46 protein-coding genes and 1 tRNA gene are annotated in these 47,322 nt (G+C 75.2%); 34 read left to right on the top strand and 13 right to left on the bottom strand.

What is annotated here, in order from left to right; genetic code table 11:
• From GD970_RS16285 to GD970_RS16305, 5 genes are all read left to right on the top strand, one after another.
• The coding region (locus GD970_RS16285) for a type II secretion system F family protein (protein ID WP_226925403.1) at nucleotides 1–780 on the top strand (780 nt) is incomplete at its 5' end.
• Nucleotides 777–1,349 carry a type II secretion system F family protein gene (locus tag GD970_RS16290; protein WP_152203962.1) on the top strand — a complete coding sequence of 191 codons (573 nt, stop codon included), beginning with the start codon at nucleotides 777–779 and terminating at the stop codon, nucleotides 1,347–1,349. The genes GD970_RS16285 and GD970_RS16290, both read left to right, overlap by 4 nt.
• 153 nt (nucleotides 1,350–1,502) lie before the next feature.
• On the top strand, nucleotides 1,503–1,721 hold the full coding sequence (locus tag GD970_RS16295; protein WP_152203963.1) for a DUF4244 domain-containing protein: 219 nt from the start codon (nucleotides 1,503–1,505) through the stop codon (nucleotides 1,719–1,721).
• A 68-nt stretch (nucleotides 1,722–1,789) separates the two neighbouring features.
• A complete protein-coding gene (locus GD970_RS16300) occupies nucleotides 1,790–2,116 on the top strand; it encodes a TadE family type IV pilus minor pilin (protein WP_152203964.1) in 327 nt (108 codons plus the stop codon).
• A complete protein-coding gene (locus GD970_RS16305; RefSeq protein WP_152203965.1) occupies nucleotides 2,113–2,466 on the top strand; it encodes an Rv3654c family TadE-like protein in 354 nt (117 codons plus the stop codon). The genes GD970_RS16300 and GD970_RS16305 overlap by 4 nt, the downstream gene beginning before the upstream one ends.
• A gap of 18 nt (nucleotides 2,467–2,484) precedes the next feature.
• Here GD970_RS16305 and GD970_RS16310 read toward each other — a convergent pair whose 3' ends face one another.
• Entirely contained in the window at nucleotides 2,485–4,950 is a 2,466-nt protein-coding gene (locus tag GD970_RS16310) for a DEAD/DEAH box helicase (RefSeq protein ID WP_152203966.1), read from the bottom strand.
• A gap of 192 nt (nucleotides 4,951–5,142) precedes the next feature.
• Here GD970_RS16310 and GD970_RS16315 point away from each other — a divergent pair, with 192 nt between their 5' ends.
• The 11 genes from GD970_RS16315 to topA all read left to right on the top strand — a co-directional run bounded on the left by GD970_RS16315 (nucleotide 5,143) and on the right by topA (nucleotide 18,316).
• Nucleotides 5,143–5,535: an STAS domain-containing protein gene (locus GD970_RS16315; protein ID WP_226925408.1), complete on the top strand. Its 393-nt coding sequence runs from the start codon at nucleotides 5,143–5,145 to the stop codon at nucleotides 5,533–5,535.
• A gap of 79 nt (nucleotides 5,536–5,614) precedes the next feature.
• Entirely contained in the window at nucleotides 5,615–7,927 is a 2,313-nt protein-coding gene (locus GD970_RS16320) for a sodium-translocating pyrophosphatase (protein WP_152203968.1), read from the top strand.
• A 98-nt stretch (nucleotides 7,928–8,025) separates the two neighbouring features.
• Nucleotides 8,026–8,760: a histidine phosphatase family protein gene (locus tag GD970_RS16325; protein ID WP_152203969.1), complete on the top strand. Its 735-nt coding sequence runs from the start codon at nucleotides 8,026–8,028 to the stop codon at nucleotides 8,758–8,760.
• Nucleotides 8,757–9,623, top strand: a complete 867-nt coding sequence (locus tag GD970_RS16330; protein ID WP_152203970.1) for an NAD(P)H-hydrate dehydratase — start codon at nucleotides 8,757–8,759, stop codon at nucleotides 9,621–9,623. The genes GD970_RS16325 and GD970_RS16330 overlap by 4 nt, the downstream gene beginning before the upstream one ends.
• A gap of 19 nt (nucleotides 9,624–9,642) precedes the next feature.
• Nucleotides 9,643–11,229 carry a DUF7059 domain-containing protein gene (locus tag GD970_RS16335; RefSeq protein WP_152203971.1) on the top strand — a complete coding sequence of 529 codons (1,587 nt, stop codon included), beginning with the start codon at nucleotides 9,643–9,645 and terminating at the stop codon, nucleotides 11,227–11,229.
• A gap of 83 nt (nucleotides 11,230–11,312) precedes the next feature.
• Nucleotides 11,313–11,627, top strand: a complete 315-nt coding sequence (locus GD970_RS16340) for a hypothetical protein (protein ID WP_152203972.1) — start codon at nucleotides 11,313–11,315, stop codon at nucleotides 11,625–11,627.
• Nucleotides 11,628–11,731: 104 nt separating this feature from the next.
• Nucleotides 11,732–12,583 carry an SDR family oxidoreductase gene (locus GD970_RS16345; protein ID WP_152203973.1) on the top strand — a complete coding sequence of 284 codons (852 nt, stop codon included), beginning with the start codon at nucleotides 11,732–11,734 and terminating at the stop codon, nucleotides 12,581–12,583.
• Between the two features lie 16 nt (nucleotides 12,584–12,599).
• Nucleotides 12,600–13,301: a YqjF family protein gene (locus tag GD970_RS16350; protein WP_152203974.1), complete on the top strand. Its 702-nt coding sequence runs from the start codon at nucleotides 12,600–12,602 to the stop codon at nucleotides 13,299–13,301.
• A complete protein-coding gene (locus tag GD970_RS16355; protein WP_152203975.1) occupies nucleotides 13,298–14,509 on the top strand; it encodes an FUSC family protein in 1,212 nt (403 codons plus the stop codon). The genes GD970_RS16350 and GD970_RS16355 overlap by 4 nt, the downstream gene beginning before the upstream one ends.
• A gap of 56 nt (nucleotides 14,510–14,565) precedes the next feature.
• The gene (locus tag GD970_RS16360; RefSeq protein ID WP_170297285.1) at nucleotides 14,566–15,417 is read left to right on the top strand and encodes a phosphatase PAP2 family protein; all 852 of its coding nucleotides are present in this window, start codon (nucleotides 14,566–14,568) and stop codon (nucleotides 15,415–15,417) included.
• Nucleotides 15,418–15,571: 154 nt separating this feature from the next.
• Nucleotides 15,572–18,316 (top strand): type I DNA topoisomerase, encoded by a 2,745-nt coding sequence (gene topA, locus GD970_RS16365; RefSeq protein ID WP_170297286.1) that lies wholly within the window; start codon nucleotides 15,572–15,574, stop codon nucleotides 18,314–18,316.
• A 4-nt stretch (nucleotides 18,317–18,320) separates the two neighbouring features.
• Here topA and GD970_RS16370 read toward each other — a convergent pair whose 3' ends face one another.
• Both GD970_RS16370 and GD970_RS16375 read right to left on the bottom strand, forming a co-directional pair.
• Nucleotides 18,321–19,028: a hypothetical protein gene (locus GD970_RS16370; RefSeq protein ID WP_152203978.1), complete on the bottom strand. Its 708-nt coding sequence runs from the start codon at nucleotides 19,026–19,028 to the stop codon at nucleotides 18,321–18,323.
• Entirely contained in the window at nucleotides 19,025–19,411 is a 387-nt protein-coding gene (locus tag GD970_RS16375) for a PadR family transcriptional regulator (protein ID WP_152203979.1), read from the bottom strand. The genes GD970_RS16370 and GD970_RS16375 overlap by 4 nt, the downstream gene beginning before the upstream one ends.
• 60 nt (nucleotides 19,412–19,471) lie before the next feature.
• Between GD970_RS16375 and GD970_RS16380 the strand changes: the two genes are divergently transcribed.
• From GD970_RS16380 to GD970_RS16410, 8 genes are all read left to right on the top strand, one after another.
• Nucleotides 19,472–20,500 carry a Gfo/Idh/MocA family protein gene (locus GD970_RS16380; protein ID WP_226925405.1) on the top strand — a complete coding sequence of 343 codons (1,029 nt, stop codon included), beginning with the start codon at nucleotides 19,472–19,474 and terminating at the stop codon, nucleotides 20,498–20,500.
• Nucleotides 20,501–20,585: 85 nt separating this feature from the next.
• Entirely contained in the window at nucleotides 20,586–21,272 is a 687-nt protein-coding gene (tmk, locus tag GD970_RS16385) for a dTMP kinase (protein ID WP_226925406.1), read from the top strand.
• Nucleotides 21,269–22,441 (top strand): DNA polymerase III subunit delta', encoded by a 1,173-nt coding sequence (locus GD970_RS16390; protein WP_152203980.1) that lies wholly within the window; start codon nucleotides 21,269–21,271, stop codon nucleotides 22,439–22,441. The genes tmk and GD970_RS16390 overlap by 4 nt, the downstream gene beginning before the upstream one ends.
• 72 nt (nucleotides 22,442–22,513) lie before the next feature.
• Nucleotides 22,514–24,034: an alpha/beta hydrolase gene (locus GD970_RS16395; RefSeq protein ID WP_152203981.1), complete on the top strand. Its 1,521-nt coding sequence runs from the start codon at nucleotides 22,514–22,516 to the stop codon at nucleotides 24,032–24,034.
• Between the two features lie 165 nt (nucleotides 24,035–24,199).
• Nucleotides 24,200–24,272, top strand: a tRNA-Thr gene (locus tag GD970_RS16400).
• Between the two features lie 376 nt (nucleotides 24,273–24,648).
• Nucleotides 24,649–24,807: a hypothetical protein gene (locus tag GD970_RS21750; protein WP_170297287.1), complete on the top strand. Its 159-nt coding sequence runs from the start codon at nucleotides 24,649–24,651 to the stop codon at nucleotides 24,805–24,807.
• Between the two features lie 190 nt (nucleotides 24,808–24,997).
• Nucleotides 24,998–25,330, top strand: coding sequence for a histone-like nucleoid-structuring protein Lsr2 (locus GD970_RS16405; RefSeq protein ID WP_152203982.1), 333 nt, complete (start codon nucleotides 24,998–25,000; stop codon nucleotides 25,328–25,330).
• Nucleotides 25,331–25,534: 204 nt separating this feature from the next.
• The gene (locus GD970_RS16410; protein ID WP_152203983.1) at nucleotides 25,535–26,272 is read left to right on the top strand and encodes a phosphoglyceromutase; all 738 of its coding nucleotides are present in this window, start codon (nucleotides 25,535–25,537) and stop codon (nucleotides 26,270–26,272) included.
• A gap of 135 nt (nucleotides 26,273–26,407) precedes the next feature.
• On the opposite strand, the gene pcaG is transcribed toward GD970_RS16410, so the two are convergent.
• Both pcaG and pcaH read right to left on the bottom strand, forming a co-directional pair.
• Complete coding sequence (pcaG, locus tag GD970_RS16415; protein ID WP_211489868.1) at nucleotides 26,408–27,052, bottom strand: protocatechuate 3,4-dioxygenase subunit alpha; 645 nt, start codon at nucleotides 27,050–27,052, stop codon at nucleotides 26,408–26,410.
• Nucleotides 27,053–27,057: 5 nt separating this feature from the next.
• The gene (gene pcaH, locus GD970_RS16420) at nucleotides 27,058–27,801 is read right to left on the bottom strand and encodes a protocatechuate 3,4-dioxygenase subunit beta (RefSeq protein WP_152203985.1); all 744 of its coding nucleotides are present in this window, start codon (nucleotides 27,799–27,801) and stop codon (nucleotides 27,058–27,060) included.
• A gap of 341 nt (nucleotides 27,802–28,142) precedes the next feature.
• Here pcaH and GD970_RS16425 point away from each other — a divergent pair, with 341 nt between their 5' ends.
• On the top strand, nucleotides 28,143–29,111 hold the full coding sequence (locus GD970_RS16425) for a LysR substrate-binding domain-containing protein (RefSeq protein ID WP_152203986.1): 969 nt from the start codon (nucleotides 28,143–28,145) through the stop codon (nucleotides 29,109–29,111).
• 132 nt (nucleotides 29,112–29,243) lie between these two features.
• Here the strand turns inward: GD970_RS16425 and phoU are convergent, their stop codons facing one another.
• Nucleotides 29,244–29,945 (bottom strand): phosphate signaling complex protein PhoU, encoded by a 702-nt coding sequence (phoU, locus tag GD970_RS16430; RefSeq protein WP_152203987.1) that lies wholly within the window; start codon nucleotides 29,943–29,945, stop codon nucleotides 29,244–29,246.
• Nucleotides 29,946–30,150: 205 nt separating this feature from the next.
• Between phoU and GD970_RS16435 the strand changes: the two genes are divergently transcribed.
• Complete coding sequence (locus GD970_RS16435; protein ID WP_152204005.1) at nucleotides 30,151–31,368, top strand: sensor histidine kinase; 1,218 nt, start codon at nucleotides 30,151–30,153, stop codon at nucleotides 31,366–31,368.
• Nucleotides 31,368–32,057: a response regulator transcription factor gene (locus tag GD970_RS16440; RefSeq protein WP_152203988.1), complete on the top strand. Its 690-nt coding sequence runs from the start codon at nucleotides 31,368–31,370 to the stop codon at nucleotides 32,055–32,057. Before GD970_RS16435 ends, GD970_RS16440 begins: the two co-directional genes overlap by 1 nt.
• Here GD970_RS16440 and GD970_RS16445 read toward each other — a convergent pair.
• Nucleotides 32,033–32,572: an HXXEE domain-containing protein gene (locus GD970_RS16445; RefSeq protein ID WP_193314971.1), complete on the bottom strand. Its 540-nt coding sequence runs from the start codon at nucleotides 32,570–32,572 to the stop codon at nucleotides 32,033–32,035. The two genes, GD970_RS16440 and GD970_RS16445, sit on opposite strands and share 25 nt — an antisense overlap.
• 17 nt (nucleotides 32,573–32,589) lie before the next feature.
• Complete coding sequence (locus tag GD970_RS16450) at nucleotides 32,590–33,066, bottom strand: hypothetical protein (RefSeq protein ID WP_152203990.1); 477 nt, start codon at nucleotides 33,064–33,066, stop codon at nucleotides 32,590–32,592.
• 290 nt (nucleotides 33,067–33,356) lie between these two features.
• Here GD970_RS16450 and GD970_RS16455 point away from each other — a divergent pair, with 290 nt between their 5' ends.
• The 3 genes from GD970_RS16455 to ispF all read left to right on the top strand — a co-directional run bounded on the left by GD970_RS16455 (nucleotide 33,357) and on the right by ispF (nucleotide 35,299).
• The gene (locus tag GD970_RS16455; RefSeq protein ID WP_152203991.1) at nucleotides 33,357–33,839 is read left to right on the top strand and encodes a CarD family transcriptional regulator; all 483 of its coding nucleotides are present in this window, start codon (nucleotides 33,357–33,359) and stop codon (nucleotides 33,837–33,839) included.
• 73 nt (nucleotides 33,840–33,912) lie between these two features.
• Nucleotides 33,913–34,638 (top strand): 2-C-methyl-D-erythritol 4-phosphate cytidylyltransferase, encoded by a 726-nt coding sequence (ispD, locus tag GD970_RS16460; RefSeq protein ID WP_152203992.1) that lies wholly within the window; start codon nucleotides 33,913–33,915, stop codon nucleotides 34,636–34,638.
• 154 nt (nucleotides 34,639–34,792) lie between these two features.
• Complete coding sequence (gene ispF, locus GD970_RS16465) at nucleotides 34,793–35,299, top strand: 2-C-methyl-D-erythritol 2,4-cyclodiphosphate synthase (protein WP_152203993.1); 507 nt, start codon at nucleotides 34,793–34,795, stop codon at nucleotides 35,297–35,299.
• 58 nt (nucleotides 35,300–35,357) lie between these two features.
• On the opposite strand, the gene GD970_RS16470 is transcribed toward ispF, so the two are convergent.
• The gene (locus tag GD970_RS16470) at nucleotides 35,358–36,749 is read right to left on the bottom strand and encodes an MFS transporter (protein ID WP_226925407.1); all 1,392 of its coding nucleotides are present in this window, start codon (nucleotides 36,747–36,749) and stop codon (nucleotides 35,358–35,360) included.
• A gap of 95 nt (nucleotides 36,750–36,844) precedes the next feature.
• On the opposite strand from GD970_RS16470, the gene cysS reads away from it, so the two are divergent.
• Genes cysS through GD970_RS16485 form a run of 3 tightly spaced genes read left to right on the top strand, consistent with a single transcriptional unit; the run spans nucleotide 36,845 to nucleotide 40,556 of the window.
• On the top strand, nucleotides 36,845–38,284 hold the full coding sequence (gene cysS / locus GD970_RS16475; protein WP_152203995.1) for a cysteine--tRNA ligase: 1,440 nt from the start codon (nucleotides 36,845–36,847) through the stop codon (nucleotides 38,282–38,284).
• A complete protein-coding gene (rlmB, locus tag GD970_RS16480; RefSeq protein WP_152203996.1) occupies nucleotides 38,284–39,330 on the top strand; it encodes a 23S rRNA (guanosine(2251)-2'-O)-methyltransferase RlmB in 1,047 nt (348 codons plus the stop codon). The genes cysS and rlmB overlap by 1 nt, the downstream gene beginning before the upstream one ends.
• A 14-nt stretch (nucleotides 39,331–39,344) precedes the next feature.
• Nucleotides 39,345–40,556: a hypothetical protein gene (locus GD970_RS16485; protein WP_152203997.1), complete on the top strand. Its 1,212-nt coding sequence runs from the start codon at nucleotides 39,345–39,347 to the stop codon at nucleotides 40,554–40,556.
• A 123-nt stretch (nucleotides 40,557–40,679) separates the two neighbouring features.
• On the opposite strand, the gene GD970_RS16490 is transcribed toward GD970_RS16485, so the two are convergent.
• The 4 genes from GD970_RS16490 to GD970_RS16505 all read right to left on the bottom strand — a co-directional run bounded on the left by GD970_RS16490 (nucleotide 40,680) and on the right by GD970_RS16505 (nucleotide 45,923).
• The gene (locus GD970_RS16490; RefSeq protein WP_152203998.1) at nucleotides 40,680–41,924 is read right to left on the bottom strand and encodes a DUF4032 domain-containing protein; all 1,245 of its coding nucleotides are present in this window, start codon (nucleotides 41,922–41,924) and stop codon (nucleotides 40,680–40,682) included.
• Between the two features lie 292 nt (nucleotides 41,925–42,216).
• Complete coding sequence (locus tag GD970_RS16495) at nucleotides 42,217–43,344, bottom strand: ABC transporter ATP-binding protein (RefSeq protein ID WP_152203999.1); 1,128 nt, start codon at nucleotides 43,342–43,344, stop codon at nucleotides 42,217–42,219.
• Between the two features lie 135 nt (nucleotides 43,345–43,479).
• Nucleotides 43,480–44,493 carry a trehalose-phosphatase gene (otsB, locus tag GD970_RS16500; protein ID WP_152204000.1) on the bottom strand — a complete coding sequence of 338 codons (1,014 nt, stop codon included), beginning with the start codon at nucleotides 44,491–44,493 and terminating at the stop codon, nucleotides 43,480–43,482.
• Nucleotides 44,490–45,923, bottom strand: coding sequence for an alpha,alpha-trehalose-phosphate synthase (UDP-forming) (locus tag GD970_RS16505; protein WP_152204001.1), 1,434 nt, complete (start codon nucleotides 45,921–45,923; stop codon nucleotides 44,490–44,492). The genes otsB and GD970_RS16505 overlap by 4 nt, the downstream gene beginning before the upstream one ends.
• Before the next feature lie 407 nt (nucleotides 45,924–46,330).
• Between GD970_RS16505 and GD970_RS16510 the strand changes: the two genes are divergently transcribed.
• A partial coding sequence (locus GD970_RS16510) for a serine/threonine-protein kinase (RefSeq protein ID WP_152204002.1) occupies nucleotides 46,331–47,322 on the top strand: 992 nt, incomplete at its 3' end.

Raw genomic sequence — 47,322 nt, forward strand, 5'->3', positions numbered from 1 at the left:
CGCGGGACCGCCGTGACCGCGGTGGCCGTGGGGCTGCTCGTCGCGGCGGCCGCCTGGTTGCTCCTGGCGCCGTCGCGACACCCCCGCCGCGCCGAGACGCGCGCGACGTGGGCGTGGCCGCCGTGGCGGGCGCACCCGCCGCTCCCGCACCGCCGCGACCGGCGGGGCCGGGCCCGGGCGCGGCAGGTGGACCTGGGGGTCCTCGTCACGGAGGTGGCCACCCGGCTGCGCACCGGAGTGCCGGTGGAGCGGGCGTGGGCCGAAACGCTGGCCCGCAGCGGCCTGGACGTGCGGCAGCCCACCGCGGCCACGGTGCTCGGCGAGGGCGGGGTGCCGCTCGCCCTGGAGCGCCTGGCCACCGGTACCACGGGTCGCGCCGGCCACACCCGTGCCCGGGACGGGCCACCCCTGGGAGAGGCGGCCATCGCGGCGCTGCCCGGGGCGCTGGCGGCCTGCCGGCTCACCCACGAGCTCGGCGCACCGCTCGCCCAGGTGCTCGAGCGGTGCGCCCAGGGGCTGACCGAGGCCGGCCACGCCCGGGCCGCCCGGGCGGTGGCCCTGGCCGGGCCCCGGGCCACCGCCCGGCTGCTCGGCTGGCTGCCGCTGGTCGGTCTCGGCCTTGGCGTCGCGGTGGGCGCGGACCCGCTCGCCGTGCTCCTCGACGGCCGGCTCGGCACCGCGTGCCTGGTGGCCGGGATGGCGCTGGTGGCGGCCGGGCGGCGCTGGGTCCGGGCCCTCGAGCGCGCGGCGAACGCGGCGGCGGACGCGGGGGCACCGTGACGCCGCTCCTCATCGCCCTCGCGCTGCTCGCGGCGCTGCCCTGGGCGTGGCCGGCCCGGGTGCCGCCGCGGCCGGCGGCGGGCCGGCCGGTCCACCGCCGCACCGCCGGGGCCGTCGACATCGCCGTGCTCCTCGACCTGGCCGACGCCGCCCTTGCGGCAGGCGCGTCGATCCCTCGCGCGCTGCAGGCCGTGGGCCGGGCAGTGGACCCGGCGGACCTGGCAGACACGGCCGGCCCGCACGCCGTCGGGCCGGCGCTGCGGCAGGCGGGGGCGGCGCTGGTGCTCGGCGCGTCGTGGGCGGAGGCGTGGCAGGCCGCGCCGGGCTGGTTGGCGCCGCTGGCCGACGCGCTCGAGCCGGCCTGGGTCGACGGCGCCGCCCCCGGCCCGCTGCTGCGGCGCGCCGCCGAGGCGGTGCGGGCGGACCGGCAGCGCCAGGCGCAGGAGGCGGCCGCCCGGCTCGGCGTCCGCCTCGTGCTGCCGCTGGGGCTGTGCTTCCTGCCGGCGTTCGTGCTGCTGGGCATCGTGCCCGTGGTGGTGGCGGCCGGGGGCGGCTTCCTCGGCGGCTGACCCTCGCCGGGCCCGAGCCGCGCGCTGCTGCCAACCCGTCCACAGGCCCGCGACGCCCGGCCGCGACGCGCGGGCGATCCCGAGCAGGCTCGACAGCGACCGGCACGAGCCGGGCCGAGGCGGCCCCGCGGGGCCCGACGGAAGGGGAGCGGGATGCAGGTACGACGACAGCGGGGAGGGGTGCGGGCGGCGCTGGACCGGCGGGTCGTGCGGCTGGTCGCCGACGGCGAGGCCGGCATGGCCACGGCCGAGTACGCGGTGGGCACGGTGGCGGCGGCGTCGCTGGCCGGCGTGCTGCTCGCCATCCTCAAGAGCGAGTGGGTCCGCGAGCTGATCTCGGACCTCATCCGGTCGGCGCTCGGGCTGGGATGAGTCCCCGCCCAGCACCGGCGGCGGGCACGGCACCGTGCCCGCCGCCGGGCCGACGGGCACGCGGCGGGGTGACCGCCGAGCTGGCCGTCGCCCTGCCGGGGGTGGTGCTGCTCATCCTGGTGCTGCTCACGGCGGCCAGCGCGGCGCTCACCCAGGTCCGGGTGGCCGACGCCGCCCGGGCCGGGGCCCGCGCGGCCGCGTTGGGGGAGCCGGCCGGCCAGGTCACGGCGGTGGCCGCCCAGCTGGCCGGCGGCGCCGCCGCGGTGCAGGTGGGCCGCGAGGGCGGCTACGTCGTCGTGGCGGTGGCCCGGGACCTGCCCGGCCCGCTCGCGGTGGCCGGGCTGCGTGCCAGCGCGACCGCCCGGGCGCTGCCCGAGCCGGGGGAGCCGGGGTGAGCGGGCGTGCGCCCGACTGCGGCGCGGGCACCGTGCTCGCCCTGGCGCTGGTGGCCGTCCTCCTGGTGCTCACGCTCGCCGTGGTGGGCCTGGCCCGCGCGGTGCACGCCCGGGCGGCGGCCCAGGCGGCCGCGGACCTGGCGGCGCTGGCGGCCGCCACCGCGCTGCGGGACGCGGCGGGCGACCCGTGCACCGTGGCGACCGCGGTGGTGCGCGCCAACGGCGCCGAGCCGGCCGGCTGCGCGGTGGCGGGCGCGGTGGTCGAGGTGGGCGCCCGGGTGGTGGTGCTCGGCCAGGCCGACGGGGTGCTCGTCGCCCGGGCCAGCGCCCGGGCGGGCCCGGCCCCCTGATCGGGCGGGGCCCGCCGGTCAGCGCGCCGGCGCCATCCCGATCTCGGCCGGGCGGGCCTGCGGAGCTGCCCTCAGCAGCAGCCGCAGCAGCCGCACGGCCCCCTGCTTGTCCAGCGGGGAGTTGCCGTTGCCGCACTTGGGCGACTGGACGCAGCTGGGGCAGCCGTCCTGGCAGCCGCAGGCGGTGATGGCGTCCAGGGTCGCCTGCAGCCAGCGCCCGGCCGCCCGGTAGCCGCGCTCGGCGAAGCCGGCCCCGCCGGGGTACCCGTCGTGGACGAACACCGTGGGCTGCCCGGTCTGGGGGTGCACCGCCGTGGAGAGCCCGCCGATGTCCCACCGGTCGCACGTGGCCAGCAGCGGCAGCAGGCCGATGGAGGCGTGCTCCGCGGCGTGCAGCGCCCCCGGCAGCGCGTCCTTGCCCACCCCGGCGGCCTCGCACGCCTCCGCCGAGAGCGTCCACCACACCGCCGTGGTGGGCAGCACCCGCTCGGGCATGTCCAGCGGGTAGGAGCCGACGATGTCCAGGCCGGGCACCCGGCGCTTGTCGTACCCGGTGACCTGGCTGGTCACCTCCACGTCACCGAAGGACCACAGCACCTCGGCGTCTCCCGCGCGCCACTCCTCCCGCGCCCGGGTGCCGATGATCCGCACCGAGGCGGTCGAGCGGGCCTTGGTGCGGTGGGCGACGTCAGGGTCGGCGTGGACGAGGGCCACCTCGTCCTCGAGGGCGTCGACGACGAACGTGCGGCCCTGGTGGACGTAGACGGCGCCGGGGAAGACGGTGGCGTCGGCGCGGGCTCCGTCGACCGTGCCCAGGACCGAGCCGGTGCCCAGCTCGACCACCTGCACCGGCGGGGCGTTCCCGCCGCGCAGGTCGGTGAGGTCCTGGGCGCGCTCGGGCCGGGCGAAGTTCCAGAACCACCCGTTGGGCCGCCGGCGCAGCAGGCCCCGGCGCACGAGCTCGTCGAGCAGGGTGGCGTCCGGCAGCCCGAACAGGGCCAGGTCCGCCGTCGTCAGCGGCGTCTCGGAGGCGGCGGCGCACAGGTGCGGGGCGAGGACGTAGGGGTTGGCCGGGTCGAAGGTGGTCGCCTCCACCCCGGCGTCGAAGATCGCCTCGGGGTGGTGGACGAGGAACCCGTCCAGCGGGTCGTCGCTGGCGACCAGCACCGCGACGCCGTCGGTGCCCGCCCGCCCGGCCCGGCCCGCCTGCTGCCACAGGGAGACCCGGGTGCCGGGCCAGCCGGCGATGACCACGGCGTCCAGCCCGGCGACGTCGACGCCGAGCTCGAGGGCGTTGGTCGTCGCCAGCGCCCGCAGCTCGCCGCTGCGCAGGGCCCGCTCGAGCTCGCGCCGCTCCTCGGGCAGGTACCCGCCGCGGTAGGCGGCCACCCGGGCGGCGAGGTCGGCGTCGACCTCGCGCAGGTGGCGGCGGGTCTGCTCGGCGATGACCTCCGCGCCGTAGCGGGAGCGGACGAACACCAGCGCCCGCGCCCCCGCGGAGACGAGGTCCGCGAGCAGGTCGGCGGCCTCGGAGGTGGCGCTGCGCCGCGGGCCGTCCTCGAGGGCCTCGCCCTCGGCGTCCGCGGCGGTCAGGTCCACGCCCTCGCCCGGCCACGACGCGGCCCACCCGGTCGCCAGCGCCGGCTGCCACAGCGCGATGCTGCGCCGCCCGGCCGGCGCGGCGTCGTCGGTGACGGCCACGACGTCCTCGGGAGCCACCCCCACCAGCCGCGCGGCGGTGAGGGCCGGCTCGGCGGTGGTGGCCGAGGCGCAGATGACGCTCGGCCGGGCGCCGTAGTGCGCGGCCAGGCGCAGCAGGCGGCGCAGCACCAGGGCGACGTGGGCCCCGAGGACCCCGCGGTAGGCGTGGCACTCGTCCACGACGACGTAGCGCAGCCCGCGCAGCAGCCGCTGCCAGCGGCGGTGGTTGGGCAGCAGGGAGAAGTGGAGGAAGTCGGGGTTGGACAGGACGACGTCGGCGTGGTCGCGGGCCCAGTCCCGCTCCGTCAGCGGGGTGTCCCCGTCGCAGGTGGTCACCCGCACGCTGCGCAGCGCGGCGGCGTCGAGCAGGCGGTGCAGGCCGGCGAGCTGGTCGGCGGCCAGGGCCTTGGTGGGCGAGAGGTACAGCGTGGTCGGGCGCCGGTTGTAGGTGCCGATGCTGCCCGCCGCCGGGCTGGCCGCCTGCGCGGCACCCTCGCGCACGGCCGAGAGGACCGGCAGCCACGCGGCGAGCGACTTGCCCGAGCCGGTGCCGGTGGCGACGACGGTGTGCCGCCCGGCCCAGGCGGCCTCCGCGGCGGCCACCTGGTGCAGCCACGGCGCGGCGACCCCCAGGCGCCGGTAGCCGGCGACGACGTCGGGGTCGGCCCAGCCCGGCCACGCGCCGGTGCGCCCCGGCCGGGCGGGCAGCTGCTCGAGGTGGACGAGCCGCCCGTCGCGCGCGCCGGCGGCGCGCAGCAGCTGGACGAGGTCGGGTGCGGGCACCGTCCCAGTGTGCGCCACCGCGGTGACAGCGGCCGACGGGGCGCCGGCGAGGGCCGCGGCCCGGGTGGCAGCGACCTGCCAGGCGCACAAGTCCCCCCCGCTGGGGGGCTGGTGCTCAGGGGGTCCCGTGAAACGATGTGACGCACGTGCTAGCGGTCGAGGGCCGATCGTGCGACTGGAGGGGGGCGGGTGATGAACCTGTCCGTGTGCCGGCACGAGGTCGACAGCGTCGCGGTGGTGAGCTGCCGCGGGGAGCTGGACGGCGAGTCGGCCGAGCGCCTCTCCGCCGAGCTCGAGCTGGCGCTGGACGCCCGCCCGCCCGCCATGGTGGTGGACCTCGGCGGCCTGACGTTCATCGACTCCACCGGGGTCCACGTCGTCGTGCGCAAGCGCGCGGCCAGCGTCGCGGTGGAGACCACCGTGCTCGTCGTCGCCGTGGCCGAGCGGATCCGCGACGTGTTCCGCCTCACCGGTCTCGCCGAGGGGGTGGACCTGCACCGGTCGATCCCGGACGCACTCACCTCGCTCCTGCCGGACCCGCGGGTTGCGGTCGCGGCGCATCCCATTCACGCGTCGGGCCGTTGACGCGGCGAGTAGGCTCCCAGGAACCTGCCACCGGGGGCGGCGAAGCCTGCGGTCGGCTACACGCTGCCGAGGAGGGCGGATGCTGGAGATGGGGACCTCAAGCCTGATCATCGTTGGCGCCATCGGCGTCATCGCCGTGGTGGCACTCGTCATCGCCGTCGTGCTGCGGCGGCAGGTGCTCGCCGCGGACCCGGGCACCCCACGGATGCAGGAGATCGCCAGAGCGGTGCAGGAGGGGGCCTCGGCCTACCTCAACCGCCAGTTCCGCACCCTGGCGGTCTTCGCCGTCGTCGTCTTCGCGCTGCTGTTCCTGCTGCCGGGCGACGCGGAGGTCAAGATCGGGCGCGCCATCGCCTTCCTGTTCGGCGCGGGGTTCTCCGCCTCCATCGGATACCTGGGCATGTCGCTGGCGGTGCGCGCCAACGTCCGCGTCGCCGCCGCGGCCAACCGCCAGGGCGGACGCGCGGAGGGGGCGCAGATCGCCTTCCGCACCGGCGGCGTCGTCGGGATGTCGGTGGTGGGCCTGGGCCTGCTCGGCGCGGCGGGCGTGGTGCTCATCTACCGGGCCGACGCGCCGGCGGTGCTGGAGGGCTTCGGCTTCGGCGCCGCCCTGCTGGCGATGTTCATGCGTGTCGGGGGCGGGATCTTCACCAAGGCCGCCGACGTCGGCGCCGACCTGGTCGGCAAGGTCGAGCAGGGCATCCCCGAGGACGACCCGCGCAACGCGGCCACCATCGCCGACAACGTCGGCGACAACGTCGGCGACTGCGCGGGCATGGCCGCCGACCTGTTCGAGTCCTACGCCGTCACCCTCGTCGCCTCCCTCATCCTGGGCACCGCCGCCCTGGGCGAGCGGGGCCTGGTGCTCCCGCTGCTGATCACCGCCGTCGGCGCGCTGGTCGCCGTCCTCGGGGTGTTCATCACCCGGGTGCGAGGCAACGAGTCCGGGCTGCGGGCGATCAACCGCGGCTTCTACCTCGCCGCGCTCGCCGGCGTCGTCCTCGCCGCCGTCGCCGCCTACGTCTACCTGCCCGCCACGTTCGCGGCGGTCCCGGGCGTGAGCCAGCAGCTGGCCGGGCACGCCGGGGACCCCCGGCTCATCGTCTCGGTCGCGGTGCTCATCGGCGTCGTGCTGGCCGGCGTCATCCTCTGGCTGACCGGCTACTTCACCGGCACCACCGCCCGGCCCACCCGGCACGTGGCCGCCACCTCCCGCACCGGCGCCGCGACGGTCGTCCTCTCCGGCATCGGGGTGGGCTTCCAGTCCGCGGTGTTCACCGCCGGCATCATCGCCGCCGCGATCTGCGGGGTGTTCCTCATCTCCGGCGGCTCGATCGGCCTGGCGCTGTTCCTCGTGGCCCTCGCCGGCTGCGGCCTGCTGACCACCGTCGGGGTCATCGTCGCCATGGACACCTTCGGCCCGGTCAGCGACAACGCCCAGGGCATCGCCGAGATGTCCGGCGACGTCGACGAGGCCGGCGCGCAGGTGCTCACCGACCTCGACGCCGTGGGCAACACGACGAAGGCCGTGACCAAGGGCATCGCGATCGCCACCGCCGTCCTGGCGGCCACGGCGCTGTTCGGCTCCTACTCCGACGCCGTGCGCGTGGCCCTCGCCGAGTTCACCAACGCCGGGACGCGGGTCGCCGGCGGGGTCGTCGGGGCGATGATGGACTACGAGATCATCTCCCCGATCACCCTCGTCGGCGTGATCCTCGGCGGGGCGACGGTCTTCCTCTTCTCCGGCCTGGCCATCGACGCCGTCACCCGGGCCGCCGGCGCGATCGTGTTCGAGGTGCGCCGCCAGTTCCGCGAGCACCCCGGGATCATGACCGGCGAGACCCGGCCGGAGTACGGCAAGGTCGTGGACATCTGCACCCGCGACTCGCTGCGCGAGCTGGCAACCCCCGGCCTGCTGGCCGCCTCGGCGCCCATCGCCGTGGGCTTCGGCCTCGGCGTGGGCCCGCTCGCCGGCTTCCTCGCCGGCGCGATCGCCACCGGCGTGCTCATGGCCGTCTTCCTCGCCAACTCCGGCGGCGCGTGGGACAACGCCAAGAAGATCGTCGAGGACGGCCACTACGGCGGCAAGGGCTCGGAGGCGCACGCCGCCACGGTCATCGGCGACACGGTGGGTGACCCGTTCAAGGACACCGCCGGCCCGGCGATCAACCCGCTCATCAAGGTGATGAACCTCGTCTCGCTGCTCATCGCCCCGGCCGTCGTCCAGCTCACCGCGCCCGCGGACGCCAACCACACAGTGCGCCTCACCATCGCGGTGCTGGCCGCCGCGATCGCCGGCGGGGCCATCGTGCTCTCCCGCGTCCGGGCCGGGCGTGAGGAGATCGGCGGAGAGCGGGACTCCCGGCAGGAGGCCGCCGCCGGGTCGCACTGAGCGGCGGCCCGACGCCCGGGCCTCCGCGTATCCGGGCGACCGTGATCTCGGACGCGCGACGTCGTGCGGCCCGCGGAGGCGAACCGTAGGTTCGGGCCATGGGTGCAACGGAACTCCTCCTCGTGCGGCACGGCGAGAGCGCCGCCAACGTCGCGGCCGCTCGCGCCGAAGCCGCCGGCGCCGAGCAGATCGACGTGCCGGCCCGCGACGCCGACGTCGAGCTGTCCGAGAACGGGCTGGCCCAGGCCCGCGCGCTCGGCGCCTGGCTCGCCGCCCTGCCCGAGCAGGACCGGCCGCAGGCGGTGTGGTCCTCGCCCTACCGCCGCGCCGCCGACACGGCCCGCGTCGCCCTGGCCGAGGCACGCCTCGACCTGCCGCTCCTGCTCGACGAGCGCCTGCGTGACCGTGACCTGGGCATCACCGACACCCTCACCGCGGCCGGGGTCCGGGCCCGTTACCCCGAGGAGGCGGAGCGACGTCGGTGGCTCGGGAAGTTCTACCACCGGCCCCCCGGCGGGGAGTCCTGGGCCGACGTCGCCCTGCGCGTGCGCTCGGTCCTCGCCGACCTCGCCCGCCAGGACCGGGCCGAGCGGGTCCTCGTCACCGCCCACGACGCCGTCGTCCTCCTCTTCCGCTACGTCTGCGAGCGCCTCGACGAGGGCGAGATCCTCGCGATCGCCGCCTCCCAGGGCGTGCGCAACGGCGCGATCACCCGCCTGGTGGCCGCCGGCGACGAGTGGCGCCTGGCCGCCTACAACGTCGACGAGCACCTCGCGCAGGCCGGCACGCCGGTCACCTCCGAGCCCGCCGTGGGGGAGCGGGGGACCGCGTGAGCGCCACCCCCATCACCCCGGCCCTGCTGCGGGAGTGGCCGCTGCCCGAGCCGCGGGGCAGCAAGTACGGCCGCGGGCAGGTCCTCGTGGCGGGCGGCGCCCGGGCCACCCCCGGGGCGGTGCTCCTCGCCGGGGAGGCGGCCCTGCGGGTCGGCGCCGGCCGGCTCACCCTGGCGGTGGCGCGGTCGGTCGCCGGCTCCCTGGCGGTGGCGGTGCCCGAGGCCGGGGTCCGGGGCCTGGCGGAGGACGACGCCGGGGACGTCCGGGGGAGCGACGCGGCGGCCCTGGCCCCCGACCTCGAACGCGCCGACGCCGTCCTCGTCGGCCCCGGGCTGGGCGAGCCGGACGGCACCGGCGCGCTGGTGCGGGGCCTGGTGCCCCGCCTGCCCGACGGGGTCCCGGTGGTCCTCGACGCCTTCGCGCTCGGCGTGCTGCCCGGCCTGGACGACGCGCGGACGGCCCTGGCCGGACGGCTGGTGCTCACCCCGAACCTGGCCGAGATGGCCCGGCTCCTCGACGTCGCCGACGTCGAGGAGCCCGACGCCACCGAGGCGGCCCAGGAGGTCGCCCGCCGCTACGGCGCCGTGGTGACCAGCCACGGCCTGGTCACGGACGGGTCCGCGACGTGGCAGGTGACCACCGGGCACACCGGGCTGGGCACCTCGGGCAGCGGCGACGTCCTCGCCGGGGCGCTGACCGGGCTGCTCGCGCGCGGCGCGGACCGCACCCAGGCGGCGGTGTGGGCCACGCACCTGCACGCCAGCGCGGGCGACTCCCTCACGGCCAGCGTGGGCAAGGTCGGCTTCCTCGCCCGCGAGCTCGTCCCTGAGCTGCCCCGGCTGCTGCACGAGCTGACCGTGTGAGCCTGCCTACTCTCGTCCCATGAGCACCCGGACGAGCCCCGCCCCACCCGCCGGCACCGCGGCGCAGGTGGCCGCCCTGCGCGACGACCTCGCCGCGGCGGGGTTCACCGTCGACGGCGTCGCCGCGCTGCTGGGGGACGTCGCCGGCGCCGCGCTGCACCGCGAGCAGCGCGTCCCGGCGCTGCGCCTGGCCCGGGCGGCCGACGATCCGGTGGCCACGCTCGTGCGGCTGTTCATGCTCGGCGACGAGGTCACCGCCGCCGACGTGTCCGCCGCCCTGCCCGGGCCGGGAGCCGCCGGCGCGCAGGCCCTCGGCCTGGTCGCGGCCGCCGGCGCGGCACCGGAGGACCCCGTGCGGGCGCTGGTGGACCTGCGCCCGTACGGCGCCACCGACGCCGCCGGCACGGCCCGCTGGTGGGTCGCCTCCGACCTCGGCGAGGTCGAGACGGGCGCCCCGCTGACCGCCGACCACGTCCTGGGCATCGGCGGGGCGTCCCTCACCCTGGCCCAGCTCACCGTGCGCGACGCCCGCCCCCGCGTCCTCGACCTCGGCACCGGCTGCGGGATCCAGGCCCTGCACGCCGCCCGGCACAGCGAGCACGTGGTCGCCACCGACGTCTCCGCCCGTGCCCTGGGCTTCGCCGCGTTCAACGCCGCGCTCGCCGGGACGACCTTCGACCTGCGCCGCGGCTCCCTGCTCGAGCCGGTCGCCGGGGAGGCCTTCGACCTGGTGGTGTCCAACCCGCCCTTCGTCATCACCCCGGCCGCCGCCTACGACGCCGGCCTGCCGCTCATGGAGTACCGCGACGCCGGGCGCGGCGGGGACCTGCTGGTGCGCGACCTCGTCACCGGCGTCGGCGCGCACCTGGCCCCCGGCGGGGTCGCCCAGCTGCTGGGCAACTGGGAGCACCACGCCGGGCAGCCGTGGCCCGAGCGGGTCCGCGGCTGGCTGGCGGCCTCCGGCCTGGACGGCTGGGTGGTCCAGCGCGAGGTGCAGGACCCGGCCGAGTACGCCGAGCTGTGGCTGCGCGACGGCGGGCTGCGCCCCGAGCTCGACCGGGCCGCCTACGAGGCGGCGTACGCCGCCTGGCTCGGCGACTTCGAGGCGCGCGGCGTCGAGGGGATCGGCTTCGGCTACGTCGTCCTGCACCGCCCGGCCGCCTCCCGGACCCCCTGGCACCGGGTCGAGGAGGTCAGCGGGCCGGTGCAGGGGCCGCTCGGCCGGCACGTCGCCGAGGTGCTCGCCGCCCGCGCCTGGCTCGCCGACCTCGGGGCGGACGAGGCCGGGGGGCCGACGGGCCTCGCGGCGCTGGCCCGGCAGCGGCTCGTCGTCGGGCCCGACGTCACCGAGGAGCGCTACCTCGCCCCGGGCGCGGCCGACCCGCAGGTGCTGCAGCTGCGCCAGGGCGGCGGGCTCGGCCGGGTCGTGCGCCCCGGGACCGTGGTGGCCGGGGCGGTGGGCGCCTGCGACGGCGAGCTCACCCTGGGGCAGATCGTCGCCGGGCTCGCCGCGCTGCTCGAGGTGCCCGCCGACGAGGTGGCCGCCGAGGTGCTCCCGGCCGCCCGGGAGCTCGTGCTCGACGGGTTCCTGCGCCCGGCGGCGTGAGCGCCGTCCCTCCCAGCCCCGTCCCAGCCTCGCGCGGCACGGTGGGTCCCGTGGCCGGGACCCCGGCCGGAGAAGGGGACACGATGCTCGACACCGCGACGCAGGCGGACAGCTGGCTCACCGCGACGCTGCGCCCGGCCGGGATCATCGACCGCGACGACACCGACCGGCTGCGCGACGTGCTGGACGCGCTGGCCGCGTCGGCCTCCCTCGTGGTGGTCGACCTGGAGGCCGCCGCCCTGCGCAGCCCCGCCGCCGCGGCGGTGATCGACGACGCCGCGCACGGCCTGGAGCGCCGCGGCGGCTGCCTGCTGTGCGTGCGGGCGGACGACGGCGCCCGGCGCGCGCTGGCCTCGGCCGGCGGGCACGCCGTCGTGCTCGACGACGCCGCCGCCTGACCACCCGGGCGCCGGGTGGCGCGGCGCGGGGCACCGGAGTCGCGCGGCGGGCGCCGTCGCAGGTCCGGGATGCGGCCGGTGCGGGCCGCCTTCACGATGGGCCCATGGCCAACGACCAGATCCCCGCCCAGCAGCAGCAGTGGCCCGGCACCACCCGGGAGATGACGCCCGCCCCGGACCACGGCGAGACCAGCTACACCGGCCGTGACCGCCTCGTCGGCAAGAAGGCGCTGATCACCGGCGGCGACTCCGGCATCGGTCGCGCCACCGCCATCGCCTTCGCCAAGGAGGGCGCCGACGTCGCCATCGTCTACCTGCCCGAGGAGCAGGCCGACGCCGAGGAGACCCAGAAGCAGGTCGAGGCAGCCGGCCGCACGTGCGTGCTCGTGCCCGCCGACCTGCGCACGCAGGAGGCCGCCGAGCAGGCCGTGCGCCAGGCGGTCGAGGGCCTCGGCGGGCTGGACACGGTGGTGAGCAACGCCGGCTTCCAGATGGCCCACCAGTCCCTGGAGGACTTCCCCGACGGGCAGATCGAGCGCACCTTCTCCACCAACGTCTTCGCGACCTTCTGGGTGGCCAAGGCCGCCGTGCCCCACCTCGAGCCCGGCTCGACGATCACCATCACCACCTCGATCCAGGCCTTCCAGCCCTCCCAGCCGCTGCTGGACTACGCCGCGACCAAGGCGGCGCTCAACAACCTCACCGTCAACCTCGCCGCGGAGCTGGGCCCGCAGGGCATCCGCGTCAACGCCGTCGCCCCGGGCCCGATCTGGACGCCGCTGATCCCGACCACCTTCCCCGGGGAGAAGGTCGAGGGCTTCGGCTCGGACACCCCGCTCGGCCGGCCCGGGCAGCCCGTCGAGGTCGCCACCGCCTTCGTGTACCTGGCCGGCGACGAGGCGAGCTACGTCTCGGGCACCGTGCTGGGGGTCACCGGCGGCAAGCCGGTCTTCTGAGGACGGCGGTGGCGCGATGACCGGGCGCGGTCCGGACCACCGGGTGCCGCGCGCCCTGAGCCTGCAGCGGTGGTCCGACCTGACCTTCCTGCACTGGGCGCTGCCGGTCTCCGCGGTGGCCGAGCAGCTGCCGCCGGGGCTGGAGGTCGACACCTTCGACGGGCGCGCCTGGGTCGGGCTGACCCCGCTGGTCATGCGCGACGTGCGGGCGCCCTACGTGCCCGCGCTCCCGCACCTGTCGGACTACGTCGAGGTCAACCTGCGCACCTACGTCCGCGGCCCGGACGGCACCGGTGGCATCTGGTTCTTCTCCCTCGAGTGCGCCCGGCTGCCCGTCGTCCTCGCGCTGCGCGCCCTGTCCCTGCCCTACCAGTGGGCCCGGGCGGAGGTGGCCACCGGCCCGGCCCGCATCGCCTACCGCACCCGCCGGTACGGCACCGGCCTGGGGATGCGCGCCGCGGTCCGGGTGGGGGAGCCGGTCGAGACGGACCCGCTCGCCGTCTTCCTCACCGCCCGGTGGTGGGCCTACACCCTGTGGGGGCAGCGGCTGTGGCGCGTGCCGGTCGAGCACGAGCCGTGGCCGCTGCGCCGGGCGACCGCGCGCGTGGCCGCCGGCGACCTGTTCCACGCCGCCGGGCTGCCCGCCCCCTGGGTCGAGCCACTCGTCCACTTCAGCCCCGGCGTCCACGTGCGGGTCGGGGCACCGCAGCCGGCATGAGGGGCGGCCGTTCCGACCGGGCCGACCAGCGCGCGCGGCAGGACCACGTGGCCCGCCTCGCCCGGGCGGCCCACCAGGCGCAGGCGGAGCGTCAGGCCCGAGCGGCCCGGCAGGCCCGGGCGGCCCGCGAGACCTGGCGGGCGCGCCGCCCGGGCTGGGTCCGGCGCACCTGGGCGCGCCACCCCCGCCTGGCGATGGCCGCGCGGGCCGCCGTCGCGACCGCCCTCGCCTGGATGGCCGCCCACGCGGTGCCCGGCCCGGCCGCCGACTACCCGTACTACGCCCCGCTCGGCGCCGTCATCGCCACCACGTTCACCCTCGTGGGGTCGGTGCGCGAGTCCGTCCAGGCGGTCGGGAGCATCGCCCTGGGCGCCGCCGTCGCGTACGTGGTGGGGGCTCTGGTGCCGGGCACCGGCGCCCCGGCGGTGGCCGTCGTCGTCGCGCTCGGCGTGCTGATCGCCGGCTGGCGGCGCCTCGGGGCGATGGCCTCGTGGGTGCCCACTGCGGCCCTGTTCACCCTCGTCATCGGCGGCCCGGACCCCACTGGGTTCATCGGCGCCTACACGGGGCTGACCCTGCTGGGGGCGCTGATCGGCGTCGGCGTCAACCTCGTCCTCCCGCCGCTGCCGCTCGCCCCCGCCCAGCTGGCGATGGAGCGCGTGCGCGGCCTGATCGTCGAGCAGCTGCGCGATCTCGCCGACGGCCTCGACCGCGACGAGCCGCCGGAGGCGGCGGAGTGGGCCCAGCGCCGGCGGGACCTGGCGCCGGCGCTGCGGGAGATGCACGACGTCGTCGCCGACGCCGCCGCGGCCCGCCGGTGGAACCGGCGCAGCCGCCGCTACGACGCGGCCACCGCCCGGCAGGACCGCATGGCCGCGGCGCTGCAGCGCACGGCGCTGGTGGTCGAGGACCTCACCGGGACCGTCACCGAGGCCGAGCGGGCCGACCTGGAGGACGTCGCGCTGGGCCCGCGGCTGCGCCCGCACGCGGCGCGCACGCTGCGCACCCTCGCGGACGTGCTCGTGCACGTCGAGGGCACCGCCGAGCACCCCGAGGCCGTCGCGGAGGCCCGGCGGGCCCTGGAGGGCTTCGCCGCGGAGGTCACGCACGGCCCCGCGGCCGGCCACCTCGTCGCCGCCAGCGTCGTGGTCGCCCTGCGCCGGTGCCTCGTGGCCGCCACCGACCCGCCGGTGGCACCGGCCGGCTGAGCGCCGACGGTGTCGCCGACCGGAACGGACGCCCCGCGGGCGGTTACCGTGTCGCGGTGACCCAGACGCTTCCTCGCCAGACGCGCCGCGTCGACCGCCGGCTCGTGGCCGTCGCCCTCGCCGTGCTCGCGGCCGCCGCCGTCGTCGCGGTGTGGTGGTTCTTCGTCACTACGCCCGCCGGCCAGCACGTCGACGAGGTCGCCTACACCGGCTCACGCATCGGCCGCAGCCGGCTGTCGGAGGTCACCCAGTCGATCCTCGACGTCGTCTCCGTCCCCTTCCTCGTGCTCGTCATCCTCGTCACGGCGGTGATCGCGGCGCTGCGGCGCCAGTGGCGCCTCGCCGTCGGGGTCGGGGCGATGGTGGCGGGGATGAACCTCACCACCCAGCTGCTCAAGTACCAGCTATTCACCCGCCCCGACCTGGGCTACACCGACGGGTACCAGGAGAACACCCTGCCCAGCGGGCACACCACGGTGGCGGGGTCGGTGGCCGCCGCCGCGCTGCTCGTCGCGCCGCGGCGCTCGCGGTGGTTCGTCGCGCTCCTGGGCGCCGCCTACACCGGCGGGACCGGCATCGCCACCATGGCCAACGGCTGGCACCGGGCCTCCGACGTCGTCGCCGCCGTGCTCGTCGTCGCCGCCTGGGCCCTGCTCGCCCAGGCGGTGGCCGGGCCGGTCGAGCCGCTCGGGCCCGTCGGCGCCGTCGCCGGGCTGCTCGGCGTGGCCGGCGGGCTGGGCGCGGGCGTGGCCGCCGCGGCGATGCTGCTCACCCGCGGGGCCGACGTCGCCGACCCCTCCCGGTCTCAGATGCTCATCGCCTATGGTGGGGCGAGCGTGGGCGTGCTGGCGGTCGTCTGCCTCGCCACCTGCGCCGTGCTGCTCGTGGGCACCCGGCCGCGCCGTTGAGGCTCGCGGCCAGAGCGGGCCGTCCTCCCGGTCGTCTCCGTCCACACCGCCGACACGGGTCCACGCCGCACCTGTCGGGGCGACGTTGTACCGTCGCCACGAAACCCCGGGGCCGGACGGCCGTCCGACCCCCACCGAAGTGAGGTATGTCCGCGTGACCAGCTCCCGCAAGCTCGTGATCGTCGAGTCGCCCGCCAAGGCGCGCACCATCGGCGGCTATCTCGGGCCCGACTTCGAGGTCGAGGCCAGCGTGGGGCACATCCGCGACCTCCCGCAGCCCTCCGAGCTCCCGCCGGAGATGAAGAAGGGCCCGTACGGGAAGTTCGCCGTCGACGTCGAGGGCGACTTCGACCCCTACTACGTCGTCGACTCGGACAAGAAGAAGAAGGTCACCGAGCTCAAGCGGGCCCTCAAGGACGCCGACGAGCTCTACCTGGCCACGGACGAGGACCGCGAGGGCGAGGCGATCGCCTGGCACCTGCTCGACGTCCTCAAGCCCAAGGTGCCGGTCAAGCGCATGGTGTTCCACGAGATCACCAAGGAGGCGATCAGCCGGGCCCTGGAGAACACCCGCGAGCTGGACACCCGTCTCGTCGACGCCCAGGAGACCCGCCGCATCCTCGACCGCCTCGTGGGCTACGAGGTCTCGCCCCTGCTGTGGCGCAAGATCAAGCCGGGCATCTCCGCCGGGCGCGTGCAGTCCGTGGCCACCCGCATGGTCGTCGAGCGCGAGCGTGAGCGCATGGCCTTCCGGTCGGCGTCCTACTGGGACGTCAAGGGCACGTTCACCGGCGGGCCCGAGGACGACCGCGGCCAGTTCGTCGCCCGCCTGACCACCCTCGACGGGCACCGCGTGGCCACCGGCCGGGACTTCGGCGACGACGGCCTCCTCAAGAGCGCCGCCGGGAAGGCCGGCGTGGTCCACCTGCACCAGGCCGAGGCCGCCGCGCTGGCCGCGGCGCTGGAGCGGGCCGAGGCGCGGGTGGTCTCCATGGAGACCAAGCCGTACACCCGCCGGCCCGCCGCGCCGTTCACCACCTCCACCCTCCAGCAGGAGGCCTCCCGCAAGCTGCGCATGAGCGCCCGGGAGACCATGCGCACCGCGCAGGGCCTGTACGAGAACGGCTACATCACCTACATGCGTACCGACTCGCCGGTGCTGTCGGGGCAGGCCATCGCCGCCGCCCGCCGGCAGGCGGCGGAGCTGTACGGCCCCGAGTTCGTCCCCGACAAGCCCCGCCTCTACGGCGCGAAGGCCAAGGGCGCGCAGGAGGCGCACGAGGCCATCCGCCCCGCCGGGGACTCCTTCCGCACCCCGGCCCAGGTCGCCAACCAGCTCAGCGGCGCCCAGTTCCGCCTCTACGAGCTCATCTGGAAGCGCACCGTCGCCTCGCAGATGGCCGACGCCCGCGGCTCCACCGCCACCGTCCGCCTCGCCGCCACCGCGGCGCTCGAGGACGGCGCGCGCCGGGCCGAGCTTTCGGCCTCGGGCACCGTCATCACCTTCCGCGGATTCCTCGCCGCCTACGAGGAGGGCCGCGACGCCGACCGCTACGAGGGCGGCGCCGAGAAGGAGACCCGCCTGCCGGTGCTCACGGAGGGAGACCCGGTCGACACCGACGCGGTCACCGCCGAGGGCCACGAGACCACCCCGCCGCCGCGCTACACCGAGGCGTCCCTGGTCAAGGCGCTGGAGGAGCGCGGCATCGGCCGCCCGTCCACCTACGCCGCGACCATCTCGACGATCACCGACCGCGGCTACGTCGACCGGCGCGGCCAGGCGCTGGTGCCGACCTGGCTGGCGTTCTCGGTGGTGCGCCTGCTCGAGGACAACCTGCCCCGGCTGGTCGACTACGACTTCACCGCCGAGATGGAGGACGACCTCGACCGCATCGCCTCGGGCGCCCAGGACCGGGTCGACTGGCTCTCCCGCTTCTACCGCGGCGACGCCGCCACGGAGAACCCGGGTCTCAAGGAGCTCGTCGACGGGCTGGGCGACATCGACGCCCGCGCCGTCAACAGCATCGAGATCGGCGACGGGATCACCCTGCGGGTGGGCCGCTACGGCCCCTACCTCACCGCCCTGGGGGAGAACGGCGAGGAGCGGCGCGCCAGCGTGCCCGACGACGTCGCCCCCGACGAGCTGACCGTCGAGAAGGCCCGCGAGCTCCTCGAGCGCCAGAGCGACGACGGCCGCGAGCTCGGCACCGACCCCGCCACCGGCCACGCCATCGTCGCCCGCGTCGGCCGCTTCGGGCCCTACGTCACCGAGGTGCTGCCCGAGGAGGACGACGACGCCGCCCCCGCCGCCGCCGCGGACGGGAAGAAGCCCGCCCGGAAGAAGGCCGCGAAGGCCAAGCCGCGCACCGCCTCGCTGTTCAAGTCCATGCAGCTCGAGACCGTCACCCTCGAGGACGCCCTCCGGCTGCTGTCCCTGCCCCGGGTGGTCGGCACCGACCCCGACGGGGTGGAGATCACCGCCCAGAACGGCCGCTACGGGCCCTACCTCAAGCGCGGCACCGACTCGCGGTCGCTGGCCACCGAGGACCAGATCTTCGACATCACCCTCGAGGAGGCCCTGGCCATCTACGCCCAGCCCAAGCGCGGGCGCGGCGCCACCGCCAAGCCGCCGCTGCGCGAGCTCGGGGAGGACCCCACCAGCGGCAAGCCGGTGGTCGTCAAGGACGGCCGGTTCGGCCCCTACGTCACCGACGGCACGACCAACGCCACCCTGCGCAAGGACGACGACGTCGAGACGATCACGCCCGAGCGCGGCTACGAGCTGCTGGCCGAGAAGCGCGCCAAGGGGCCGGCCAAGAAGCCCGCCCGGAAGACCGCGGCGAAGAAGACCACGACGAAGGCGAGCACCACCAAGGCCAAGGCCGCCGCGAAGAAGTAGCGGGTCAGCCCACCAGCAGCCAGGTCAGCGTCATGAGCACGACGGCGCCGGCCGGTAGCAGCCACGCCTGGAGGACGGCGGACCGGCGGGCGCGGCCCCGCTCCCGCGCGAGCTGGGCCGCGCCGTCCGTGGGACTGAGCACGGGGTCCGCCATCGCCGCGGCGGCGCGGTGGTCGAGGACTGCCGTGCCCACCAGCAGCACGGCGCCGACCGCGACGGCTGCCGGGGCCGGCACCTCGAGCACCACCGGCCGCCAGAGCGCGGCCGCGAGGACGGCGCCCGCGGCGGCCGTGCCTGCCGCGACGGCCACCTGGACCGGATGGTCGAGGACGGCACGAAGGTGCCGGGCCAGCGCGACGAGCGCCGCCGCGACGACCACCACCGCCACCACGCTGCCCGCCGTCAGCATGTACGTCCTGCCCTCGCGCCAGGCCAGGAAGGCCGTCAGGGTGAGGTAGACGGCGGCGAGACCGACCACGCTGCGCACGAGGACGCCGGGCAGCCCGCCGGCGCGCTCACGGGGCAGGTCAAGGCTGCGGGCGTACGCCGCCGCGTGGCCGAAGGCCTCGGCCGGTTCCTCGCCGCTCTCGGCGCAGTGCGAGCGCACCTGGGCCAGGGCGTCGCCGATGGCGGCGCCGTCGACGTCACGCAGGCGCAGCTCGACGACGAAGTCGGTCTCCCAGGTGCTTGTAGCGTGGTGCGGTGCGGTCATGGTCGGGCCTCTCTCGGGGGCGCGGCACGGGGCCGCTCGGTGGGGTCGTGCACGACGAAGCGGCTGGTGAGGTCGGCGAACGCCGCCCACCGCCCGGCGAGGGTGGCGAGCTCGGCGCGGCCGGCCGGGGTGAGCGCGTAGTACTTGCGGGCTGGGCCGGTCTCGCCGGTGCGCCACTCCACGCGGACCAGGCCGGTGCGCTCGAAGCGCGCGAGCAGGGGGTAGAGAGTGCCGCCCTTGACGGTCCCGATGCCCTCTTGAGCGAGCCGTGCGGAGATCGCATAGCCGTACGTGGGCCCCTCGCCGAGGATGCGCAGCACGCACACCTCGAGCACACCCCGTAGCCACTCGCTGGGCCACTCGGGGGGCCGCTCCGTCTCCATGGCGCTAGACAGTACGTCTACCTAGTCAGGCTGTCTACATAGGCGAGTACGGTGGGTCCTGTGGATCGGACGCCGTTCTCCCTGCCCGCGCTCCCGGATCCCGCCGAGGCGCCGCCCCTGCGCTGGGGCATCCTCGGCGCCGGCGGGATCGCGGCCACCTTCGCCCGGGACGTCCCGGCGCGCACCCGTCAGCGGGTCGTCGCCGTCGGCTCGCGCGACCGGGCCCGGGCCGAGGCCTTCGCCGCCGCCCACGGCGTCCCGCGCGCCCACGGCGGGTACGAGGCGCTGGTGGCCGACCCCGAGGTCGACGTTATCTACGTCGCCACGCCGCACAGCCTCCACCGAGACCACGCGCTGCTGGCCCTGGCCGCCGGCAAGCACGTCCTCGTCGAGAAGGCCTTCACCCGCAACGCCGCCGAGGCGCGGGAGGTCTTCGCCGCGGCGCGGGCCCAGGGCCGGTTCGTGATGGAGGCCATGTGGACCCGGTTCCTGCCGCACATGGTGGCGCTGCGCGCCCTCGCCGGCTCCGGCGAGCTGGGCGAGGTCCTCGCCGTCACCGCCGACCACGGCCAGCGGCTGGACACCGTCGAGCGCCTGCTCGCGCCGTCGCTGGCCGGCGGCGCGCTGCTCGACCTGGGCGTCTACCCGCTCTCCTTCGCGCACAGCCTGCTCGGGGCGCCGGCCACCGTGCAGGCCGCCGGCGTGCTCACCGACCTCGGGGTGGACGCGTACGAGGCCATCACCCTCACCTACGCCGACAGCCGGGCGGTGGCGGTGTGCGGGGCGAACATGTGGGCCCGCAGCGCGACGGCGGCGGCCGTGGTGGGCACCGACGCCCGGGTCGACGTGGCGGGGGAGTTCTACCGGCCCAGCGCCTTCACCGTCACCCCGCTGCGCGGGGAGCCGTGGCGCTGGGAGGCCGACGGCCTGGTGGGCGGCGGCTTCGAGTTCGAGGCGGCCGAGGTGGCCCGCTGCATCGCCGCGGGCCGGCAGGAGTCGGCGACCATGCCGTGGCAGGACACCGTCGAGGTGATGGAGATCATGGACGAGGTGCGCCGCCAGCTCGGCGTGGTCTACCCCGGCGAGTAGGCGCGCTCGTGTCGTGCCCCGGACGGCGCCCGCGGCCCGGTGGATGCTCGGCGGGCGTGTCGGTGGGGCTGGTTACGCTGACCCCGTGACCACCCCGCCCCCGCGCCCCACCACCGCCCTCCCCGCGACCGGCTGCTTCGTCGCGCTCGAGGGCGGCGACGGCGCGGGCAAGACCACCCAGCAGGAGCTGCTGGGCCGCTGGCTCCGCGGGCTCGGCCACGAGGTGGTCCTCACCCGCGAACCGGGCGGGACCGAGCTCGGGCGGGTGCTGCGCGAGGCGGTCCTGCACGGCGGTGACGTCGACCCGCGCACCGAGGCCCTGCTCTACGCCACCGACCGCGCCCACCACGTCCACCAGCTCGTCCGCCCGGCGCTCGGGCGCGGCGCCGTCGTCGTCACCGACCGCTACATCGACTCCTCCGTCGCCTACCAGGGCGCCGCCCGCGAGCTCGGCGCCGCGGAGATCCGCGACCTGTCGCTGTGGGCCACCGAGGGCCTGCTGCCGCACCTCACCGTGCTGCTCGACCTCGATCCCGCCGCCGGGGCCGCCCGCATCACCGGTGCGCCGGACCGCATCGAGCGCGAGTCCGCCGCCTTTCACACCCGGGTGCGCGAGCACTACTTCGCCCTCGCCGCCGCCGACCCCGCCCGCTACCTCGTCCTCGACGCGACCTGGCCGCCCGAGCGGATCCACGCGGCGGTCCGGGAGCGGCTGGCGCCGCTGCTGCCCGCCCCCGCGGTGCCCGGGGCGCGGGCCGGAGGCCGGCCGTGAGCGTGTGGGACCAGGTGGTCGGCCAGGACCAGGTGGTGGCCACCCTGCGCGCCGCCGTCGACGCCTCCCGGGCGGCCACCGACGAGGCGGCCGCCCGCGCCATGACGCACGCCTGGCTCATCACCGGCCCGCCCGGCTCCGGCCGCTCGGTCGCCGCCCGCGCCTTCGCCGCCGCCCTGCAGTGCACCGACCCCGACGAGCCCGGGTGCGGCCGGTGCCAGGCCTGCACGACGGCGCTGGCCGGCACGCACGCCGACGTCGCCCTGGTGGGCACCGAGAAGGTCGTCTTCAGCATCGACGAGATCCGCCCGCTGGTGTCCCAGGCGCAGCGCTCGCCCGCCCAGGGGCACTGGCGCGTCATGCTCATGGAGGACGCCGACCGCATGGTCGAGCGCACCTCCAACGTGCTGCTCAAGGCCATCGAGGAGCCGCCGCCGCGCACCGTCTGGCTGCTGTGCGCGCCCAGCCCCGAGGACGTCCTGACCACCATCCGCTCCCGGTGCCGCGCGGTGCACCTGCGGGTGCCCGACCCGCGCGCCGTGGCGGACCTGCTGGTGCGCCGCGACGGGGTGGACCCGCAGGTGGCGCTGACCGCCGCCCGCGCCGCGCAGTCGCACGTCGGCCTCGCCCGGCGCCTCGCCCGCGACCCCGAGGCGCGCGAGCGGCGCCGCCGGCTGCTGGCGGTGCCCACGACGATCCGCGGGGTGGGCGACGCGGTGCTCGCCGCCGCCCAGCTCATCGACCTCTCCGCCACCGACGCCAAGGCGGCCACCGAGGAGCGCGACGCCGCCGAGAAGGCCGCGCTGCTGCGCACCCTCGGCGCCGAGGCCGGAGCCCGCCTGCCCCCGGCGCTGCGCGGGCAGGTCAAGCAGCTCGAGGAGGACCAGAAGCGACGCGCCACCCGCGCGCAGCGCGACGTGCTCGACCGTGCCATGGTCGACCTGCTCTCCCTGTACCGCGACGTCCTCGTCGTCCAGCTCGGCGCCGACGTCGAGCTCGTCAACGCCGACGCCGCCGAGCAGGTGCGCCGCCTCGCCGCCGACTCCACGCCCGAGCAGACCGTGCGGCGGATGGACGCCGTCGGCGTGGCCCGGGAGCGGCTCGCCGGCAACGTCGCCCCGCTGCTGGCGATGGAGGCGATGATGATCGCGCTGCGCCCGCAGGCCTGACGCGCCTGGCGTGAGCGGGGTCGCCCCCGGCCCGGGTGCCGGTCGGCGCGACGTGCCAGGTAGCGTGGCCGGGTGACCTTGCGCCGCGCCCTGCCCGCCCTCCTCGCCACATTCCTGCTGCTGGCGGGCTGTGCGTCAGGTTCGCCCCAGGGCGGCCCGGCCGCCTCGTCATCCGCCACGACCGCTGAGGTGCCGGCCGGGCTCGAGCAGTACTACGACCAGCAGGTGGCCTGGGAGCGGTGCGGCAGCGACCTCGAGTGCGCCGACGTCACGGTCCCGCTCGACTACGACCACCCGGACGGGGAGCACGCCACCATCGCCGTCAAGCGCCTGCTCAGCGCCCGGCAGGGGGAGCGGGTCGGCTCGCTGCTGGTCAACCCCGGCGGCCCGGGCAGCCCGGGCACCACGCTGGTGGACTCCGCGACCACGATGTTCAGCGCGAACCTGCGCGACGCCTACGACATCGTCGGTTTCGACCCGCGCGGCACCGGGGGCTCCAGCCGGGTGGAGTGCGTCGGGGACGGCGAGCTCGACCGCATCCGCGCGACCCAGTACGACACCGACACCCCCCAGGGGCTGGCGGACTACGAGGCGGACGCGAAGAAGATCGCCCAGGGCTGCGAGCAGCACACCGGCGCCCTGCTCGGCGAGGTCGACACCAAGTCGGCCGCCCGGGACATGGACGTCCTGCGCCACCTGCTGGGCGAGAAGGAGCTGAACTACCTCGGCTACTCCTACGGCACCTACCTCGGGGCGACCTACGCCGAGCTGTTCCCCAAGCACGTCGGGCGCTTCGTCCTCGACGGCGCGATGGACCCCGCCCTCAGCGCGCACGAGACCACCCTGGGCCAGGCGAAGGCCTTCGAGCAGGCCCTGCGGGCCTACGTCGAGGACTGCCTGAAGGGCCAGGCGTGCCCGCTCAGCGGCAGCGTGGACGACGGCGTCGCCCAAGTGCGCACCCTGCTGCAGGTCACCGAGCACACCCCGTTGCCCACCTCCGACGGGCGCGAGCTGACCGCCCCGCTGGCCTTCTCGGGCATGCTCCTGCCGCTGTACGACAACCGGCAGTGGGTGGTCCTCACCCAGGCCCTGACCCAGGCCATGCGCGAGGGTGACGGGTCCATGCTGCTCTATCTGGCCGACCTCATGGCCGGCCGCGCCTCCGACGGCACCTACCCCGACGGGTCCACCGAGGCGAACTGGGCGATCAACTGCGCGGACTTCGGCTCCACCGGCGACCCGGAGGAGTGGGCCCGGCAGGCCAAGGAGCTCGAGCAGGCCTCGCCGACGTTCGGGCAGATGCTCGCCTACGGCGACGTCCTGTGCGCCGAGTGGCCGGGCCACCCGGCCGGCGAGCGCGGCCCGATCCACGCGCCCGGAGCGAACCCGATCATGGTCGTCGGCACCACCGGCGACCCCGCCACCCCCTACGCCTGGGCCCAGTCCCTGGCCGAGGAGCTCGACAGCGGCTTCCTCGTGACCTACCAGGGCGAGGGACACACCGCCTACGGCCGGTCCAACGCCTGCGTCACCGGCGCCGTGGACGACTTCCTCATCGACGGCACCCGCCCCAAGGAGGGGCTCACCTGCTGAGGCCGCGACGCCGGCGTTGGCTCGCGTCCCGCGAGGGTGCCGGCTCGCGTCCCGCGACCGTGCCGCACAGTGCCGCACATCACGTCAGGCCAGGTGGCCCCGCTTTGTCCCAGCCACGCCGCGCCCGGTACAGTGGTCCGCGCGTCCGGGGCTGCCCGGAGGCACGCCGCCTTAGCTCAGTCGGCAGAGCGATTCACTCGTAATGAATAGGTCGTGGGTTCGATTCCCACAGGCGGCTCAGAACGGGGCCCGGTCCTTCGGACCGGGCCCCGTGGCGTTCCCCGGCCGGGGGAGGCGGGATCCCGATTGGTCCTGTCGCTTGGCGCTGCCCACGTCGGCGCAATTCAGCATCCCGGGAGCGCCGGAGGCGCCGCCTCCGGCCCCCGGCCGCACGCTCGCCGAGCGTCCGACCTCGTCGGTAATAACCCGGTGACCGCGGCTGCCTGAACAAAGCCTGAGAGGCGCCGTCGGCACTTGCCCCCGCCGACATTCTTATTGCGGACTGTCTGGTGCAAAATTGGGTTTTGTGAGTGGCGTCACGAAAAGGTGCGTTCCCCGAGGTCGCGTGACCTCACCGTGAGGCGGGCGCCGTGTCGGCACGTAGACTCGTGCGCGTGAACTATCTCGTGGCACTGCTCCCCTCGATCGGTGTGGGAATTCTCTTCTACATCGTCATCCGTGCCCTGGTGAACGCCGACCGCAATGAACGGGCCGCGCTCAAGCGGCTCGAGGAGGAGGACGCCAGAAAGGCCGCCTCTCCCGATCAGCCGTAGCTCCGGTTCGGCCGGGCGGCGAGTATCACTGCGCCCGGACCGGCATTGTTCATCGAGCGTCGGTTTTTCCACCAACTTGCGTCCTGAAGATGACAATTGTTCGGCGAACAATTACGCTGCCGATCAACGCGATATCAGATCGTGTCCGCGGGAGCTCTCCCGGGGGAAGAGCCGAGAAGAAAGACATCCCATGGCGCAGAAAGTTCAGGTCATGCTCGTCGACGACATCGACGGGTCCGCGGCCGACGAGACCGTCACCTTTGCTCTCGACGGCGTTTCCTACGAGATCGACCTGACCGAGGAGCACGCCAAGGCCCTTCGCGAATCCTTCGCCGAGTGGGTCGGCCACGCGCGCCGTTCCGGCGGGCGCAGGACCCCCGCTCGCCGCGGCGGGGCCACCCGCGCCAGCGACTCGGGCGACGCGGGGAAGATCCGCGAGTGGGCCCGCCAGAACGGCTACGAGGTCTCCGAGCGCGGCCGGATCTCGGCGGAGATCCGCGAGGCGTACGAGAAGGCCAACTAAGCCCATCCCGCGACGGCCGGCCACCCTCCCCGGGGGTGGCCGGCCGTCGCCGTTCCTGGGGGACGGTGATGCACGCCGTCGCCCGGTGGCGGTGACGCGGGCGCCGTCGCCCGGTCGCGGTGACGCGGGCGCCGTCGGGCGTGCCGGTCCCGCTGGACGGAGGTCCCGAGGACGTCGTCGCCGCCGGATGGGAGAATGGCGGCCATGACCTACACGCTGGTACTGCTCCGCCACGGCGAGAGCGAGTGGAACGCCAAGAACCTCTTCACGGGCTGGGTGGACGTGCCCCTGTCCGAGAAGGGCGTCGAGGAGGCCCGGCGCGGCGGGCAGCTGCTCGTCGACGCCGGCGTCCTGCCCGACATCCTCCACACCTCGCTGCTGCGCCGCGCCATCAACACGGCGAACCTCTCCCTCGACGTCGCCGACCGGCACTGGATCCCGGTCAAGCGCAACTGGCGCCTCAACGAGCGCCACTACGGCGCCCTGCAGGGCAAGAACAAGAAGGAGATCCGCGACGAGTACGGGGAGGAGCAGTTCATGCAGTGGCGCCGCTCCTACGACGTGCCGCCGCCGCCGATCGAGCTCGGCTCGCAGTGGTCCCAGGACGCCGACCCGCGCTACGCCGGCGAGCCGATCCCGCGCACCGAGTGCCTCAAGGACGTCCTCGAGCGCGCCCTGCCGTACTGGGAGGGCGAGATCGTCCCGGACCTGAAGTCCGGCAAGACCGTCCTCGTCGCCGCCCACGGCAACTCCCTGCGCGCGATCATCAAGCACCTCGACGGCGTCTCCGACGAGGCGATCGCCGGCCTGAACGTGCCCACCGGCATCCCGCTGCTCTACGAGCTCGACGAGGACCTCAAGCCCACCGTCCCCGGCGGCAAGTACCTCGACCCCGAGGCCGCCAAGGCGGCCATCGCCGCGGTGGCGAACCAGGGCAAGTGACCCCCGCCCGGTAGCGACGCGAAACGGCCCCGGTGGGGCGGTCAGCAGACCGCCCCACCGGGGCCGTCCTCGTGTCTCCCCGGGCGGCCGGGGTGCCCGTCCGGCGGCGGCCGGACCGGCACGCCGGTCGCGAGGTCAGACGTCGAAGAACACCGTCTCCGCGCCGCCGTCCGGGGTGTCCTGCAGGCGCACGTCGAAGGTGTACACGACCTCGCCGTCGCGCTCGCTGCGCCGGGCGATGAGGGTGTCGCGGCGCACCACCCACTCGATGCTGTTGAGCAGCGGGTCGGCGGCGTTGGCCTCCGCCTCGTCGTCGAAGTAGACGCGGGTGTGCAGGCCGAGGTTGATCCCGCGGGCGAAGATCAGCATGAGGATGTGCGGGGCCTGCTCGCCGCCCCTGGGGGACGGCGTGGGGCCGGGCTTGATCGTCTCGAACGTGTAGATGCCGGTGTCGAAGTCGGTGCCGGTGCGGCCGAAGCCGCGGAACGTCGGGTCGAGCTCCTTGTCCTGGGTGTCGCCCGGGTGGGCGTACCGGCCCGCGGCGTTGGCCTGCCAGATCTCCAGCAGGGCGTCGTTGACCGGCGAGCCCGAGCCGTCGAACACCCGGCCCTCGAGCCGGATGCGCTCGCCCGTGGTCTCCGGCGTGGTGAGCACGTTGCCGAAGTTGTTCTCGAAGATGTCGAAGCCGGCCTGGGCCGGGGCGAGCCCGATGTGGACGTAGGGACCGCCGGTCTGCGACGGGGTCTCGGGGTACCGGACCACCATCGGTCGTGCCGCCATGCCGCTCATCGCTTCACCCCGTTGACGTTGTTGAAGAAGGTCGCGCGCCGCCCGCGCAGCGTGATGTCCCAGCGGAAGGTCCGGGCGTCGAACGGGACGTTGTTCGCCGGGTCCTCCTGGGCGATGAGGGTGTTGAGCAGGTCGCGCGGGGCGGTCTGGGCGATCGAGCAGCGCTCGATCATCGGGTCGCCGTCGAAGTACAGCTGGGTGACCAGGCGCTGCGCCCAGCCGTCGCCGCTGATGGCGAAGTGGATGTGGGCCGGGCGCCAGGCGTTGGTGCTGTTGAACCACGGGTAGGGGCCGGGCTTGATGGTGCGGAAGTAGTAGTACCCGTTGTCGTCGGTGAGCATCCGGCCCGACCCGCCGAAGTTGGGGTCGATCGGCGCGAGGTACTGGTCCTTCTTGTGCCGGTAGCGCCCGCCGGCGTTGGCCTGCCAGACCTCCACGAGCGCGCCCTTGACCGGGTTGCCGAACTCGTCGCGCACGTAGCCGTGGACGATGATCCGCTCACCGATCGGCAGGCTGTCCTTGGAGAAGTTGAGGATGAGGTCGTTGTCCAGCTCGCCGAGCTCGCCCTGCTGGAAGATCGGCCCGGTCATCTCCGAGATGGTGTTGCGGGCGACGATGAGGGCGTTGCGCGGGGCGCGCAGCACGCTCGTGCGGTACCCCGGCGTCAGCGCCTGGGGGTGGTTGTTGCGGTCGCGCTCGACGAACTCGCCGAGTGCACCGCCGGGGGGAGCGATGATCATGAACTCTCCAGTCGCGTGACGGGTCGGGCGGACGGGACGACGGCGCCCCCTCGGTCGCGGCGTCACGACCGGTCGGGCCGCCCTCCCCGGGACGGAGATGACGTCTCGTGACCGAGATGACGTCTCGTGCCGGAGTTGACGTCTCACCGTGAAACGGGGCCGAGCGGTGCCCGGGCGGGGACGCGTGGTGGCGCCCCGCCCGCGCGGGTCGGTCGGCACGGGTGGGCCGCCGTCGTGCCCGGCGGCGGGGCCGGTAGGCCCGCCGCGGGATGCCGCGACTCTATAACTGAGCGGCGGTGATGTTAATTGACCAAATGCCCGATGTTTCATAACGTCCTGTCATGAACCCGTCGCCGGAGGGTCTCCTGCCGGAGGACGTCCCGCCGGACGTCGCGCACCTGCTGCGCCGCCTGCGCCTGCGCCACCTGTCCTGCTTCGTCGCGGCGGCGCAGGAGGAGCACCTGGGCCGGGCCGCGGACCGGCTGGGCCTGAGCCAGCCCGCCGTCACCAAGACCCTCAACGAGCTCGAGGCGCTGGCGGGGGCGCGGCTGCTGGACCGCGGCCGGCACGGGGCCCGCCTCACCCCCGCCGGCGAGGAGTTCCTGCGCCATGCCGTCGGCGTCACGGAGGCCTTCGGCGCCGCCGCCGGCGCCCTGGCCGGGGCGGGGGAGCCGGCCGCCGTGCCGGTGCGCGTCGGCGCCCTGCCCACGGTCGCCAGCGTGCTGCTGCCCGACGCCGTCGCCCGGCTGCGCGCCCGCCACCCCGGCGTGGGCGTGCAGGTGCGCTCGGGGGCGAACCGGGGCCTGCTGGAGGCGCTGCGCGCCGCCGAGCTCGACCTCGTCATCGGGCGCATGGCGGAGCCGGCCACCATGCGCGGGCTGTCCTTCGAGCTGCTCTACGCCGAGTCGCTCGCCGTCGTCGTCCACCCCGACCACCCGCTGACCCGGCGGCCCGGCCCGGTGCCGCTGGCCGCCGTCCTCGAGCACCCGCTGGTGGTCGCGACCGCCGGCACCGTGCCGCGCCACCACACCGAGGCGCTGCTGCAGCGCCAGGGGCTGCGCCTGCCGGGCGGGTGCGTGGAGACACTGGAAGTGTCCGTGGCCCGGGCACTGGTGCGCCGCTCGGACGCCGTCTGGTTCACCCCCGAGCGCACCCCGCAGGTCGACCTCGACGACGGCGTGCTGGTCCGCCTGGACGTCCCGGCGCGCGGGACGGCCGAGCCGGTCGGGCTGCTGCGCCGCAGCGTGGCCGAGCCCGCGCCCCTGGCGGACGACCTCGCCGCCATCCTGCGCGGCCTCGCCGCCGGTTGAGAGGGCGCCAGACGCCGCCGGCTGAGGCCGCCAGGAGGCCCGCCAACCCGGCGACGCGGTCGCGCCCCCGGGTGCCGAGAAACGCCGGAGGGGCGCACCGCCGAGGCGGCGCGCCCCTCCGGGCGAAGCGGGTCAGCCCAGGCGCTCGCTCGTCTGGCCCGGCTGGTCCTGGGACATCGGCACGTGCACGGCGTTGGCGGTGTCCCCGGTGACGAGGTAGGAGATGCGGCGGGCGACGGACACGCCGTGGTCGCCGAAGCGCTCGAGGTAGCGGCCCAGCAGCACCGCGTCCACGACCTGCTGGCGGGTGAGCGACTCGTCCTCGTCGAGCAGCACCTGGAAGGACTCCCGGTGCAGGCGGTCGAGGACGTCGTCCTCCGCCTCGACCACGGCCGCCAGGCTCAGGTCGTGGGTCTTGAGCAGCTCGTAGACCTGCTGGCCCACCTTGACCGCCTGCGCGCCCATCTCGGAGACGACGTCGCGCATCCGCCCGGTCAGGGCGTGCTCGGGGTAGCGGCCCCGGGCCACATAGGCCACGTGGCGCGCCAGGTCGCCCATCCGCTCCAGGGTCGCGGACAGCCGCAGGCCCGAGACGACGATGCGCAGGTCCGTGGCCACCGGCTGCTGGCGCGCGAGCAGCGAGATGCCCAGGTCGTCGATCTGCCGCTCGAGCTCGTCGATCCTGTCGTCGGCGTCGATGACCTCCTCGGCCAGCTGCAGGTCCCGCTCGCGCAGGGACTGGTCGGCTTTCTCGATCGCCGTCGCGACGTGGTCCGCCATGGTGACGAGGCCCGTGGCCAGCTCCTGCATCTCCTGCTTGAAGATCTCCCGCACGACGGCTCCTCACCTCGGTTCACGCGGCCCGCTGTGGGCCCACATACCTTGATAGTCACACGGCCCGCTGGGGCCATACCTGCCTTTACCGTAGCCAAACCCGCACAGGTGTACACGCGGTGCCGCGCCGGTGAACGGCAGGCGAGCGGCGGGCGGTGGCTCGGTGAACTCGCAGGGGCGGGCCTAATCTTCGTCCGTGGACCAGATGTGGCTGCTCGCCGGCGTGGCGCTGCTCGGCGTGCTGGTCGGCGCCGTCGGGGTCCTCAGCTTCCGGCTCAGCGAGCGCGAGCAGCGCCGCGGCCCGCGCGCCGAGCGCACCGGGATCGAGGACGACGCCGTCTCGGTCCTGTCCGTGCTGCCCCAGAGCGTCGTCGTGCTCGAGCCCGACGACGACGTCCTGCGCGCCTCCGCGTCGGCCTACGGCTTCGGCCTGGTCCGCAACGACACCCTGGCCCACCCCGAGGTGCGCGAGATGGTCGCCGGGCTGCGCCGCGACGGGGTCATCCGCGACGCCGAGCTCACCCTCGCCCGCGGCCTGGAGGGCTCGGGCACGCTGCGCATGCAGGTGCGCGTGGCGCCCCTCAAGGCCGGCCGGGTGCTGGTGCTGGCCGAGGACCGCACCGCCGCGCGCCGGGTGGAGGAGATGCGCCGGGACTTCACCGCCAACGTCTCCCACGAGCTCAAGACCCCGGTGGGGGCCATCTCGCTGCTCGCCGAGACCATCGCCGACAGCGCCGACGAGCCGGACACGGTGCGCCACTTCGCCGGCCGGATGGGCAAGGAGTCGCGCCGCCTCGCCGCCCTGGTCCAGGAGATCATCGAGCTCTCCCGCCTGCAGGAGCCCGACGCGCTGGTCGAGCCCGAGCTCGTCGAGGTCGACGACGTCGTCGCCGAGGCCGTCGACCGGGTGCGGGTGGAGGCCCAGTCCCGCAAGGTCACCCTCGTCCTCGGCGGCACCCAGGGGGTGAAGGTCTACGGCGACCCGGCCCTGCTGACCACCGCGGTGCGCAACCTGCTCGACAACGCCATCCGCTACGCCCCGCCGACCTCCCGGGTCTCCGTGGGCATCTCCCGCGGGTCCGGCCAGGTGCGCATCGCCGTCGTCGACCAGGGCCCGGGCATCCCCGAGGACCAGCGCGAGCGGGTGTTCGAGCGCTTCTACCGCCTCGACGCCGCCCGCTCGCGCGAGACCGGCGGCAGCGGGCTGGGGCTGAGCATCGTCAAGCACATCGCCAACGACCACGGCGGACGCGTCGACGTATGGTCCACCGTGGGCAAGGGCTCGACCTTCACCCTCGTGCTGCCGGAGGCCTACGGGCCCCAGCTGACCGACGCCCACGATGACGACGCCGCGGCGCGGGCCGCGCACACGACCACGACCACGGGCCACCGGCCCGGCCGTGCCATGGAGGAAACGCGCTGATGACGACCATCCTGCTCGTCGAGGACGAGGAGTCCTACCGGGAGCCGCTCACGTTCAAGCTCGAACGCGACGGCTTCGAGGTGGTGCCGGTCGCCGACGGGCTCGAGGCGCTGACGGCCTACGACCGCGGCGGGATCGACCTCGTCCTGCTCGACCTCATGCTGCCCGGGTTGTCCGGCACCGAGGTGTGCCGGCACCTGCGCCAGCGGGGCAACGTGCCGGTCATCATGCTCACCGCCAAGGACAGCGAGATCGACAAGGTGGTCGGGCTGGAGATCGGCGCCGACGACTACGTCACCAAGCCGTACTCCTACCGCGAGCTCGTCGCCCGGGTGCACGCGGTGCTGCGCCGCGGCGGGGCCGCCGACGACCTGGGCGAGCCGGCCGTGCTCAGCGTGGGGCGGGTGCGCATGGACGTCGACCGCCACGAGCTGCAGGTCGACGGCGAGACGGTGGCCATCCCGCTGCGCGAGTTCGAGCTGCTCGAGCTGTTCCTGCGCAACCCCGACCGGGTGCTCACCCGCGGGCAGCTCATCGACCGCATCTGGGGCCCGAACTACGTCGGGGACACCAAGACCCTCGACGTCCACGTCAAGCGGGTGCGGGCAAAGATCGAGGAGGACCCGGCGCGGCCGGCCATGCTGCAGACGGTGCGGGGGCTGGGCTACAAGCTCGTCTCGACGTCCTGAGCCCGCGCGCCGCGCCCGGCGCCAGGCCCGTCCCCGCCGTGACGCCGGGCGCGCAGGTAGAGCACGGCGATGGGGAGGTTGACGACGACGGCGCTCACCACGCCGGGCACGTAGCCGCCGGTGAGCAGCGCCCCCGGCACGTGCGGGACCGCCACGTTGACGACCATGACGACGGCGAGCACGGCCAGGGCGTCGCCGGCCCAGCGGCGCCCCGCCGTCGCCGCCGCGGCAAGCGCCCACGCGCCCACCGTGACCACGGTGACGGCGACGAGGAACGGCACCAGCAGGTCCGGTCCGGGCGCCACGGGGCCCACCGCGGCGCCCGAGCGCAGGAACGGCCCCATCGTCAGGGCCTCCTCGGCGTTGTGCACGGTCAGGGCGCCCACCAGCGCCCACGCCGCGGCCGCGGAGGGGCGGGCCGCCTTGGCCCGCTCGCGGGACGCGCGCGCCGGCGGGCGCGGTCCGGCCGGCCGCGGGCGGCCGGAGGCCGGCTCAGCGGCGGCGTCGGCGCCCACGGGTCGCGTGCGACGGGTCAGGCCTGGTTCTGGCGGAGGTACTCGTCGTACGGCGGGATGGTGCCGTCCAGGACGGGGATGTCCACGCTGACGTTGCCGGCGTTGTCCGCGCTGACCGTCGCGGGCAGCACGCCGCCCGGGGCGATGCCGACGGACGGCGTGGTGATCTTGTCGTTGGTGAAGTTGACCGTGCCCTTCGCCGGCACCCGCAGCGGGACGGTGGCGCCGCCGTCGCCGATCTGCAGCGAGACGCGCACGTCCTCGGTGGACCGGTTGACCACCGCGCCGAGCACGTGGCCGGGCTGGCCCTCGCCCTCGGTGAGCACCATGAGGTTCTCCACGCTCACGCCGTCACCGACCTGCACCAGCACCCCGTCGCTCGGGGCGTAGGAGTACTGCGTCGTGATGGGGTTGGTCGCCGTGCAGCCCCCCAGGACGAGCGCGACACCGAGCGTGGTGGCGGCGATGGCGGTGCGGCGGATGGTGCGAGCCACGGGAGGTCTCCTTCGTCGATGTCCGGCGGGGCAGCCGCCGCGCGGCACTTCCCCAGGGGGAGGTTACCGGAGGTTCCGTGCTGGTCGGGCCCGCGCCCAGCGGCGGCCCGACGCGGATCCCGTTTGCCGTCGATTCCCGTCCGGCGTTGTCGGCCGCGCCCGCCGTCCCGGCGGTGCCGCCTCGGCGGCGTCCCGACGGACCGCGGCTGTCTCTTTGCTCACGAGCCGCAGAATTACGCCATTTCTCCGTGTTAGAATGGAACCCTTCACGACTGAGGGAGCACCTGAAAATGACCTTCGCTGTCGGCGAGACCGTTGTCTACCCGCACCACGGGGCGGCGCTGATCGAGGATATCTCCACGCGGACCATCCGCGGGGAGGAGAAGCTCTACCTGCACCTGCGCGTCGCGCAGGGTGACCTCACCATCCAGGTTCCCGCCGAGAACGTCGACCTCGTCGGCGTACGCGACGTCGTGGGCACCGAGGGCCTCGAGAAGGTGTTCGAGGTGCTGCGCGCTCCGTACACCGAGGAGCCCACCAACTGGTCCCGGCGGTACAAGGCGAACGTCGAGAAGATCGCCTCCGGCGACATCATCAAGGTCTCCGAGGTCGTCCGGGACCTGTCCCGCCGCGACACCGACCGTGGCCTGTCCGCCGGCGAGAAGCGCATGCTCGCCAAGGCGCGCCAGATCCTCGTCTCCGAGCTCGCACTGGCGGAGAAGACCGACGAGGCCAAGGCCGAGGCCATGCTCGACGAGGTCCTCGCCTCCTGATCCTCGACGTGACGACCCGCAACGCGCGCGTGGTGACCGTGGTCGCCACGCGCGTTCTGCGTCCTGGGGCGCGATGAGCACCGGCGCCATCCTCACCGCCGCCGGGTCGGGCACCCGGCTCGGCCACCGCATGCCCAAGGCGCTCGTGGAGCTCGCCGGCGTGCCGCTGGTGGTCCGCGCCGCCCGCGGCCTGGCGCTCGCCGGCTGCGTCGACGCCGTCGTCGTGACCGTCCCGCCGCACGAGGTGCGCGGCTTCCAGGCGCTCTTCGCCGGCGCCCGGGTGCCCGGCCCCCGCCTGCCGGTGCGCATCGTCCCGGGCGGGGCGACCCGGCAGGCCTCCGTCGCCGCCGGGCTGGCCGCGCTGGCGGAGGACGTCGACGTCGTCCTCGTCCACGACGCCGCGCGCTGCCTCACCCCGCCCGAGGTCGTCCAGCGGGTGGCGGCCGCCGTGCGCGCCGGGCACCGCGCCGTCGTCCCTGCGCTGCCCGTCACCGACACGATCAAGGCCGTCGGCGCGCCGGACGGCAGCGGCGCCGAGCCCGTGACCGCCACCGTGGACCGCGCCGCGCTGCGCGCCGTGCAGACCCCGCAGGGCTTCGACCGGGCGCTGCTCGAGGCCGCGCACGCCGCCGGGGCCGCCCGTGCCGCCGACGAGGCGTTGGCCGCGTCCGACGACGCCGGGCTGGTCGAGGCGCTCGGCGAGGCGGTGTGGGTCGTCCCTGGGCACGACCGGGCCCTGAAGATCACCACCCCGCGGGACCTGGCCCTCGCACGCGTGCTGCTCGACGGCGAGGCCTGACCGCGCCCCCTCCGCCCCGCGGCGAGACGTCAAGTTGTGCGCGAGACGTCAAGTTGGGCGCGAGACGTCAAGTTGGGCGGTCCTCGCGCGCGTGCTGCTCGACGGCGAGGCCCGACCGGGAGCGGCCGGCTGCCCGCCCGCTACCGTGAGCCGCATGCTGCCGCGCACCGGGATCGGGACCGATGTCCACGCCTTCGCCCCCGAGGGGGAGCGGCCCATGGCCCTCGCCTGCCTCATCTGGCCCGGCGTGACGGGCCTGGCCGGGCACTCCGACGGCGACGTCGCCGCGCACGCCGCCTGCGACGCCCTCTTCGCCGCCGCCGGGCTCGGCGACCTCGGCTCCCAGTTCGGCACGAGCGACCCGCGGTGGGCCGGGGCCTCGGGCGCCGGCATGCTCGCCGAGGCGGCCCGCCGGGTGCGCGCGGCGGGCTTCACGATCGGCAACGTGTCCGTCCAGGTCATCGGGGTGCGCCCGAAGATCGGCCCGCGCCGCGCGGAGGCCCAGGACGCGATGAGCCGCGCCCTGGGCGCCCCCGTGAGCCTGAGCGCCACCACCACCGACGGGCTCGGCTTCACCGGCCGCGGCGAGGGCCTGGCCGCCCTGGCCACGGCGCTCGTGGTGCCCACCTCCGGGGAGACGGGCACGCAGGAGCCCGCATAGCGCCGGGGCGCCCCGCCGGAACCCGCGCAGAGCCGGGGGTGGCCCGGCCGGCGGCGGCTCAGCGGGCGTCGTCGAGCGCCGTGTGGGTCCGGGTGCCGGGGCGGACCGGCAGCAGCAGCGCCAGCCCCAGCGCGAGCACGAGGACGATGCCGAGGATGCCCCAGTACTGGGTGGCGTCGCCCTGGAGGCCGGTGACCGCCGCCCCGAAGCCGAGGAACGCCGAGAACGCGGCCGGCGCGAGGAAGCTCACCGCCCGCCCGGTGGTGGCGTACAGGCCGAACACCTCGCCCTCCTTGCCCGCCGGGATCAGCCGGGCCAGGAACGTGCGGGAGGCCGACTGCGCCGGCCCGACGAAGATGCACAGGATCAGGCCGAGCACCCAGAAGGCGGTGGCGCCGGCGTCGTGCAGGACGAACACCCCGGTGCCCGCGACCACCATGGCGGCCAGCGCCAGCACGATGACGCGCTTGGGGCCCAGCCGGTCGTCCAGGGCGCCGAAGAGGATGGTGGCCACGCCGGCGACGAGGTTGGCGACGACGCCGAAGATGATCACCTGGCCGGCGCTGAAGCCGAACGTGCCCGCCGCGATGACGCCGCCGAAGGTGAACACCCCGGCCAGCCCGTCGCGGAAGACGGCACTGGCGAGCAGGAAGTACACGGTGTTGCGGTCGGTGCGCCACAGGTCGGCGACGGAGCGGAACAGCAGCCGGTAGGAGTCGATCAGCCCGGTGCGCGCCTGGCGCTCCCGCGGCCCCGGCCGGTCGCGGAGGGTGAGGATCACCGGCAGCGAGAACACCAGCGTCCACGCCGCGCAGATGAGCATGGTCACCCGCACGTCCATCCCGTCCGCGCCGGTGATGCCGAACAGGCCCACCTCGGGGCTGATGAGCCCGAAGTACACGACGAGCAGCAGGACGATGCCGCCGATGTATCCCAGCCCCCAGCCCAGGCCGGAGACCCGGCCGACGTTGGCCGGGGTGGCGATCTGGTTGAGCATCGCGTTGTAGTTCACCGAGGCGAACTCGAAGAAGATGTTCCCCGCGGCGAGCAGCAGCAGGCCCAGCCACAGGAGGTCCGGCGAGGGCGCCACGAAGAACATCCCCGCCGACGCCGCCACCACCAGCAGCGTGTTGATGGCCAGCCAGAGCGTGCGCCGGCCGGAGCGGTCCGCCCGCTGCCCGCTCACGGGCGCGAAGACGGCGATGAGGACGCCCGCCCCGGCGAGCACCCAGCCCAGTTTCGCGTCCGCCCCGGGCCCGAAGGCGTCGGAGGTGAGGTAGACGGTGAACACGAAGGTGGTGATGACCGCGTTGAACGCGGCCGAGCCCCAGTCCCACAGCCCCCAGGCGAGGACCGGCCAGCCGAAGGCACGACGGCGCACCTCGCCGGGCGGGGCGGCCGGGCCTCCCGCCGCTGCTACGGACGGTTCGGGGACGGAACGGTTCGTCACGACACGCAACCTAGTGGGCGCGGGCGTCCGCGGGGTGAACATCGCCTCGGTGCCCGGCGCGGCGCCGCGTCAGCCCGCCCCGGTAGCCTGGGCCCGTGACCCTGCGACTCTACGACTCCGCCACGCGGTCGGTGCGCCCCCTCGAGCCCCTCCACCCGGGCAAGGTGGGCATCTACCTGTGCGGCGCCACCGTCCAGGGCGCCCCGCACGTGGGTCACATGCGCGCCTCCATCGCCTTCGACGTCCTGGTGCGCTGGCTGCGCCGGTGCGGCTACGAGGTGACCTTCATCCGCAACGTCACCGACATCGACGACAAGATCCTCGCGAAGTCCGCCGAGGCCGGGGTGGCGTGGTGGGCCTGGGCCTACCGCTTCGAGCAGGAGTTCACCGCCGCCTACGACGCCCTCGGCGTGCTGCGCCCCACCTACGAGCCGCGCGCCACCGGGCACGTCACCGAGATGGTCGAGCTCATGGAGCGCCTCCTGGCGGCCGGCCACGCCTACCGCGGGGAGGAGGGCAACGTCTACTTCGACGTCAGCTCGCTGCCCGACTACGGCTCGCTCACCCGCCAGGCGCTGGAGAACATGACCGTCGCCGAGGACGACGCCGAGCCGGACAAGCGCGACCCGCACGACTTCGCCGTGTGGAAGGCGCCCAAGCCCGGTGAGCCGGAGACGGCGTCGTGGCCCACCCCGTTCGGCCGCGGCCGGCCCGGCTGGCACCTGGAGTGCTCGGCGATGGCCCGGCGCTACCTGGGCGACACCTTCGACATCCACGGCGGCGGCATCGACCTGCGCTTCCCCCACCACGAGAACGAGCAGGCCCAGTCCCACGCGGCCGGGTACGGCTTCGCCCGCCACTGGGTGCACAACGCCTGGGTGACCACGGGCGGGGAGAAGATGAGCAAGTCGCTCGGCAACTCCCTCGTCGTCGCCAACGCCCTCGAGCGCACCAGCGCCCCGGTGCTGCGCTTCGCCCTGGGCACCGTGCACTACCGCTCCACCGTGGAGTTCTCCGACGTCACCATCGCCGAGGCCACCGGCTCCTGGGAGCGCTTCGCCGGCTTCGTCACCCGCGCCGTCGAGCGGGTCGGGGAGGTGCCCGCCGCGGAGATCGCCGCCAAGGGCCCCGCCGAGCTGCCGGCCGCCTTCGTCGAGGCGATGGACGACGACCTGAACATCTCCGCCGCGCTCGCCGTCGTGCACGAGCACCTGCGCGCGGGCAACACCGCCCTGGCCGAGCAGGACGACGTGGCCACCCGCGACGCCCAGCTGCAGGTGCGGGCCATGCTCGACGTGCTCGGGCTCGACCCGCTGGCCGAGCCGTGGCGCACCGCCGCGGCCGGCGGGGCGGAGAGCGCCGAGCGCGAGGCGCTCGACGCCCTCGTGACCGCCGTGCTCACCGAGCGCGTCGCGGCGCGCAAGAACAAGGACTGGCAGCGGGCCGACGCGCTGCGCGACCAGCTGGCCGAGGCCGGCGTCGTCGTCGAGGACGGCCCCGACGGCGCGCGCTGGCAGCTGAAGGGGACGAACTGATGGCAGGCAACTCCCGGCGCCGCGGCGCCGTGCGCAAGGCGGGCTCGAAGAAGGGCATGGTCGTCGGCTCCGGCGGGCAGCGCCGTCGCGGGCTCGAGGGCCGCGGGCCCACGCCCAAGGCCGAGGACCGCGAGTACCACCCGGCCGCCAAGCGGAAGGCCGCCGCCGAGCGGCAGGCCGCCAAGACGGGCTCGGCCAAGACCGGCCGACCGGTCGCGGGGCGGCGGGGCGACGGGGCCCGCGAGGCCGCCCGCGGCGAGGCGACGACGGCGAAGGTCCGCGCCGCCCTCGGCGTGGGCCGCGACCACGAGCTCATCGCCGGCCGCAACCCGGTCACCGAGGCCGTCCGCTCCGGCATCCCGCTGGCCAAGGTGTTCCTCGCCGGCGGCATGGCCTCCGACGAGCGGCTCGCCGAGGTGGTGCGCACCGCCACGGCGCTGGGCACCCCGCTCATCGAGGTCACCCGCGGCGACCTGGACCGGCTCACCGAGGGCGCCGTCCACCAGGGCGTCGCCATCGAGGTCCCGCCCTACGCCTACCGCGACGTCGCCGACCTGCTCGCCCGCGCCGAGCGGGCCGGCCACCCGCCACTCGTCGTCGCCCTCGACGGCGTGACCGACCCGCACAACCTCGGCGCGGTGCTGCGCAGCGCCGGGGCCTTCGGCGCCGACGGCGTCCTCGTGCCCGAGCGCCGCTCGGCCGGGGTGACCGCCGCCGCGTGGAAGGTCTCCGCCGGCGCCGCGGCCCGGGTGCCGGTGGCCCGGGCCACCAACCTCGTGCGGGCGCTGACGGAGCTGAAGGAGGCCGGCTGCTTCGTCGTCGGCCTCGACGGCGGCGGCGCCACGACGGTGGGCCAGCTGGAGCTGGCCACCGAGCCGCTCGTGCTGGTCACCGGCTCGGAGGGCAAGGGCCTGAGCCGGCTCGTGCGCGAGGCGTGCGACGTCGTGGCCTCGATCCCCATCGCCGCGTCGGTGGAGTCCCTCAACGCCGCGGTCGCCACCGGCATCGCGCTGTACGAGGTGGCGCGCCACCGCCACCAGGCCTGAGAGAAGGAGCCCGCGTGAGCAGCGAGACCTGGAACCGCACCGAGGCCGTCATCGTCGCGGCGGCCCTGGAGCCGCTGGACGTGGCGAGCCACCTGGCCGCGGCTGCGGTGGTCGCCCGCCTCGAGTGGTACCCGAGCACCGAGCACCTGCTCTCGGTCTCCCTGCTCACCGACGCCGCCGGCCGGGTGGCCCGCAACGCCGACGGCGTGCTGGAGCCCGGCCCGGCCGCCGCCGATCTCGCCGATGCGCTCACCGAGGCCTTCGACGTCGACGTGCTCATGGAGGGCGTGCCGGCACGGCGGGTGGCCGGGGAGGCGGCCGGCGCGGGCGAGGCCGGCCCGGGCGAGGGCGGCGCGGGCGAGGGCGGCGCGGGCGCGCCTGGCGCCGCGGGTCCGCAGACCCCCGGGGCCGCCGCGCAGCCGACCGGGGCCGAGGGGGCTGGTGCGCTGCCGGTCGTCACCGAGGAGGACGTCGACCACGACGCCCGCACGGTGGTGCTCACCCCCATGCCGGCCCACCAGGCGCCGCTGCACGCGACGCTGCTCGAGCGCACGGTCACCGTCCTCGAGCAGCCGGTGGGGGAGGAGACCCGCCGCCTGCTCGTGACGACCGGTCCCGGCCGCGAGCTCGGGGTGCTCGGCTGGGACGCCGACGCCTACCCGGTGCTGCGCCTGCAGGTCGACGCCGAGGACCGCACCACGCTGCTGCTGCCCGGCCCGGAGGTGGACGACGACGAGCCCGAGGGCACGGCCGTGTTCAGCTGGGCCATGCAGAGCCTGTACGTGTACGGCGGCGCGAGCGGCGCCGAGGCCTCCCCGGTGCGCGAGCTCGCCCACGAGCTGCTCGGCGACGGCGCCGACGCCGCGGCCTTCGCCGCGGCGGTGCCCGGCGCCGACCCCGACGCGGTCGCGGCCGCGCTGCGCCTGCGCGGCGCCGACGGGCTCGCGGCGTTCGTCGCCGCGCTCGGGCTGCCGGCCGCCGTCACGGAGGTGCTCGAGGGCCGCACGTCGCCCGCGGAGCTGCCCGGCGCCGTCGTCCACGAGCCGGCGCGGCTGGACAGGGCGGCCGCCACCGCCGCCAAGATCGCGTTCGAGTCCAGCGTGCCCGGCCGGGCGGTGCGCGAGCCGGCCGTGCAGCGCCGGCTGCTTCGCGGGGCGGTGGCCGGCCTCGGGGCGCTGGCCGCGGGGGCGGCGGTGTCCGCCGTCGTGCGCCGCGCGCGACGGTAGGCCCCCGCCCTTTCCCGCGGCGGTGGCACACCCACCCTGCCCCCGCGAGACGTCAATTAGTTCCTGATTTGCAGGAGTAATTCCTGATTGCAGGATCGACCTCTCACACCGAAGCGGACTAGGTCAGGCGTCGGTGGTCTCGTCCGCGATGCCGCCGTGGTGGAGGAAGGCCCGCTCGTCGGGCCGGTGGCGCAGCACCGTGTCGGTGTAGGAGCGCACCGCCTCGACCATGGGCACGTCGCGGCGCTGCTGCTGGGAGATGAACCAGCGGTGCTCGAGCACCTCGTGGAAGATCTCCGCCGGCTCGAGCTTGCCGCGCAGCTCGCGGGGCACCGCGCGGACCGTGGGCGTGAAGACCTCGTCGAGCCAGTCGTGGGCGACCATCGTCAGGTCGTCGTTCTGCCGGTCGGTCGCGGCGCGGTAGGAGTCCAGGTCGTTGAGCATCCGGCGCGCCTGGTTCTCCTGGACGTCCAGGCCGGTCAGGCGCATGAGCTGGCGGTGGAAGTGCCCGGCGTCGACGACCTTGGGCTGAATGCTCACCGTGGTGCCGTCGATGTCGGTGGTGATGGTCAGCTCCCCGACGTCGTAGCCCAGCTCGTTGAGCCGGTGGATGCGGGCCTCGACCCGCCAGCGCTCGCCGGACTCGAAGGACTCCTGGGCGGTGAGCTCGGCCCACAGCGACTCGTAGCGCTCGACGATCTGGTTGCCGACCTCGATGACGTCGACGTCCTCCTCCAGCTGCTCGCCGGCCTGGAGGTCCATGAGCTCGCCGATGATGTTGGTGCGCGCCAGGTCGACGTCGTAGCTGCGCTGCCCGGTGGTGAGCTGGGGGTGCAGCTCGCCGGTCTCGGCGTCGACGAGGTAGGCGGCGAACGCGCCGGCGTCGCGGCGGAAGAGGGTGTTCGACAGCGAGACGTCACCCCAGTAGAAGCCCAGCAGGTGCAGCCGCACGAGCAGCACCGACAGGGCGTCGATGAGCCGGCCGGCCGTCTGGGGGCTGACGTACTGGCTGAACAGGGCGCGGTAGGGCAGGGAGTACTGCAGGTGCTCGGTGACCAGCGCCGAGTTGAGCGGCTCGCCGGTGGGGCTGGTCCGGCCGGTGATGACGGCCAGCGGCTGGACGGCGGGGGCCTCGAGCCGGCCGAGCGCGCGGAGCTGCTCGTACTCGTGGTAGGCCACCCGCTCGCCGATCTCCTTGACGGCGATGACGCGGCCGGAGAGCTTGACGAAGCGGACCACGTGCCGGGAGATGCCGCGCGGCAGGGCGGCGAGCACCTCGGCCGGCCACTCCTCGAGCGGGACCTCCCACGGCAGGTCCAGCAGCGCCGGGTCGACCCGGGCGGCGGTGATCTGGAGCTGCTGTGCCATGGGGCCATTCTTCCAAGCGGGGACGACATTGCCGGGCGAGGTGGTCGGCAGCGCACCTGTGAGGTTCGTCCGATTCACCTCAGAGGGCGAGACGTCAACTGTGGCACGAGACGTCAACTGGTGCTGGACCGTGCGACAGCGGCGTGCCCGCGACCGAGTTGCCGTCTCGCGCCGGATTTGACGTCTCGCGGCGGAGTTGACGCCTCGCGCGCATGGCCGCGGGCCGGGGACGCGAACGGGGCGGGCCGTTCCGGCCCGCCCCGCTCCCGCCTCGCGGCGGCGTGTCAGTTCGTCACTGCGGCAGGCGCTCGCCCGTCGCGGCGGAGAACACGTGCTGCTCGCCCTCGCGGATGCGCACGTGGATGGTCTCGCCCTTGGCGGGCACGTCGCGCGGGTCGATGCGGACGATGACCTGGTCGGAGTCCTCGCCCGAGCCCAGGTGCTCGGCCAGCTCGCGCGAGCCGGACAGCTCGCCGTAGACGTAGGCGTCCGAGCCGAGCTCCTCGACGAGGTTGACCGTCACCGGGATGGTGCCCGGCCCGCCGGTCGGCACGCGGTCGAGGGACTCGGGGCGGAAGCCCAGGACGACCTTGCCGTTGTCCGCGGCGCTCAGCGCGTCGACGGTCGCCCGGGTCAGCGGCACCCGCGCCTCGCCGAGCACGGCCTCACCGTTCTCCACGTGGAAGTCCCCGAGGTTCATGGCGGGGGAGCCGATGAAGCCGGCGACGAAGACGTTGGCCGGGGTGTCGTACATCTCCCGCGGGGTGCCGACCTGCTGCAGGACGCCGTCCTTGAGCACCGCGATGCGGTCGCCCATGGTCAGCGCCTCGGTCTGGTCGTGGGTGACGTAGACGGTGGTCACGCCCAGGCGCCGCTGCAGCGAGGCGATCTGGGTGCGGGTCTGCACGCGCAGCTTGGCGTCGAGGTTCGACAGCGGCTCGTCCATGAGGAACACGCGCGGCTGGCGCACGATCGCCCGGCCCATGGCCACGCGCTGGCGCTGGCCGCCGGAGAGGGCCTTGGGCTTGCGGTCGAGGTACTCGGTGAGGTCGAGGATCCGGGCGGCCTCCTTGACCCGGGTCTCGATCTCGGCCTTGGGGGTGCCGGCGATCTTCAGGGCGAAGCCCATGTTGTCCGCCACCGACATGTGCGGGTAGAGCGCGTAGTTCTGGAAGACCATGGCGATGTCACGGTCCTTGGGCTGGACGTCGGTGACGTCGCGGTCGCCGATGTAGATCCGGCCCGAGTTGACGTCCTCGAGCCCGGCGAGCATCCGCAGCGAGGTGGACTTCCCGCACCCGGACGGGCCGACCAGGACGAGGAACTCGCCGTCGGCGATCTCGAGGTCGAGGGCGTCCACCGCGGGACGCTCGGAACCGGGGTAGACCCGGGTGGCTTTGTCGAAGGTGACTGAGGCCATGGTGATTTCTCTCCTCCACCGGCAGGTACGTGCCGGACGATCCGTAGTGAAGGTGCCAGGTCGTGTCCGCTCTGACACAGCAGTGTCGCGGCACCCGGCCGCGACACCCGCCGTCGCTATCCTCCCACACGGAGGTTACGCAGACGTGTCCAACGGCCCACTTCTCAGTGCCACCAGCCGCATCAGGACGGCGGAGAACTCCTCCGGGTCGGTGACCCGGTAGGCCGCGCCGGTCTCCCCGGCCCCCACCTTGATGCCCACGTCGCCCTCGCCCAGGACGGCGAAGGCGTCCTCGTCGGTGGTGTCGTCGCCCGCGTACAGGACGGCGTCGGCGCCGAGCTCGGTGCGCAGCTGGACCAGGGCGTCGCCCTTGGTCACGCTGAGCACCGACATCTCCACGACCTCCTTGCCCACGATGACGTGGACCTCCGGGTGCGTCGCGGGCCCGTCGAGGGTGGCCTGGGTGAGCCGCTCGGCGTCCGGGCGGGCGGCGCCGCGGGTGTGCAGGACGGCGGCGGCCGGCTTGACCTCGACGTGGGCGCCGGGGACGCCGGCGACGATCGCCTCGGTGTCCCGGACCAGGCGGGCGAGGAGGGCGCTCTGCTCCTCGGTCAGGGCGACCGGGTCGGCGCGCAGCTCGCGCCCGCGGGGCCCGGCCACGACGGTGCCCCACTGGGCGCCGTGGCTGCCGATGATGCGCGTGCCGGCCGGGACGTCGGCCAGGGCGGTGAGGGTGGCGGCCTCGCGGCCGGAGACGACGGCGACCGTCACCCCGGGCAGGCCGGTGAGGTCCTGGATCGCGGCGGCGGACTCGGGCAGGACCCGGGAGGTGGCGGGGTCGAGCACGAGCGGGGCGAGGACGCCGTCGAAGTCCAGGGCCACGAGGATCGTGGGGGCGGCGGCGAGCTCGCGCAGGGCCGAGTCCAGGCCCTCCTTGATGTGGGCGGTGAACAGCGGGGCGGCCACCCCGGGGCCGGGCACGCCGGGGTCGTCGGCGCCCACCTCGGCGGCGCCCTCCCCGCGGGCCGCGGCCTCGGTGCCGGCCAGGCCGGCGGTGGCGTCGTCGGTGGCGTCGTCGGGCGCCCCGAGCGGGCCGCCGCCCGGTCCGGTGAGCCGGGCGTCGTCGTCGGGCATGTTCTCGGTGCTCATACGGTCTCTCGCTCGCTGGGGACGGACATGGCCAGGTAGCCGAGGAAGTCGTCGGCCCACCGCTGGACGTCGTGCTGCAGGACACGCCGGCGCATGCTGCGCATCCGCCGGCGGCCCTCCCGGGCGTCCATGGTGATCGCCCGCATGATGGTGGCCTTGGTGCCCGCGATGTCGTGCGGGTTGATCTGCAGCGCCTGGGTCAGCTCGTCCGCGGCGCCGGTGAACTCGCTGAGCACCAGGGCGCCGCCGAGGTCGGAGCGGGCCGCGACGTACTCCTTGGCGACGAGGTTCATCCCGTCGCGCAGGGAGGTCACGAGCATGACGTCGGCGGCCAGGTACAGCGCGGCCATCTCGGTGGCCGGGTAGGAGTGGTGCATGTAGTGCACGGCGGCGCGGCCGAGGGTGCCGAAGTCGCCGTTGATGCGCCCGACGGTCACCTCCACCTCGTCGCGCAGCATCTGGTACTGCTCGACGCGCTCGCGGGAGGGGCTCGCCACCTGGACCAGCGTGGCCTCCGGGACGCGGAGCTGGCCATCCTCGAGGAGCTCGCCGAAGGCCTTGAGGCGGTGGCGGATGCCCTTGGTGTAGTCCAGGCGGTCCACCCCCAGGAGCAGGATCTCGGGGCTGCCGAGCTCCTTGCGGATCTGCTTGGCCCGGGCGATCACGTCCGGGGTGCGGGCGAGCTCGTCGAAGGCGGTCGAGTCGATGGAGATGGGGAACGCCTGTGCGCGCACCTGCCGGTCCGGGCGGGTCCAGCGGCCCGGGATGGTCACCTGCGGGCCGCGGACCTGCAGGTCGGTGAGCCGGCGCACCGCGCGCAGGAAGTTCGAGGCGTCCCCGGGGCGCTGGAAGCCCACGAGGTCCGCGCCGAGCAGCCCGTCGACGACCTGCCGGCGCCAGGGCAGCTGGGCGAAGATCTCCACCGGCGGGAACGGGATGTGGTTGAAGAACCCGATCTTCACGTCCGGGCGCAGCAGCCGGAGCACGGAGGGCACCAGCTGCAGCTGGTAGTCGTGCACCCACACCGTGCCGCCGGGGGCCACCGCCTCCGCGGCCGCCGCGGCGAAGCGGCGGTTGACCGCCACGTAGGCGTTCCACCAGTTGCGGTGGAACTCCGGCGGGACGATGACGTCGTGGTAGAGCGGCCACAGGGTGCCGTTGGAGAAGCCCTCGTAGTACTCGGCGATCTCCTGGGCGCTGAGGGTGACCGGCGAGACGTGGATGCCCTCGGCGTCGAAGGGCTCGTGCTCGAGGCCCGCCTTGCCGGACCACCCCACCCAGGCGCCACCGTTCTTCTGCATGATGGGCGCCAGGGCGGTGACCAGGCCGCCGGGGGAGCGCTCCCAGCTCAGCGTCCCGTCATCCTCGACCGTGATGTCGACGGGCAGGCGGTTGGCGACGACGACGAACTCGTACTCACCGGCAGGCATGGGGCTATCAGCTCCTTCTGTAATCCTCTTGCCACGCTACCGGCGCCCACCCGGGGTTGCCCGACCATGTGGCGCCGGTCACTGCTGTGGTGAGAAGGGCCGGTCACTGCTGTGGTGAGAAGGGCCGGTCACTGCTGTGGTGCGAAGGGTGGTCCGGTGAGGGGCGCGCGGGCGGACGGATCCGGCATCGACGTCCCTGAGCACGAGCGTTGGTGGTGAGTACGAGGGTTCTGGAGTACGTATTCACCAGCGACCCTCGTATTCACCGGCAACCCTCGTGTTCGCCGCTCACCCCCGCGCTCCATCAGCCCCTCGGCTCCACGGGAAGGCAGGTGGTGACTCCGGTCGAGGCAAAGGCGCGGCCCCGCGCCGGTCCTGGCCCGCTCGCGGTAGGTAGGTTGGAGCCCATGACGACGGCCGACGGCGAGCAGCGCGAGGTGGGCGGGTACCGCCTGCTGCGGCGCCTCGGTTCCGGCGGGATGGGCACCGTGCACGAGGCGGTCGACGCCGACGGGCGGCGCGTGGCCCTCAAGCTCCTCCACCCGCACATCTCCGCCGACCCCCAGGCCCGCAGGCGGCTGGCCCGCGAGGTCTCCCTGCTGCACCGGGTGCGTGAGGCCGGCGTCGCCCGGGTCCTCGACGCCGAGGTGGAGGACGCCGAGGCCTTCGTCGTCACCGAGCTCATCGAGGGCCCCACGCTCGAGGAGGACGTCGCCGCCGACGGCCCGTTCAGCCCCTCCGAGCTGTCCCACCTCGCCCACGGCCTGGCCGAGGCCCTGCGCGCCATCCACGCCGTCGGCGTCGTCCACCGCGACTTCAAGCCCGGCAACGTCATGATGAGCGAGCACGGGCCGGTGGTCATCGACTTCGGCATCGCCCAGGTCGCCGACGACGCCCGCCTCACCCAGACCGGCATGGTCACCGGCACCCCGGGCTACCTCGACCCCGAGGTCATCGCCGGCGCCGAGCCCTCGCCCACCTGCGACTGGTGGGGCTGGGCGGCCGTCCTGCTCTTCGCCGCCACCGGCCGGCCGCCGTTCGGGCGCGGGCCCACCGGCGCCGTCCTGGCCCGGGTGACCACCGGGCAGGCGGACACCGAGGGGCTCGAGCCGGTCGTCGCCAAGGCGCTGCGCGCCGCCCTCGACCCCGAGCCGGACCGCCGCCTCGGGGTCGACGGCGTCCTCGCGGTGCTCGACGGGCAGTGGGGCGACGACAAGCTCACCCAGGTGCTCCAGGTCGGCACCGCCGGGGCGCTGGCCGCCGGGTCCGCGGCGGCCCTGCTCGGCGACGACGACGGCGACGGCACCCGGGCGCTCGACGGCGGCCCGGCCACGGCGCCCTTCACCGACGGCACGCGCGCCGCCGCCACCGGGTTGCCCGCCGGCGCCGCAGCGGCCGG

Origin of the sequence: Georgenia thermotolerans, from assembly GCF_009193185.1 — a bacterium.
In the GTDB taxonomy this organism is placed as follows: Bacteria; Actinomycetota; Actinomycetes; order Actinomycetales; family Actinomycetaceae; genus Georgenia; species Georgenia thermotolerans.

Coding starts and splice junctions, on each gene's coding strand:
- GD970_RS16320 (WP_152203968.1), top strand. CDS start 5,615: ATGCTGGAGATGGGGACCTCAAGCCTGATCATCGTTGGCGCCATCGGC.
- GD970_RS16375 (WP_152203979.1), bottom strand. CDS start 19,411: ATGGAGACGGAGCGGCCCCCCGAGTGGCCCAGCGAGTGGCTACGGGGT.
- GD970_RS16325 (WP_152203969.1), top strand. CDS start 8,026: ATGGGTGCAACGGAACTCCTCCTCGTGCGGCACGGCGAGAGCGCCGCC.
- GD970_RS16425 (WP_152203986.1), top strand. CDS start 28,143: ATGAACCCGTCGCCGGAGGGTCTCCTGCCGGAGGACGTCCCGCCGGAC.
- GD970_RS16495 (WP_152203999.1), bottom strand. CDS start 43,344: ATGGCCTCAGTCACCTTCGACAAAGCCACCCGGGTCTACCCCGGTTCC.
- GD970_RS16440 (WP_152203988.1), top strand. CDS start 31,368: ATGACGACCATCCTGCTCGTCGAGGACGAGGAGTCCTACCGGGAGCCG.
- rlmB (WP_152203996.1), top strand. CDS start 38,284: ATGGCAGGCAACTCCCGGCGCCGCGGCGCCGTGCGCAAGGCGGGCTCG.
- GD970_RS16350 (WP_152203974.1), top strand. CDS start 12,600: ATGACCGGGCGCGGTCCGGACCACCGGGTGCCGCGCGCCCTGAGCCTG.
- GD970_RS16335 (WP_152203971.1), top strand. CDS start 9,643: ATGAGCACCCGGACGAGCCCCGCCCCACCCGCCGGCACCGCGGCGCAG.
- GD970_RS16435 (WP_152204005.1), top strand. CDS start 30,151: ATGTGGCTGCTCGCCGGCGTGGCGCTGCTCGGCGTGCTGGTCGGCGCC.
- otsB (WP_152204000.1), bottom strand. CDS start 44,493: ATGAGCACCGAGAACATGCCCGACGACGACGCCCGGCTCACCGGACCG.
- ispF (WP_152203993.1), top strand. CDS start 34,793: ATGCTGCCGCGCACCGGGATCGGGACCGATGTCCACGCCTTCGCCCCC.
- GD970_RS16345 (WP_152203973.1), top strand. CDS start 11,732: ATGGCCAACGACCAGATCCCCGCCCAGCAGCAGCAGTGGCCCGGCACC.
- ispD (WP_152203992.1), top strand. CDS start 33,913: ATGAGCACCGGCGCCATCCTCACCGCCGCCGGGTCGGGCACCCGGCTC.
- GD970_RS16340 (WP_152203972.1), top strand. CDS start 11,313: ATGCTCGACACCGCGACGCAGGCGGACAGCTGGCTCACCGCGACGCTG.
- GD970_RS16455 (WP_152203991.1), top strand. CDS start 33,357: ATGACCTTCGCTGTCGGCGAGACCGTTGTCTACCCGCACCACGGGGCG.
- GD970_RS16410 (WP_152203983.1), top strand. CDS start 25,535: ATGACCTACACGCTGGTACTGCTCCGCCACGGCGAGAGCGAGTGGAAC.
- GD970_RS16315 (WP_226925408.1), top strand. CDS start 5,143: ATGAACCTGTCCGTGTGCCGGCACGAGGTCGACAGCGTCGCGGTGGTG.
- pcaG (WP_211489868.1), bottom strand. CDS start 27,052: ATGGCGGCACGACCGATGGTGGTCCGGTACCCCGAGACCCCGTCGCAG.
- GD970_RS16490 (WP_152203998.1), bottom strand. CDS start 41,924: ATGGCACAGCAGCTCCAGATCACCGCCGCCCGGGTCGACCCGGCGCTG.
- pcaH (WP_152203985.1), bottom strand. CDS start 27,801: ATGATCATCGCTCCCCCCGGCGGTGCACTCGGCGAGTTCGTCGAGCGC.
- GD970_RS16370 (WP_152203978.1), bottom strand. CDS start 19,028: ATGACCGCACCGCACCACGCTACAAGCACCTGGGAGACCGACTTCGTC.
- GD970_RS16505 (WP_152204001.1), bottom strand. CDS start 45,923: ATGCCTGCCGGTGAGTACGAGTTCGTCGTCGTCGCCAACCGCCTGCCC.
- GD970_RS16295 (WP_152203963.1), top strand. CDS start 1,503: ATGCAGGTACGACGACAGCGGGGAGGGGTGCGGGCGGCGCTGGACCGG.
- GD970_RS16355 (WP_152203975.1), top strand. CDS start 13,298: ATGAGGGGCGGCCGTTCCGACCGGGCCGACCAGCGCGCGCGGCAGGAC.
- GD970_RS16405 (WP_152203982.1), top strand. CDS start 24,998: ATGGCGCAGAAAGTTCAGGTCATGCTCGTCGACGACATCGACGGGTCC.